This window comes from Streptomyces filamentosus (assembly GCF_014654895.1).
Lineage (GTDB): Bacteria > Actinomycetota > Actinomycetes > Streptomycetales > Streptomycetaceae > Streptomyces > Streptomyces filamentosus.
This window is the reverse complement of record NZ_BNBE01000002.1, coordinates 854,410-909,252: the sequence shown is the minus strand read 5'-3', so window position 1 is coordinate 909,252 and position 54,843 is coordinate 854,410. Positions and strand designations below refer to the sequence as shown.

Sequence of the window (54,843 nt, the reverse complement as noted above, 5' to 3'; positions counted from 1 at the left end):
CGGGTGCGGCGCTGGATCGACAAGGGGGAGACCCCGCGCGATCCCGTCCCCCGGGTGCTGGCCGCCCTGTTCACCGAGCGACTCGGTCGTGTCGTGACCATCGAGGACCTCGGGTTCGTACGACGCGGGCGTGCCGGAACGCGGCAGGCCGTCAGGAACAGCGACGAGAACCCTGACGGAATGCCCTGGTCCCCCGATCGTACGGCTGCGGTCCTCACCGAATTCACGGGAATGGACCTCATGCTCAACCGACGCGGCCTGATGGGCGCGGGCATCGCGCTCACCGCCGGCTCCACACTCAACAGCTCCCTGAACGACTGGCTCCGCACCGAGCCCTCCCGCCCCGCCGCGGCCCCCCGCGCCGCCGATCCGTACCAGGTGGACCCCGCGGGGTACGACCGCTACGAGGCGGCGCCGATCGGCTCCGAGGAGATCGAGGCGCTGGAACAGTCGGTGAAGATCTTCCGCGCCTGGGACGCCTCCCGGGGCGGCGGCCTCCAGCGCAAGGCCGTGGTCGGCCAGCTCAACGAGGTCGGCGGGATGCTGGCCTACCGCCACGCCGACCACATCCAGCGCCGGCTGTGGGACGTCGCCGCCAACCTCGCGGTCCTGGCGGGCTGGATGTCCCACGACGTCGGCCTGGAGCCCACCGCCCAGCGGTACTTCCTCATCGCCGCCCACGCGGCCCGCGAGAGCGGGGACCGCCCCCGGGCCGGCGAGGCGCTCTCCCGCGCCGCCCGCCAGATGGTGCACCTGGGCCGTCCCGACGAGGCCCTCGACCTGATGAAGCTGGCCACGTCCGGCGCGGGCGAGCGGCTGCTGCCGCGCACCCGTGCCATGTTCCACACCATCGAGGCGTGGGCGCAGGCGTCGATGGGCCGCGGCCAGGCGATGCGCCGCACCCTGGGCGAGGCCGAGGACCTCTTCGTCTCCGACCGGAACGAGGAGACGCCGAGCTGGATGCAGAGCTTCGACGAGGCCGACATGCACGGCATGCAGGCCCTCGCCTACCGGACCCTCGCCGACCACGACCCGGCGGCGGCGGTCACCGCCCAGCACCACGCCAAGCGCGCCCTGGACCTGCGCAGCGAGGGGCACAACCGCTCGAAGCTCTTCGACCACATCTCGATGGCCTCGGCCTGCTTCATCGCCGACGACCCCGAGCAGGCCGACCGCTACGCCCGGCTCGCCCTCATCGCCATGGGCGAGACCTCCTCGCACCGCACCTGGCACCGGCTGCGCGAGATGTACCGGCTCACCGGCCAGTACGCGGGCCACTCGAAGATCGAGGAGCTGCGGGCCGAGCTGGAGGTCGAGCTGCCGAGGTCGCCGGAGGACGTGCGGACGGGGCGGGCCTGAGCCCGGACCCGCCCCGGAGAAGCGGTACGCGTGCAGAGGCCGGCGGACGTACCGGAACGGGCTCCCGCCCGCCCTCCATGCGCCTGTTCCCGCGCGCCTTCGGGGGTCAGGAACCGACGCGGACGACCATCAGGCAGGCGTCGTCCTCCCGGGCCTCCTCGCCGAACTCCTCCAGGACCGACCGCAGGCACTCCTGCGCGTCCCGCGCCTCCGTCAGCCGGGGGGCGAGCGCCAGCAGCCGCGCGGTGCCGGTCTCGTCGTCGAGGACGTCCGTGCCGCGGGTCAGGCCGTCGGTGTGGAGGAGGAGCACGTCGCCGGGGCGGAGCGGGGTGCTCGTCTCCTCGTACGCGACCCCTTCCGTCGCGCCGAGGAGCACGCCGTCCGGGCGGCGCAGGGGGCGTCCCGTCCCGCCGCGGAACAGCAGCGGGGCGGGGTGGCCGGCCTGCGCCCAGGTGAGGGTCTGGGCCACCGGGTCGTACCGGCAGCACATCGCGCTGCCCAGGACGGGCTGGCCGGAGCTCTCCAGGAGCTGGTTGAGGTGGCCCATCAGGGCGCCGGGACGGATCCCGGCCACGGCCATGCCGCGCAGCGCGCCGAGCAGCATCGCCATGGAGGAGGTGGCGGCCACGCCGTGGCCGGTCAGGTCGCCGACGGTCAGCAGGGCGTCGCCCGAGGGCAGCGCCAGCGCGTCGTACCAGTCGCCGCCGATGAGGCCGGTGGAGGCGGCGGGGAAGTAGTGCCCGGCGACGTCGAGCGGCGCGGGGCCGCCGTGGGCGAAGCGGAGCGAGCCGCGCCACGGCGGCAGGACGGCTTCCTGGAGCTCGACGGCGACCCGGCGCTCGGTGCGCTCGATCTGCCGGGTCCGCTCCAGGCTGTCGCGGCTCTCGCGGACGGCCCGCTCGCTGCGCCGCAGCTCGCTGACGTCCCGTAAGACGGCCCACATGGAGGCGGTGCAGCCGTCGGCGTCGAGGACCGGCTCGCCGGTCATGTGCACGGTGCGGACCCGGGCGTCGGAGCGGACGATCCGGAACTCGCCGTCGATCGGCTTCCCGTCGATCAGGCAGTCCGTCACCATCGACTGGAGCAGCGGCTGGTCCTCGGCGAAGACCATCGTCGGCATCTCGTCGAGCGACATGGGGCCCTGTTCGCGCGTGCGTCCGAAGATCTGGAACAGCTCCTCGGACCAGCTCACCTCGTCGGTCAGGAGGTTCCACTCGGCGCTGCCGACGCGGGTGAGGAGCGAGCCGGTCCGGGGCGGGGTCTCGCCGTAGGCGGCGCCGGCGTCGCTGGTGAACGCCCCGTCGAAGAGGGGGGTCTCCTCCCCGGGCGGCAGGTCCTGCGGGGCGGGCGCGGCCGGGGCGCCGTCCCGGAGCTGGCCGAATTGCGCCCTGAGCTCGTCGAGTTGATGCATCGCCAGGTCGCACAGCGCGCGCTGCCAGCGCAGCCGGGGGTCGTCGTCGTGGGCGGCGGTGTCCCGGCGGACGGCGTCGACCTCACCGCGCAGGCGGCTCGTCTGCGAGATCAGCGCGTCCACCGCACCCGGCTCCGGGGGCTGGGCGGGGCGGTCCGCGAACAGAGGGGACGGCATGTCGTACTCCGATACAGGCGCGGCGCGGCCCAGGTGGAAAAGGGGCCTGGGTACGACTGTGGCACAGGGTCCCGGGACCCGTAAGGGATTTGGCAACACTCGATCCGGTGGTGCTTCTGGCATATGTCAAAGGCCCGGCCGTTATCGGCCACGACACAACGGGTTACGGTGCAGCTGTGGTGAGCGACGAGGCGAACGGTACGACCGGCACGGCGGGTACGGGCACGGGCGAGGCGGCGGCGACGGCCCCGGGCCCCGCGGGGACGGCGGTGCTGCTCGCGGCGGCGCCCGCGGGACGGGGCAGGGCGATGGACGCGGCCTCGGTGCTGCCCGTCCTCGCGGCGGTGCCGCCCGGCGTCCTCACCGGCACGGCGACCGCGACGCTCGTCGAACTCGCCGACCCCGTCGACCCGCAGACCGTCCTCACCCGGCTCCGCGCCGCCGCGCAGAGCCCCGGCCCGCTGGTGCTCTGCCTCGTGGGCCAGCTCCACCTGGACCGCCGCCAGCGGCTGCCGCACCTCGCGCTGGCCCGCAGCACCTCGGCGGCCCTCCGGTACACCGCCCTCCCCTGGCACTGGCTGGCCCAGGCGGTGGCGCACCGGCCGTCCGGCGCGACCACGATCGTCGCCGACCTCGTCGCGGACGCGGAGACCTGGACCCGGCTCGGCGCGGACCCCGGCCTCCTGGCCCCGGGCCCCCTTCCCGCGCTCTACGCCCGCGTCGGCCCGCCCCCGCGCCGGGGCGAGCGGGCCGCCCCCGACTACCTCCGCGCCTGGGCGGACCAGTGGCGGGCCGGCGCCCGCCTCCCCTTCCCCGCCCTCCACGCCGAGGCCGCCGCCCGTACGCAGCCCTCCCGGGCGCTGTTCCTCGCGCCGGGGGAGCGGGAGCCGGCCGGGCGCGCGGCGCCGGTGCCGGGGACCTCGGCGGTGGCGGTGGCTCCGCCGGTACCGGCTCCGCCGCCGCCGCCGATGCCGATGCCGGTGCCGGTGGCGGCGCCCGCGGCGGCCCCGGTGCCGCCGCCGCGTCCGTCCGGGGTCCCGCCCCTGCCGACGGGGTTCCCGGCGGCGCCCGCGCCCGCCGAGGACGAACTCGCCCCCGGCACCATGAAGTTGACTCCGCCGAAGACGCCCGGGACGCCGAAGGCGTCGAAGGCGGCCGTGGCGGAGGGGAGGGCCGGGGAGGGCGCCGCTCCCGGCGCTGCCACGCCGATACCCGCTGCCGCGCCGGAGGCGTCCGCCGCGCCGGCCGCGCACGATCCGCATCCGGCGATCCTGGCGGCGGCGACGGCGGGACGGCACGCCGAGGCGGCGGAGATGGCGGCCGCGTGGGAGCGGGACGCGCTGCGGCGGTTCGGGCCGAGGTCGCAGGAGGCGGTGCACTGGATGGAGGTCCGGGCGGATCTCGCCCGGCTCGCGGGGGAGCCCGCCCGCAGCTGCGAACTGTGGCTCGCGGTCGCCGAGGCGCGGCTCGGGCTGCGCCAGCGGCCGGACGACCGGGACGTCGAGGGGGCGGTGGACCGGGCGCACCACCAGTGGGAGCAGATCGACGACCCGGCCCGGGCCCGCTCCCTCGGCCCCGCCCTGGTGGCCCTCCGCCGCCGCGTCCCCGGCCGCCGCCCGGGCGCCCTGGAGGCGCTGCGCCGCAGGATGCACGCCCGCTGACCCGTACGCGGCCGCCCGGCCCCGCGCCCGTATCCGATATCCGCACCCGTATCCCTGAGGAAGGTCCCCGTGACGTCTCTGGCCCGTGCCCAGCGGTCGCTCGCCGACCCGTCCGTGCGCCATCCGCTCTGGCCGCCGCTCACGGCCGGGTGCCCGGTGACGTCCACCGGCGAGGTCGCGTACCCGCTGGAGGTGGACTACGACTACGACGCGGTCCCGGCGGACCTCTTCGCCCGGCCGGCCGCGCACGGTCTGGAGCGGTGGGCGCCGCTGCTGCCGCCGCTGGCCGCGCCGGGACTCGGGGAGGGGAACACGCCGCTGGTCGCGCTGGCGGACGGGGTGTGGGTGAAGGACGAGTCCCGCAATCCGACGTGGAGCCACAAGGACCGGCTGAACCGGGTGGCCGTGAGCGCGGCCGTGGCCTCGGGCGCGCGGGGGATCGTCGTCTCCTCGTCGGGGAACCACGGCGCCGCGGCCGCCGCGTACGCGGCGCGGGCGGGCCTGCCGTGCGTCGTCTTCACCTCGCCGCAGGCGCCGCCCGCCGTCGCCTCCCACCTGCGGGCGTACGGGGCGACCGTGCTGGCCGTCCCGTACGCGTCCGTGCGGCCCCTGATGCGGCGGATCGTCGGGGAGCTCGGCTACCAGTCGGTCAGCAGCGTGACGGACTCCGCGCACACCGGGCACCCCTTCGGCCCCGAGGGCTACAAGACGATCGCCTACGAGATCGCCCTCGCGCTCGGCCGGGCGCCCGCCGCCGTCCATGTACCGGTCGGCTACGGGGAGTTGCTCTTCGGCGTGGCCAAGGGCTTCCAGGAGCTGGCGCGGCTGGGCGTGACCTCCGCCGTGCCCCGGATGTACGGCGTCGAGCCGGCCGCCGCCGGGGCGCTGACCGAGGCGCTGCGGACCGGCCGCCCGGCCGCCCGGGTGCCGGTGGGGCCGACCGCCGCGTACGCGATCGACTGCGAGGTGAACAGCTACCGGGGGGTGCTGGCCGTCCGGGCGACCGGCGGCGCGGCCCGTACCGTGACGGAGGATCAGTTTGCCTCGGCCCGCGAGGAGTTGGCGCGGCAGGGGATCTGGTGCGAGGTGTCGTCCGCCGCCGGTCTCGCCGGGCTGCGCGCGCACGGCCCCGATCCGGCGGGGGAGGACGGCCCCGTGGTCTGCGTGGTCACCTCCAGCGGGTACAAGGACGTAGCCACCGGGCGGGACCCGGTCGTCGCGGCGGACGCCGACCGGGAGACGGTCCGGGCCCTGCTGGAGCGGTGAGGCCGGGCCCTTCCCTCCCGGCGGTCAGTGGTCGCGGTGGTACCCGGCCACCGCGCCGAAGGCCGCCTTGGGGTCCCACGGCAGGCCGGGGCGGTGGGCGCCCTCCCGGTCCTCGTACACCTTGACCACGCCGTAGCTCGCCAGGTCCAGGTCCTCGCGGGGGTCGCCGCCGGGGCGGTGGACGTGGTCGTGGAGGGCGAAGGTGAAGACGAAGGTCGTGTCGACGCCCGCCGCGTCGAAGGCGGCGAGCAGCTCGCGCAGGTACGCGGCCTGGCCCTCCTCGTCGCGCTCGTACGCGCCCGTCAGCCGGACGGGGCCGGTCTCGTCGTACTCGACCACCTCGAGGCCGAGCGCGCCGCGGTCGCCCGCGCCCCGGTAGCAGGCCGCGCCGAACTCGGTGACCGCCACCGGCTTGTCCTGGGCGGCGACCATGGCCCGCACCCCCTCGGCGAAGCCGTCCGCGGTCGCCGCCGAGCGGTAGACGTCGACGGAGACCAGGTCGAAGGGGGTCCAGTCGACGGCTTCGAGGGGCACGGAGGCGTAGGTGACCGGGCCGCCGAAGCGGGCCCGGACGACCGCCGCCGCCTCGGCGAGGAAGGCGTTCACCCGGGCCCGGACCCTGCCGAGCGCGGCCCGGAGCTCGTCCGGGCGGCCGAGCAGCGCCACCCGCTCGCCGGTGTCGGCACCGGGCAGGAAACCCGGGTTCATCAGGCTGAGTTCGGCGCCGGCGACGAACACCACCCGCGCGCCGCCCCGGCGCAGCCGCTCCGCCCGCTCCGCGCAGTCGGCGAAGAGCGCGAGCATGTCCGCCTCGCTCCGTTCGAGCGGGTACGGCGAGAACCAGACCTCCAGGCCGAGGTCGGCCGCGTGCTCGGCGGCCCGTTCGATCCGGTCCGGGTCGCCGCCCATCACCCGTACCGCCGTGCAGTGCAGTTCGTCGCGGATCACCTCCAGGTCCGCGCGGACGGCCGCCGGGTCGAACTCCCGGCGGGAGTTCCGCCCGTGCCGGACGAAGCCCGTGTCGTAGCTGATGCCCTTGGCGCGCATGACCGCTCCCGCTCTCGAATTTAAGGTACGTGACGTACCCTAATTGGAGTGCGGCCGGGTGGGCAAGGAGGATGGGAGGGTACGGCTGGTACCGGGAGCGGACGGGAAGGGGCGGGCATGGTGCGGGAGGCGGCACCGGGGGAGCGGCGGACGGACCCCGGGCGGACCCGGCGGCGCGGCGCCGCGCTGGAGGAGGCGATCCTCGAAGCGGCCGCCCGGGAACTCACCGAGTCCGGCTTCGCCGGCATGACCATGGACAAGGTCGCGGCCCGCGCCGGCACCAACAAGAACACCCTCTACCGCCGCTGGCCGAACCGGCTGGCCCTCGGCACCGCCGCGTACAAGCGGCTCGCGACCACCGCGCCCGTCCCGGACACCGGCACGCTCCGCGGCGACGTCCTGGAGCTCCTGCGCCAGGCCAACCGCCACTGGAGCTCCCCGCTCGGCGCCGTCCTGCGCGAACTGCTCGCCGCCGCGGGCGGCGCGACCGAATTCCTCTCCGGTCTCCAGGACCGGTCCGGCGAGGCCGCCGCCGCCCCCTGGCTCACCGTCCTCGGCCGGGCGGTGGCGCGCGGCGAGGCCTCGCCCGAGGCGCTGCACCCCCGCGTCGCGACCGTCGCCGTCGCCCTGCTGCGGGGCGAGTTCGTCGTCCAGGGCGTGCCGAACGTTCCCGACGCCGTCCTCGTCGAGATCACCGACGAGGTCTACCTCCCGCTCGTCCGGGGCCGCGGCACCGCCCCGCGCGGGGCGGACGCGTGACCGCCGCCCTGCGCACCGGGCGGCTGCTGCTGCGGCCCGTCCGCAGCGCCGACCTGCCCGCCGTGACCCGGCTCTGGACCGACCCGGAGGTGCGGCGCCACCTCGGCGGCCCGGTCATCGACTCCGTCGTCCGGATCCGGCAGCGGCGGATCGTCGGGGCGCCCGGCTTCCACGCCGTGGTCCGTGCCGCCGACGGCGTGCTGCTCGGCCTCGTCACCGTCGAGACCGCCGGCCGCGGCGGCGAGACCGAGGTGTCGTACCAGTTCCTCCCCGAGCACTGGGGCAGCGGCTACGCCCGCGAGGCGGTCGCCGCCGCCGTGGCCCGGGCCCTGGAGACCGCCCCGAGCGTCGTCGCCGTCACCCAGGAGGCCAACACCCGCTCCCGCCGCCTCCTGGAGGCGGTCGGCCTCACCCACGCCGACTCCTTCGAGGAGTGGGACGCCCGCCAGGTGCTGTACCGCCGCCGGGCGCCGGGCGCACTCTAGGGGGTCACGAGCCGTCCGCGCGGGCGGCGAGGCGTCCGGCGGTCTTCCTCGGGGCCCGGTCCAGGGCGTGGAACCGGGGGAGGGCGGTCCGCGTGGCCGTCCGGCGTCCCGGTCACCCTGCGGGCGGGACGTGGACGCCCGGTGCCAGGCTCCTGACGACGTCGAACTCGTTGCCCTCGGGGTCGGCCATGACGATCCAGCTGCGGCCGGGGCCCTGGCCGACGTCCACCCGGGTGGCGCCGAGGGCGAGCAGCCTGGCCGCCTCGGTCTCGGTGTCGGTGTCGACGGGGCTGACGTCGAGGTGGAGGCGGTTCTTGGCGGTCTTGCCCTCGGGCACCCGGATGAAGACGAGGGTGGGCGGCATCTGGCCGGCCCTGACGGCCTCCACGGTCGGCTCCCAGGAGGCGATCTCGACCTGGCCCTCGGCGCGGTCGATCACCTCGAAGCCCAGAGCCGCGCACCAGAAGGCCGCGAGGCGTTCCGGGTCGTGGCAGTCGACGACCAACTCGGTGAACCTGCTCGTCATGACGTCTCCAGGGGGTGGTGCGGTTGTGTCGGCCGGGGAGGGGGAGGAGTGAGCGGGAGGGGGTGACGGGGACGGTGGTTACGGCCGGGGCCGCGGGGGCGCCGCCTTCTCCAGGTCGTCGACGCTGCCGGACATGAGGGTCCGCACGTGCTCGGTGATGTGCTCCGCGGGCCAGTCCCACCAGGCGATCGCCAGCAGGCGGGCGATGTCCCCGTCGCTGTGGCGGGTGCGGAGGAGACGGGCCGGGTTGCCGCCGACGACGCCGTAGTCGGGGACGTCCCTGGTGACCACCGCGCCGGTGGCGACGATCGCGCCGTGCCCGATGCGCACGCCGGGCATGACGGTGACGCCGTGGCCGAGCCAGACGTCGTTGCCGACGACGGTGTCCCCGCGTCCGGGCAGGCCGGTGAGCAGGTCGAAGTGGTCGGCCCAGGAGCCGCCCAGGGTGGGGAAGGGGAAGGTCGAGGGGCCGTCCATGCGGTGGTTGGCGCCGTTCATGATGAAGCGGACGCCCGTGCCCAGCGCGCAGAACCTGCCGATGACCAGGCGCTCCGGGCCGTAGTGGTAGAGCACGTTGCGGGTCTCGAACGCGGTCGCGTCGTCCGGGTCGTCGTAGTAGGAGTACTCCCCCACCTCGATCAGCGGGGAGGTGACCAGGGGCTTGAGCTGGACCACCCGCGGCTGGTCCGGCATCGGGTGGAGGACGGTGGGGTCGGCGGGGACGGGCACGGGGGCTCCCTCGGGGCGCGCGGACGGTGGGGACGGGGCGTGCGGGCGTGCGGCGACGGCGGTCGCCGCCCCGGCGTCCCCACGCTTCCCGTGAACGGCACGGCACGGCACGTGCCGTGCCGCTGTCCCGAAGCCTGCCCAGATCGGAGGAGCCTGTCAAGAACGGCACGTGCCGTGCCGTTAGTCTGGGGGCATGACCCCTGTCCGTCGTAGCGGCCCCGATCTCACCGAGGCCATCATGCGCACCACCCTGGAACTCGGGCAGGAGCTCGGCTACGCCAAGCTCAGCATCGAGGCGATCGCCGCCCGGGCCGGCGTCGGCAAGCACACCGTCTACCGCCGGTGGTCCTCCAAGGGCGCCCTGCTGCTCGACTCCCTGCTCTCGCGCGGCGGTTCGGCCCTGGACTACCCCGACACGGGTGACCTCCGCGCCGACCTGCGCCGGCAGATCCAGGAGGCCGTCGGCCTCCTGGCGAAGGGTCCGCTCAGCCCCCTCTTCAAGGCGCTGGTCGGCGAGGCCCAGCACGACCCCGGGATCGCCGCCGCGCTCAACGAACGGTTCATCGCCCCCCAGGCCGCCAAGACCGTCGCCCGCCTGGAGGCGGCGCGCGACCGGGGCCAGCTGGCGCCGGACTTCGACCTGGACCTGGCGATGGCGATCCTCTCCGGACCGCTGTACTTCCGGCTGCTGATCACCCAGGAACCGCTGACCTCCGACTACGTCGACCGCGTCCTCGACGCCCTCTTCGCCGGCATGGGACCGCGGCCGTGAGCGGAGGGCGGACGGCGGCCGCCACCCCGTGAGCGGGCCGCCGCCGACGGCCCCGGGCCGTCCGCGGGCCGCCTTCCGCGCCGCGCGTCAGACCGCGCCGTCCCCGGCCAGCCGGTCCACCGCCCGCTCGATCCGGGCCGCGCGGGTCTTCGCCGTCCGGGCCTGCCACAGGGAGAGGATCACCAGGTAGCGGTCGGTCCTCCCGAGGGCGTCGAAGGCCCGGGCCGCGTCGGGGCGGGCCGCGAGGGCGGCCGCCAGGTCGTCCGGGACCGTCGCGTCCTTCTGGGAGGGGTACGCGGCCTCCCACCGGCCGTCCGCCCGCGCGGCCCGGACCTCCGCGAGGCCCGGCTCGCGCATCCGCCCCTCCGCGAGCAGCTGCTCGACCTGGCGCACGTTGACCTGGGACCACAGGCTGCGCGGCCGGCGCGGGGTGATCTTCTGGAGGTACGAACGCGCGTCGCGGGCCTTGCGCTTGCCGGTGATCCAGCCGTACGCCAGCGTCACGTCGAGGATCTCGCCGGCCGTCGGCGAGGCCGGGCCGCCGTCCTTGCGGCCGAGCAGCAGCCAGATGCCCGGAGTGTCCCCGTGGTGCTCCGCGAGCCAGGACTCCAGCGCGCCGCCGTCCGCGAACGCCAGGACGACGAGCCCCTCGTCCGTACCGACCGTCTCCACCCCGACCGCCCTCCAGCCGTCTTCCCGGTCCCGCTCCGGGCGCGTCCGGGCACACCCGGAGCGGGGCCGGGCGCGTCCGGCCAAGATAGCGGCACCGGCTGGAGAACGGCCGGAGCCCCCGCACCGGGCCGCGCCGGCCCGGACGCGGGGACACCCGTGCCAAGGAGCTGTGAACCCCATGTCCTTCCTGGTGATCGGCGAGTGCGTCGCCGACATCGTCCGCGTCCCCGGCGCCGCCGACGTCGTCCATCCCGGTGGCAGCCCCGCCAACGTCGCCTTCGGCCTCGCCCGGCTCGGCCGGGAGACGACCCTCCTCACCCAGCTCGCCGACGACCCCGCCGGGCGGCTCGTCGCCGGCCACCTCACCGGCGCCGGGGTGCGGCTCGCGCTCGGCGGCGCCCCGGACCGCACCCCGTCGGCCGTCGTCTCCCTCGACGAGCACGGCCGGGCCGCGTACGCCTTCGACATCGCCTGGACCCTGACGGCCGGGGAACCGCCCGCGACCCCGCACCCGGTGCGGCACGTGCACCTCGGCTCGATCGCCGCCGTCACCGCCCCGGGCGCGGCCGCCGTGCTCGCCCTCGCCGAGCGGCTGCGGTCCGCCGCCACCGTCAGCTACGACCCGAACGTGCGGCCCGCGCTGATGGGGGAGCGGGCGGCGGCCGTGGCCAGGGTCGAGCGGTGCGTGGCCCTCGCCGACCTGGTGAAGGCCAGCGACGAGGACCTGGCCTGGCTCCACCCGGGCGAGCCGGCGGAGGCGGTGGCCGCCCGCTGGCTGGACCTCGGCCCGGCCGTCGTCCTCGTCACCCGGGGCGGGGACGGGTCGCTGGCGGTGACCCGGGAGCACACCGTGACGGCCGCCGCGCCGCCCGTGGAGGTCGTCGACACGGTCGGCGCGGGCGACTCCTTCATGTCCGCCGTCCTCGACGCCCTGGCCGGCCGCGACCGGGCCGGGCTCGCCGCGCTCGGCCCGGCCGAACTCGCCGGGCTGCTGGCCGGGGCGGGCGCCGCCGCGGCCGTCACCGTCTCCCGGTCCGGCGCCCGGCCGCCGGACCGGGCGGAGCTGGACGCCGCGCTCTCCTCCGGGTGGGGGGGAGGGAGGGGGAGACGGGGGAGTGAGTGACGGCCGGTGGTCACGTCCGGGCGTGGCTCGTGATGTCCGCCGCGAACCGCTCGACCAGCTCCGGCGTCACCGTCGGCCGGGCCTCGGCGATCGCCGCCAGGTAGTCCGCCGTGCTCGCCCCCGGCGCGGGGTCGTCCGCGCCCCGGCCGCCGGCGGCGAGGAGGTCCCGCTCGAAGGATGCCTGGGCGGCGACCCGGGCCGCGTGCTCGATGTCCGCCGGGGTGAACAGCTCGCTGGCCAGGACCAGTTCGTCGACGTCCACCTCCGGGCGGCCGTCGGTGTAGCGGGACCAGATCGCGGCCCGGGCGGCCTTGTCCGGCGTGCCGATCGGGATCAGGTAGTCGAAGCGGCCCGGCCGGAGGAAGGCCGGGTCGAGGGAGCGGACCGAGTTGGTCGCGCACACCAGCAGCCGCTCGTCGCGCTCCCGGAAGCCCGGGATCAGCTTGAGGAGTTCGTTGGTGACGCCGTGCAGACCGCCGGGGCCCGCGGGTTCGGTGCGCACCGGGGCGATCTCCTCGACCTCGTCGATGAAGACGAGCACCCGGTCCAGCTCCGCGATCCGGGCGAAGGCCGTGCGCAGCGCCGCCGCGAGGTTGCCGCCGTCGGCCAGCCGGGACGGCAGGATCTCGACGAACGGCCAGCCGAGCCGGGAGGCGACCGCCCGCGCGAACGTCGTCTTGCCGGTGCCGGGCGGGCCGAAGAGGCAGATCGCCCGGGGCGGCCGGACGCCGTGCCGGGCGGCCCGCTCCGGCTCGGCGAGCGGCAGCACCACCCGCCGCTCGATGAGGTCCTTCTCCCGCTCCATGCCGGCCACCTTCGCCCAGAGGTCGCCCGGGAGCCCGGCCGCCGAGGTCGTCGAGGAGCCCGGCGGCGGGCCCGTGCAGCGGCTCGGTCTTCTCGAAGTACGCGACCGCGGGCTGCCGGGTGTAGCCGGCGTTCAGCAGTCCCTCGCCGAGGAGCTCCTCCTCCGGCAGGACGTACGCGATCCGCCCCACCCGGGCGGCGACGAGCCGGCGTTCCAGCTCCACCAGGAGCGCGCTGGCCAGGCCCCGGCCGCGCCAGGCGGAGGCGATCGCGATCCGCATCACCCAGGCGCGCTCCCCGGAGACGCAGGCGAGCGCCGCCCCGATGGGGACGCCCTGGTGGACGGCGACGACGGCCGGCTGGCGGGAGGTGAGGGCGCCGATACACTCGGCGAGCGAGAAGACGGACTCCTGGCCGAGCTCGGCCGTGGTGTCGATCAGGTGGACGACGGCGGCGAGATCGTTCTCGCGATAGTCGTGGATGTGCCAGTTCACCGGTGGTACCGCCCCTCGTGCGCATGCCGGCGGGCATGCCTTGTGCGTGCCCTGCGTGCCCTGCGTGCCCTGCGTGCCCTGCGTGCCCTGCGTGCCCTGCGTGCCCAGCGCGGGCTGTTCGGCCCGTGCGGCTCGTGTGGCCGTTGCGGCGAGGCTAGGCGGGAGCGGTGCGGCGGGGCCTGCGCCATCCTGCACAAGGCGGGGCGGCGGAACGCGCCGCTTCGTCACTGGGCGGGGCGGCCCGCACGCGTACGGCGGCGCTCCCGGGGGAGCGCCGCCGCGGGGACGGGGAGCGGGTGCCTCAGGTCCGGCGCTTGCTCATCAGCAGTCCGCCCGCGGTGAGGGCGAACAGGCAGACGCACGCGCCCGCGATGACGTTGTTGAGGATCATTCCGGTGTCGGGGTTCCGCGTGACGACCCAGGGGGCGACGATCGTCCAGGCGCCGAGCAGCAGGACCACGAAGTTGAGGTCCTGGGAGCGCTCGGGGGCCATCGACGTGCACAGGCCGAGGACGGCCAGGGCGATGCCGACGACCAGGTTGGTGATCGCCAGTTCCGGCCGGGCGGCCGCGAAGTGGACGGTGTAGGCGGAGACCGCGATCCAGACGCCGGCGAGGATCACGAGTTCCTCGACGGCCGCCACTCCTCGGGTCTGCATGATCTGCGCGTAGCGTTCGCGCATCTCGGTCGCGTCGGGATGGCCCGAGATGTCACCGTGACGGTGAGAGACGTCGGCCATGTGACTCGCCTCCTTGCTGGCGTGTTGCGTGTCGGACCGCGCTCGCGGCACGAAGCCGCAGTCCCATTGTGCTCTTATATGTTCCTTATGTGAAGCGGGAACGAGAGCGGCCGTCCGGCCCGGCGTACGCTGGGAGAGGACTCGGGGTACCCCGCTCTCACCGCCGGGAGGCGGAGACGATGACCGGCATCGTACGAAGAAGCTTCGACTCAGCGGACGAGACCCGTCCCTTCGCGGACGGCAAGGGCAGGCTCGACCTGCTCAGCACCGACAGGGGCGCCGTCGGGCGCGCCGTGTTCGAACCCGGCTGGAAGTGGTCCGAGCACGTGAAGCCCCTCGCCGGAACGGACAGCTGCCAGGCCGCGCACACGGGGTACGTGGTCAGCGGCCGGATCCACGTCGTCATGGACGACGGCGAGGAGACCGAGTTCGGCGAGGGCGACTTCATGCAGGTCGCCCCCGGGCACGACGCCTGGGTCCTCGGCGACGAGCCCTGCGTGGCCCTCGACTGGGTCGGCTTCGGCGACTACGCCAAGTCCTCCTGAGGGCCGCGCCGCATCTCTCTGCGGGGCTGCGCCGCACCCCTCCTGAGGGCCGCGCCGAGCCTTCCGGGCAACCGCGGCACGTCTCCCGAGGGCTACGCCGAGTCCCGGGCCCACGGCGGCACGGAGCGCGCGACCTGCCCCGGCCGGGCGGCGAGTTCGTCCAGGACCTCGTCCAGCGTGGTCGCCGCCATGATCAGCGACAGGTGCGTGAACGCCTGCGGGAAGTTGCCCAACTGCTCGCCGGTGGGCCCGATCTCCTCCGCGAACAGGCCGACGTGGTTCGCGTACGTGAGCATCTTCTCGAACGCGAACCGCGCCTGCCGCACCCGCCCGGCACGCGCCAGCGCGTCCACGTACAGGAAGGTGCAGAGGCTGAACGTGCCCTCGGCGCCCCGCAGTCCGTCCGGGGCCGCCCCCGGGTCGTAGCGGTGCACCAGGTTGTCCCGGACCAGGCCCCGCTCGATCGCGTCGAGGGTGCTCAGCCAGGCCGGGTCCGTCGGACCCAGCAGCCCGGTCCGGGGGATCAGCAGCAGGGACGCGTCGAGCACGTCCCCGCCGAAGTACTGGGTCAGCGCCCGCCGCCCCCCGTCCCAGCCCCGCCGCATGACCTGCGCGAAGATCTCGTCCCGCGCCGCCCGCCAGGTGTCGAGCGCCGCCGGGCGGCCGAACTCCCCGGCCAGCCGCAGCCCCCGGTCGAAGGCCACCCAGGACATCACCCGGCTGAAGGTGAAGTCCTTCCGCCCGCCGCGCGTCTCCCAGATCCCCTCGTCGGGGGAGTCCCAGGACGCGGCGAGCCAGTCCAGCATCCCGGACACCGCCCGCCACCCCTCGTACGTCGGCTGGCGGTCCCGGCCCCCGCCCTGCGCCAGCGCGTACATCGCCTCGCCGAAGATGTCGAGCTGGAGCTGGTCCGCCGCCGCGTTCCCCACCCGCACCGGCGCCGAACCCCGGTACCCCTCGAACTCCGTCAGCACCTCCTCCGGCAGCCACGGGTCGCCGTCCACCCGGTACATGATCTGCAACGGCCGCCCCCCGCCCCCCGACCGCTCGGTGAGCCGGGCCGTCAGCCAGTCCGTGAACGCCGCCGCCTCCTCCTCGAACCCCAGGTCGAGCAGCGCCCGTACGGCCAGCGACCCGTCCCGCACCCAGGTGTAGCGGTAGTCCCAGTTCCGCTCTCCGCCCACCTGCTCCGGCAGGCCCAGCGTCGGCGCCGCGATCGGCGCCCCCGACGGCAGGTACGTCAGCAGCTTCAGGGTGATCGCCGACCGGTGCACCATGTCGGGCCAGCGCCCCCGGTACCGCGCGGTGCGCACCCACCGCTGCCAGAAGTCCACCGCGTCCCACAGCCGCGCCTCGACCTCCGCCACGTCCGGCAGCGGCGGCGGACCGGCCTCCGGGCCGTCCACGGTGAAGGACGCCCCGGCGACCTCCCCCTCCGACAGCTCCAGCCGCCCCCGCACGTCGTGCGGCCCGTCCCGCTCCAGCGGCACGTTCGACTGGAGGAAGCCCGCCATCGCCGCCGACCGGAAGGCCGCCGTGCGGCCGTCCAGCCGCAGCTCGTGCGGCGTCCGCCCGAAACCGAACCGCGGCCGGCACTCCAGCGTGAAGGCGACCCGGCCTCGGGTGCACCGCATCACCCGCATCAGCGCGTGCCGGTCCGTCGGCCGCCCGGTCCGGTCCGGCGGCATCCAGTCCATCAGCTCCCCCACCCCGTCCGGGGACATGAAGCGGGTGACCAGCATCGCCGTGTCCGGGTAGTAGAGCTGCCTCACCGTCACGTCCGGCCCGTCGACCGAGAGCCGGAAGTAGCCGCCCCGGTCGTGGTCCAGGAGCGCGGAGAAGACGCCCGGGGAGTCGAAGCGGGGCGCCGCGAACCAGTCCACGACCCCCTCGTCCGAGACGAGCGCGGCGGTCTGGAGATCCCCCACCAGGCCGTGTTCGGCGATGAGTGGATAGCGCTTCATCCCCTCACTATCGGGGATCCCGCCCCGGCGCGCCCGCCGCCGGGATGCCGCCCCGGGGCAGGGGGAGGACGATGGGCAGAGTACGGAGCACGGCGGGGAGAAAGGCGCAGGACCGGCTCGGGGACGCGTCTGTCCGGACACGGCGAGGTCATGGAAGCAACGCCCGCGGCCCAGCGGGGCCGCCCCGCGAAGCAGAGCGCGCTGTACCGGCTGGGCCACTGGTGCGCCCGCCACTTCCTCGTCGTCACGGCCCTCTGGCTGGCGGCGCTCGTGGGCCTCCAGATCACCGACCGGGCCGTCGGCGGCCAGTACTCGGACGACTTCACCCTCCCCGACGCCCAGTCCGCCCGCGGACTGGCCGTCCTGGAGGCGCACGACCCGGCGGCCGGCGGCTACGGCGCCCAGATCGTCCTCGACGACCCGGACGGGCCCCTCACCGCACAGGCCACCGCCGTGAACTCGACGGTCGCCGCCCTGGAGAAGCTGCCGGACGTCCTCAGCGCCCAGAACCCGCTCCCCCCGCCCGGCACCACCCCGCCCCCCGCCTCCTCCACCACCCCGAACACGGGCCCGCTCTCCACCGACGGCAGGACCGCCTACATCACGGTCCGCTTCGGCGTGCCCCCGTCGACGCTCGGCAGCGGCTACCTCACCGGCGTCGACAGCGCCGTACAGCCGCTCAGGGACGCCGGGGTGACCGTCGAGTACGGCGGCCCGCTCGGCGAACTCGCCCGGCCCGCCCCCGACGACCGCACCAGCGAGGCGATCGGCTTCGCCGTCGCGATCGTGGTCCTCCTGATCGGCTTCGGCAGCGTCATCGGCGCCGTCATGCCGCTGGTCACCGCCCTCCTCGGCGCCGTCTGCGGCCTCGCCCTCCTCGGCCTGACCGCCGCCGCCTTCACCTTCGGCACGGTCTCCCCGACCCTCGCCACCATGATCGGCATCGGCGTCGGCATCGACTACGCCCTCTTCCTGATCACCCGGCACCGCCAGAACCTCATGGACGGCCACGATCCCGCCGACGCCGCCGGCCGGGCGACCACCACCAGCGGCCGCGCCGTCCTCGTCTCCGGCTGCACCGTCGTCATCGCCCTGTCCGGACTGTGGGTCTCCGGCGTCACCTTCATCGGCAAACTCGGCCTGGCGGCGGCCTTCACCGTCGTCACCGCGGTCGTCGCCGCCCTCACCCTCGTCCCCGCCCTGCTCGGGCTCGTCGGCCGCCGCATCGACCGCTACCACCTCCGCCGACCGGTCGCCGAGACCGGCGCAGAACCCGGCGCCGCCCCCCACGGCGCCTGGCACCGCTACGCCCGGCGCGTCGAGCACCGCCCCTGGTACTTCCTCGCCGGCGGCGTCGTCGCCCTGCTCGTCCTCGCCTTCCCGCTGCTCTTCATCCAGCTCGGCCACATCGGCGACGGCGCCGACCCGAAGTCCTTCACCGACCGCCGGGCCTACGACCTGATCTCCACCGCCTTCGGCCCCGGCGCCAACGGCCCGCTGACCCTGGTCGTCGACCAGTCCGCCGTGCCCTCCGCCGACCGGGCCGCGCTCGCCACCAGCCTCCAGAAGGCGCTCACGGGCGTGCCCGACGCCGCCTCGATCACCCCGCTGAAGACCACCCCCGACGGCGAGGTCCTCCTCGGCACCGCCTACTCGGTGGCCTCCCCGCAGGACGAGCGGACCACCGAACTCACCAACCGCCTCGTCGACGACGTCCTGCCCGGCGCCGTCGCCGGCACCGAAGCGCGGACCTACGTCACCGGCACCACCGCCGCCCAGGTCGACTTCCTCGACATCGTCTCCAGCCGGCTGCCGCTGATCATCGCCGTCGTCGTCGCCCTCGCCTTCCTGGTCGTCCTGACCGTCTTCCGGGGCCTCCTCGTCGCCGTCAAGGCCGCCGTCCTCAACGTGCTCTCCATCGCCGCCTCCTACGGCGTCGTCGTCGCCGTCTTCCAGTGGGGGTGGGGCGGGCCCGCGCTCGGCGTCTCCGGCAAGGTGCCCATCGAGAGCTACGTGCCGATGATGATGTTCGCGATCGTCTTCGGCCTCAGCATGGACTACGAGATCTTCCTGCTCTCCCGGGTCCGGGAGGCGTGGCTGCGGACCGGCGATCCCGAGGCGAGCGTCGCCCACGCCCTGGAGATCACCGCCCGGGTGATCACCTGCGCCGCCCTCATCATGGTGAGCGTCTTCGCCGCCTTCGTCGTCTCCGACAACATCGTGGTGAAGATGCTCGGCCTCGGCCTGGCCGCCAGCGTCCTCATCGACGCGACCGTCGTCCGCCTGCTGCTGGTGCCCGCCGTGATGACCCTGCTCGGCCGGCACGCCTGGTGGACCCCGCGGTGGCTCGACCGGATCCTGCCCCACCTGGACACCGAGGGCGAGGAGGCCGTCCGGCGCGACGAGGCCGCCGCGGCGCCCCGCTGAGGGCCGGACGCGGGGGAGGGGCATCATGACGGGCATGACCGAGAACGACCCGGCCGAGCCCGGCAACCCCTCGCAGCACCCCGACGTCACCGAGGCCATCGTCCGCGAACGGCGCCTCCACGACCCCGCCGTCCGCCTCTCCGCCCCGCTCGCCGAAGCCCTCTTCGACCCCGAGTTCGTCGAGATCGGCGCCTCCGGGCGGCGCTGGACGCACGCGGCGATGCTCGCCGCCCTGCCCACCCTCCACACGGACGACCAGGCCGGCTCCACCCCCATCACCGCCGACCGCTTCGAGGGCACCGTCCTCGCCCCCGGCATCGTCCACCTCACCTACGAGACCCGCATCGAGGGCCGCCACGCCCGCCGCTCGTCGATCTGGCGCCGCGACGCCACCGGCGAACTCCGGCTCTACTACCACCAGGGCACCCCGGTGCCGGACGGGACCGCTCACACGTAGGCGTCCGTCACGCAGTCCGCCGCGCAGCCGTGGTGGTGGAAGCGGCGGCGCAGCGCCGCCGCCGCGTGCGACCGCTCGACGTGCTCGTGCCCGTACCGCTCCCGCACCAGCCGCTCCACGTCCGCGACGGTCACGATCGCCGGCTCGCCCTCCCCGGCGGCGCGCCGGGCGGCGCCGATCGCCAGGTCGGCGGCGCGCGACAGGTCCCGCACATAGGCCCGGTGAGCCATCGTCAGGGCGCGGCGCCGGGAGTACGGCCGCACGGCCCGGCCCTTCCACACCGTTCCGGCCACGATCAGCGCGAGGCCCGGTCCGATCAGGAGCACCCCGCCCGCGATCTCCTTGGCGGTCCACTGCACCGGCCGTCGCCTCCCCCCGTGTCGGCCGTCGATTCTACGGCCGACACGGGGCCCGCCGCCGCGCGGTCACTGCTGCACGAGGTCGCCGTGCCGGTGGACCACCCGCCAGGCGCCGTCCTCGCGCCGGTACGCCTGGGTGGCCCGCAGGGTGTAGACGCGCCGCTCGCCGTCCACCGCCGCCGCGATGTGCTCGAAGGCCGCGGTGTAGGCGGCGTCGCCCACGACGTCGCAGCTCAGCACCTCGATGCGGTAGTCGGTGCAGTCGGAGAAGCGCCCGGCGAGCGCCGTGAACAGCGTGTCCACGTCCGCCTGTCCGACGCCGTTGTACCAGGCCCCGAGCAAGCTCACCGGCTCGCGGCGCGACCAGAGCGCCCGGCGCGGCGCCGGGTCCCCGTCGTGCAGCGCCCGTTCGGCGGCCTGGAGCTCGGTCCCGACCCACCTCAGGAAGTCGTCCCGGTCGGTCATGCCTTCATGATGCCCACGCCGCCCTGCGCCCCGCACCCGCTGGCGCCGGTTCCCGGCCCGCCGCTCAGAGACGGGGTACGGAGGCGGGGTCGGCCAGCACCGTCTGGCGGGCCAGGGCCACCGCGCCCGCCAGGGAGGCGTCGGCGCCGAGCACCCCGGGCAGCGGGGACGGCACGGGGGCCGCGCCCGCGCCCAGCGCCCGGCGGCCCGCGAGCCGGGACTCCAGGCCGCGCTCCAGCCAGGGGTGCCACTCGGCGAGGTAGCCGCCCAGCACCACGTCGTCCACGTCGAGGAGGCTCGTCACGGCGAGGACCGCCGCGCCCAGCACCTCTCCGGCGGCGTCCAGGGCCGCGAGGGCGCGCGGCTCCCCGGCGCGCAGCGCCCGCCCGAGCGCGGCGACCGCGGCCTCGGTGCCCTCCGCGGCGCGGGTCCCGGCGAGCCCGGCCGCGTCGGTCAGGGCCTCGGGGCCCAGGTAGAGGGCGAGGCAGCCGCGCGCCCCGCAGGCGCAGGGCGGCCCGTCGAGGGCGACCGGCATGTGGCCGGGCTCGCCCGCGACGCCGTGGCCGCCGGCCCGGATCCGGCCGTCCACCACGAGCCCGCCGCCCACGCCGGTGTCGGCCTTGAGGTACGCGACGGAGCCCGGCGCGCCGCCGCCGCGCCGCACGGTCAGCTCGCGGTACTCGGCGAGCGCGGCGAGGTTGGCGTCGTTGGCGAGGACCACGGGGCCGGCGGTCCCCCCGAGCCGTTCCCGCAGGAGGGCGGCGAGGTCCACGGGCCCCGGCCAGCCGAAGTCGGTGGAGAAGACCAGGCCGTCGGCGGTGACGGGGCCGGGCACGGCGAGGAAGGTCCCGGCGAGGTGGACCCCGGGCCGGGCGGCCCGGGCGGCGGCCGCGGTCCGGCGGACGGCGTCCGCGAGGGCGTCCGCGAGCGCCCCGGGGTCGCCGTCGGGGGTGGCGTGGGGCAGATCGGCGCGGTGGTCCGGCCGTCCGGCGAGGTCGGCGGCGGTCAGGTGGAGCCGCTCCCGGGTGACCCGCCCCGCGACGGCCGCGACCCGGCCGGGCACGGTCTCCAGGCGCTGCCGGGGCCGCCCGCGCCCGCCGCCGGGGGCGGACCCGGCCTCGCGGACGAGGCCCCGGCCGACGAGGTCGGCGGCGAGCGCGGTGAGGGAGCCGTGGGCGAGCCCGGTCGCGGCGGCGGTCTCGCCGCGCGAGGAGGGGCCGTGGTCGGCGAGGTGCCGCAGCACGCGGGAGAGGTTGTGCCGCCGCACGTCGGCGGGGGACTCGGGGGGCTCGGGGGCGGGGCGCACCCCTGGATTCTGCCCGAATCCCGCGGGGGAGGGCGGCCGGTCCGGCGGCGGACGCGGGGCGGGGCGGAGCGCCCGGGACCCCCCTGTGATGACTCGTGTCAGTGACGCGTGTCACCTTTTTTATTTCAGCCCTTGACGTAAATGGGGGAGGGCCCCGACGCTGGCCCTGTCACCCGCCCGCCCCGCGCGGCGACCCGCCCGCACGGCGGCACGCCCGCGCCGCGCGTACGGCCCGCGCGCCGTGCTCGCACCCCGCCGCCGTGCCTCACGCCGGGCCCGCACTCCGCCGCCGTGCCCGCCCCGCCGTACCGCACCCGCCCCAGGAGCCGCCCGATGACCTCCACCGGCCCCCTCGCCGACACCACCCGAGGCCCCGTCCGCGGTGAGCGCCGCGCCGACGGCACGTACCGCTTCCTCGGCATCCCCTACGCGCAGCCGCCCGTGGGGGAGCTGCGCTTCGCCGCCCCCGTGCCGCCCGAGCCGTGGACCGAGCCGCTGGACGCCACCGCCTACGGCCCGACCGCCCAGCGCCGCCCCTTCGCCGACGTGACCACCATCCCCGAGCCCACGATCCCGGGCGCGGGCACCCTCAACCTCAACGTCTTCACCCCCGACACCGCCCCCGCCGAGGGCCTCCCCGTCCTCGTCTGGATCCACGGCGGCGGCTACGTCGCCGGCTCCGCCGCCAGCCCCTGGTACGACGGCGCCGCCTTCAACCGCGACGGCGTCGTCCTCGTCTCCCTCGGCTACCGCCTCGGCATCGAGGGCTTCCTGCACCTGGAGGACGCCCCCGACAACCGTGGCGTCCGCGACTGGATCGCCGCCCTGGAATGGGTCCGCGACAACATCGCCTCCTTCGGCGGCGACCCCGCCAAGGTGACGATCGCCGGGCAGTCCGCCGGCGGCGGCGCCGTCCTCACCCTGCTCTCCGTCCCCTCGGCCCGCGGCCTCTTCCGCGGCGCGCTCGCCGTCTCCGGCGCCCTGCTCCGCCCCGACGGCCCACGGGCCGCCCGCGCCGCCGCCCGCCTGTTCACCGCCCGCACCGGGCTGCCCGCCACCGCCGAGGCCCTGCGCGACCTGGCCGACGACGAGATCCTCGCCCTCCAGGACCGGATCGCCGAGGACGGCCCCGACCGCGAGGGGCTGCCCCCGATGCTGGCCCTCGCCCCCTTCGCGGACGGCGAGCTCGTCCCCGTGCCACCCGCCGAGGCCCTCACCGCCGGCGACGCGGGCGCCGACGTCCCGCTCCTGCTCGGCTTCACCGCCGACGAGTTCTCGATGATCCCCGCACCGGACGGGGTGCCGCTCCCGGTCCTCCTCGGCGCCCTCGGCCTCGCCCCGGACCGCGCGGACGCGTTCGCCGCCGCCTACGCCGACGTGCCCGGCCACACCCTCTTCGGCCAGGCGATGACCGACGTCGTCTTCCGCGCCCCGAACCTCGCCGTCGCCGACGCCCGCGCGGCCCGCGAACGCCCCACCTGGCTCTACGAGTTCGCCTGGCGACCGCCCGTCGGCGGGCTCGCCACGCACTGCCTGGACCTGCCCTTCGCCTTCGACCGCCTGGACGCCGAGGGCGTCCCCGAGGCCGTGGGACCCACCCCGCCGCAGGCCCTCGCCGACGCCGTGCACCGCGCCTGGGTCGCCTTCGTCACGGACCAGGACCCGGGCGCCGACTGGCCCCGCTACACCCCGGCCGGGCGCGCCACGAAGGTCTGGGACGCCGTGCCGCGCGTCGCACACGACCCGCACGCCCACGTCCGCGACCTCTGGTCGGACTGATCCGGACTCCGCCGGGCCGGCACGGGGGACCGGCCCGGCGGACGCTCAGCCCTCGAAGCCGACCGTGCCGTCCGGCAGGACCGCCTCGACCCGCGCCCCGTGCTCGACGGTGCGGCTCACCGTGCAGAACTTCTCGTGGGTGAGCCGCACTCCGCGCGCGAACACCTCCGCCGCCTTCGGGTTGCTGTCGGGCAGGTCGAACTCGTAGCTGACCCGGATCCGGCCGATCCGTCCGTCGTCCTCGGGGCCCGCCACCGACTCGACCACGATCCGCAGGTCCTCGTGGTCCACCGCCCGCGCGGTCCGGTCGATCACCAGCCCGCCGCAGCCGCCCATCGCGGCCAGCAGCAGCTCCACCGGCGTGAACGACGGCTGGGCGCCGTCGTCGTCGGCGGCGGCCATCAGGACCTCCGCCCCCCGTTCGTTGCGGGCGGTCCACCGCCGGTATCCGGTGCGGACGGTCTCGACGCGGTAGTCGGCCATGGCAGGGTGCTCCTCGGGCTGGTCTCGGACGTGTGCCCCCGCAACGCTACGGCGCCCGGCGGCCCCGGCCCGGCAAGCACGTGCTTGAATGCCGCCCATGGAGACCGTGGAGCCGGTGGAGACGCACGGGGAGAACCCCGTCCGCATGTGGATCCTGCCCTTCCCGCCGGTCGAACCGGACTCCGAAGGAGCGGTCCTCGCCGTCGACCACCTCTCGGCCGATCCGGACAAGCGCATGGTCGGCGTCCTGCTGGGCAGGGGACACGAAGCGGGCGGGGAAGGGGTCTTCCTCCTCCTCCCCACCGACCTGACGGCCCGCTACCGGCGCACCGGGGACCGGCTGTCCGTCACCCTCCTCGCCCCCCGCTCCGTCGTCGCCGCCGACCTGGCCGGCCGGACCGACGGCCTGCGCGACCACCTCGACGCCCTCCCGGCCGACGCCCTCGACCCCGACCGCGTCGCCCTCCTCCACCGCGAGGCCGTCACCGGCTTCGTCCCCGCCACCTCGCCCGGCGGTGACGAGCGGCAGCCGGTCCTCCTGGTCGACCACGCCGGCGGCACCCCCGGTCCCGGCGACCTGACCGCCCTCTTCGAGGCGGGCGGGGCGAGCGTCGCGGTCGTCGCCGCGGAGTTCCCGGACGACGGCGTCCCCGGCTGAGTACCCCGTCCCCGGGGCGTGAGTACGCCGGCGGATCCGCCGGACGCCCGGCGCGGCTGGAATGGACCCATGAGCCTTCGCACCCCGCGCCGCCCCCGCCGCCTCCGCCGCGCCTCGGCCACCGGCACCGCCCTCGTGGCGGCGCTCGGCCCGGTCGTCGTCGGCGCGCTGATCGCCCGCTCGGTCGGCGGCGACCCGATGGTCTCGGTCAACGCCCTCATCGCGGGCGGCGGCCAGCGCGCCCGGCTCTCCCGCGACCAGCTGCGCTCCTGCCGGAGCCGCCTGACCGGCCGCCGGACCAGGACCACCCGCCGCGCCTCGGCCACCCCCCGGACCCGGACCGCCCGCCGGATCCTGGGCGTCCGCCGGACCCGGACCGCCCGCCGGACGCCGACCGTGCGCGGCCCGGGGACCGTGGACGGCTTGCGGACCGTGCGCGGCCTGCGGGCCGGGACCCGGTACGGGAACGGGGCCTCCGGAGCGGCTCCCGGGACCCCCGGCGCCCCGGCGAGCCCCGGCGCCACCGGCGCGGGGTCCCCCGGACGACGGACGTTCCGCCCCGGCCGCGCCCGGCGATGACCGCTGCCCCGCCCTCGGAGCCGTACCCCTCCCCTCACCACCCCGTGCGGCGTCGGTCGTGCCGGGCGCCCCCGCCACCTCCCCCTCCCCGCCATGGGTCGAAAACCGGCAGACCTGACCGAAACCGCCTCTGACCAGCGTGGTTCCCGTCCCCTTTCCTCGCCGAAGTGGCTTCGGGGCGCTCGGGGATGCGCGATGATCACCTCCGCACCCGAGAAGGACCGGGCCCCCGGGGCCGGTACGGCAGCGTCGAAAGGCACCCCCACATGGCCAGGCGGCATCCCGCGCAGGACGACGAACAGAGCCCTCCGCCCGCCGGGGCGTCCGGCATCGGCCGCCGCCGCTTCCTGGGCTACGTCCTGGCCGCGCCCACCCTCACCGTCGCCGCCCAGACCGGCGTCGAGGCCCTCGCGCCCGCCACGGCCGAGGCCGTCGTCCCCTCGCTGCCGGGACCGGCCGAACTCCTCGACCTCAACGACCTGCTGACCACGGCCGCCCTCCCGACCAGCGGCCTCATCACCATCCGCCTCGACCCCGACGGCACCGCCCACTTCGCGCTGCCGCGCGCCGAGGTCGGGCAGGGCGTCACCACCTCCTCGGCCATGCTCATCGCGGAGGAGCTGGACCTGCCGCTGGAGAAGGTGCGGGTCACCCTCGCCGACGCCCGACCCGAACTGCTCTTCAACCAGCTCACCGGCGGCTCCAACACCACCGTCTCCACCTACACCCCGATCCGGGTCGCCGCCGCCGTCGCCCGCGGCCGGCTGCTGCACGCCGCCTCCCTCGTCCTCGGGGAGGCCGTCTCCACCCTCACCACCAAGGCAGGCGCGGTCCTCTCCCCGGCCGGCGCGGTCCTCGGCTACGGCGAACTCGCCGCCCGCGCCGCCGCCGTGGCCGACACCGCCGTCGCGGTCGTCCTCAAGGACCGCGGGGAGTTCCGCGTCATCGGCACCCCCCGCGGCCGCCTCGACGCGCTCGACGCCGTCACTGGCCGCAAGAAGTTCGCCATGGACCTCCAGGTCGACGGCGCCCTGCCGACCATGGTGTGCCGGCCGCCCACCATCAACGGCACCGTCCGCTCCGTCGCCAACCAGGCCGCCGTCCGGGCCATGCCGGGCGTCACGGACGTCGTCACCGTCTCCACCGGCGTCGCCGTCCGCGCCCGCACCTTCGGCCAGTGCGTGGACGCGGTCCGCGCCCTCGTCGTCGACTGGGCACCCGGCACCGCCGAGGGCGCCACCGACGCCACCGTCCTCGCCGAGCTGCGCCGGGCCGAACTCCCGCTCGTCGTCCCGCCGCTGCCGCTGCTCACCAAGGCCGTCGACGCCCGCTTCACCTTCCACTTCGCCAGCAACGCGGCCCTGGAGACCAACTGCGCCATCGCGGACGTCCGCCCGGACTCCGCCGAGATCTGGGGCTCGCTGAAGGCCCCGATCGTGGCGCAGGAGCAGATCGCGCTCCGGCTCGGCCTGCCGGTATCCGCGGTGAAGGTGCACGTCACCGAGGGCGGCGGCTCCTTCGGCCGCAAGCTCTTCCACGACGCCGCCCACGAGGCCGCCGAGATCTCGCACAGGCTCGGCAAGCCGGTGAAGCTGATGTGGCACCGCACCGACGACTTCCGGCAGGGCCGTACGCACCCCATGTCGACCTCGCGGGTCCGCGCCACCTACGCGCTCGGCGAGGTCCTCACGTACGAGCAGCGGCACACCTCGGTCGCCACCGACTTCGGCCACGGCATCGGCGAGGTCCTGACGGCGGAGGCGGCCCGGCTGCCGGTCGCGGACCTCACCTTCTCCGAGACGATGTTCCAGCTCACCCAGATCAGCCCCTACCACCTCGGCGTCACCACCCAGCTCCTCGCCGAGACCGACAAGGGCTACAACACGGGCTCGATGCGGAACATCTACTCGCCCGATGTGCGCACCGCCCAGGAACTCGTCCTCGACGAGCTGGCCCGGCAGCTGGGGGAGGACGCCCACGCGCTGCGCCGCCGCCTGACGAAGGAGCCGCGGGCCCGCGCCGTCCTCGACAAGGTCGCCGAACTCGGCCGGTGGGGCAGGCCGATGGCCCCCGGCACCGCGCAGGGCATCGCCCTGCACCCCGAGTACCACTCGTACGTGGCGGTGCTCGCCGAGATCGACTGCCGGCCCGCCACCACGGGCCGCACGGTCCCGAACGCGTACACCGGCCCCCGGGTCACCAAGGTGGTCTGCGCCGTCGACGTCGGCGTCGCCGTCAACCCGAAGGGGCTGGAGGCGCAGATGATGGGCGGGATCTCCGACGGCATCGCCCTCGCCCTCACCTCCGGACTGCACCTGAAGGACGGCGCCTTCCTGGAGAGCAGCTGGGACAACTACTTCTACACCCGGCAGTGGAACACCCCGCCGGAGCTGGAGATCGTCGTCATGCCGTCGAACGGCGACGAGCCGGGCGGGGCCGGCGAGCTGGCCGTCGCGGCGGCCATGGCCGCCGTCGCCTGCGCCTACGGCCGGGCGACCGGCACCATGCCGACCGTCTTCCCGGTCAACCACGGCGCGCCGCTGCCCTTCACCCCCGCCCCGGCCGTCCCGCCGATCCCCGCCTCCCCGACCGACGGCCGCGACCGCGTCCTCTGAACCTCCGGAGCCTCTCCGTGCCCCAGCACACCTTCATCCTCAACGGCAAGGCCGTCACCGCCGAGGTCGAGTCCGACGTGCGGCTCCTGTGGGTCCTCAGGGACGTCCTCGGCGTCACCGGACCCAAGTACGGCTGCGGGGTCGGCGTCTGCCGGGCCTGCACGAGCCACCTCAACGGCAGGGCGTTCACGCCCTGCGCCGTGCCCGTCGGCGAGCTCGCGGCCGACGACGAGGTCACCACCATCGAGGGCCTGCCCGACACGGTCGGCGCCGAGCTGCACCCCATGCAGGAGGCGTGGCTCGACCTCGACGTCGCCCAGTGCGGCTACTGCCAGCCCGGACAGATCATGGCGGCCGTGGACGCGGTCCGCCGGGCCCGCGAGGCGGGCCGCGAGGTCACCGAGGCCGACCTCGACGAGCTGCGCAACATCTGCCGCTGCGGCACCTACCACCGCATCCGGCAGGCGGTCGTGGAAGGGGCCCGGCGCATGCCGTGACGCGAACCACGTCGTCCTTTGCGGGACCCGGACGTCCGAAGGCCCCCGTCGCGAGCGCGGCGGGGGCCTTCGGCGGGAGCGGTCAGACGGCGGGCGGCACCCGCGACGGGCGGCCGGATCCCCTGGTGAGGGCGTATCCGCCGATGCCCGCGAGCGCGGCGAGGACACCGCCGGCCGCGGTCCAGATCCAGCGGTCGGACCACCAGCCGGAGGACCAGCCGTCCTCCGGCGCGGCGGCCTCCACCGCGGTGCGGCGCCCGGCCTCCTCGTCGGCCTGCGCCAGTTCGGCGGTGGTCGCGCCCGGCACCAGCGGCACGGCGAGCGCCCCGTCGGTGGCGTACGCGCCGCCCTCGTCAAAGACGCCGACGCCGACGCGGGCCGAGAAGGGCTGCCCCAGGTCCTCCTCGGGCAGCCCGGTGACGGTCAGCCGGACGTAGTAGCTGCCCGGCAGCGGCTCGTTCGACCAGGCGTCGGCGGAGGACCGCACCGGCCGCAGCACACAGGCCAGTTCCAGTGAGCCGGTGTCCTTCGCCGCGGTCCGGGACTGGGCGCCGTACATGCACGGCTGGCGGCGCCGCAGCCCGTCGTACACGTCGACCCGCCAGGTGGCCGCGCCGTGCCGCCGGGCGCTCTCCGGCAGCGTCACCGTGGCCTTCACGGTGGGCCGCTCACCGGTGTCGGCGGGGAACACCCAGTACAGGTAGTCGCCCGTCGACGCCTGCGCGGTGGCCTCCTGGCCGGGCCGGAAGGCGGCGGCGGTGCGGAAGGAGGTGCCGGCCTCCGTGGGGCCCGCGCTCGGGTTGGCGGACGGGGTGGGCGTGTCGGCGAGGGCGCCGGACGCGGCCGGGCCGAGCAGGGCCGCGCCGGCCAGCGCGGCCGCCGCGAGCATCCGTACGGTACGCATCAGTGGGTCCTCCAGACGGCGAAGCGCCAGCGGGACAGCCAGCCCCAGATCAGACCGGCCAGGAAGCCGGCGAGCACCAGCGCGCCGAGCAGCCACCAGCCGCGGCCGAGCCCGAAGGAGGCCACGTCCGAGGCGCTCGCCGGGCCGTCGACGACGTCCACGGTCAGCTCGACCGGCATGCCGGGCGTGGTCTTCACCGACGGGGGCGCGGAGAAGGAGTTGCTGACCTGGAGGCAGACGGTCTCGGCGGCCGGCTTGCCGTCGCCGTCCTCGTCCGCGTCGTCGGTCTCGGCCTTCGGGTAGCGCAGTCCGGTCGAGATGACGTCGGTGCGGCCGTCGCCGGCCTCCGAGCCGCGCGTGATCTCCCGGCCGTGCTGGGTCACGGCCCGCAGCAGCACGCCGTAGTCGTCGTTCACGGCCCGGTCGGAGGAGATGCTGACGGAGGCGCGCAGCTCCTGGCCGGGCAGCAGGTCGACCTTGTACCAGCGGTGCTCGCCGAAGGTCTCGCGGTCGGTGTAGAGGCCGGGCTTGAGCTGCGGGGCGTCGGCGCACTGCCGGGTGCCCTCGGTGGCGACCGGGGTCACCACCGGGTCGGCCGCGCGGTCCACCAACTGGCGGACCCTGCGGGAGAGGTCCTCGGTGCGGTGCACGGAGGTGTACGTGCCGCCGGTGGCCTCGGCGATGCAGGTGAGCTGCTGCCGGGTCTTGGCGTTCGGCACCAGGCCCAGGGTGTCGATCACGAGGTGGATGCCCTTGGCGGCGATCTCGCGGGCTATCTGGCACGGGTCGACGCCGCAGGTGTCCTCGCCGTCGGTGATGAGGACGATCCGCTTGGTCGCGCCGTCCTCGCCGAGGTCCTTGGCGGCCTCGGTCAGCGCCGGGCCGATCGGGGTCCACCCGGTGGGGGCGAGGGTGGCGACGGCGGTCTTGGCCTCGGTGCGGTCGAGCGGCCCGACCGGGTACAGCTGCCGGGTGTCCTTGCAGCCGCGCTTGCGGTCGTTGCCGGGGTAGTCGGCGCCGAGGGTGCGGATGCCGAGCCGGACCTCCTCCGGCACCGCGTCCAGGACTTCGTTGAACGCCTGCTTGGCGGCGCTCATCCGGGACTTGCCGTCGATGTCCTCGGCCCGCATGGAGCCGCTGACGTCGAGGACCAGCTCGACCTTGGGGGATTCCTGCGCCGGCGGCGCGTCGGCGGACGCACTCGCCGGCAGCAGTGCGGCGGTCAGGGCGACGAGCAGCGCACAGGCCCCGGTCGCCAGCCGTTTTCTCGTGATCATCGGCGGATCGTATTGAGGATCGTCCGACAAACCAAAACCGGGGCCGGTTTCCCGCCGGAGGGGGAGCCCGGCCCCGGGAGGTGACGGACTACCAGATCGCCTCGACCCACTCCGGGTGGTCGATGAACGGGTTCCGGTTGCCCTGGTAGGTCGAGAAGACGATGTCGTTGCGGCGCTCCTCGAAGGCGCTCGGCGGATCCTGCTCGTTCCACTGCTTCAGGACCGAGAGCCGGCCGTGGTACGGCACGCTGCCGTTGCTGGTCGATTCGTTGGGCTCCAGGTTCGGCCAGCCGTCGCCGCCCTCGTACCGCACGGCCATGTAGAGGATCATGCGGGCCACGTCGCCCTTGTCGGCGTCGCGCGGCTCGAAGGAGTCGGAGTCGGTGTAGCTGCCGGGGGCGCCGCTCACCGCGCTGCCGCCGTTGTCGAAGTCCTTGTTGCCGCGGGTGCTGTTGACCTGGACGTCGCAGGCGCGCAGGTGGTGCAGGTCGGTGCCGGGGCCGGCCGAGGTGCCGAAGTTCCCGTGCGACTGGGCCCAGGTGTGCTCGCGGTTCCAGTTGCCGACCGAGCCGCCGTTGAGGCTCTTGCTGCGCGAGGCGCCGCTGTAGAGGAGCAGGACGTTGGCGGTGTTGTTCGGGTCCTGGTCGAGGGTCTTGAGGGCGTTCCAGACCGCGTCGTACGAGATCTTGCTCTGGCTGCTGATGATGGTGTGCAGCGAGGACTTGAGGCTCGTGCCCGTCTTGCCGATCGCGTTCTTGTAGTACGTGGCGTCGTACGCGGTCGTGGTGGCGGCGGCGGGCGTCGCGGTGACCGCGGGGAGGGTGAGTCCGGCGAGGGCGGCGGGCAGCACCGCCCAGACCTTCCAACTGCGTATCCGTGCAACCGACATGGGGGGCCCTTTCCCGGGGACGGGCACGCGGGCGAACGCCGCGCCGGGGGTGGGGGCACGGCGTTCTACGCGTGTTGACTTCGTGTCATCCGGGAGAGTGGCACGCGCGACGGGGTTGTCGTGTTACGGACAAGAAGCCATTCGGTGACGTTCTCGCATACGGCGCGACCACGTGCGGGCGCTCCGCGTCGCTTCCGCCTCAGGCGCCCCTGACGTCCACCGGCATCCCCTTCGGCTCCTTGATCCGCTTCATGATGATCTGCGAGTTCACCTCGGTCACCCCGGCCAGCGCCGTCAGCTGCTCGATCCACAGCCGCTCGTACGCCGAGAGGTCCGCCACCGCGATCCGCAGCAGACAGCCCGGACTGCCGAAGAGCCGGTACGCCTCGATCACGTCCGGGATCGACTGGAGCGCCTCCTCGAACGCCTCCACCGTCTCCCGGTCCCGCTTCACCTCGACCGAGACCAGCACCTCGAAGCCCCGTCCGACCGCCTCCGGGTCGATGACCGCCCGGTACCCCCGGATCACCCCGTCCTGCTCCAGCTGGCGCACCCGGCGCAGACAGGGGGAGGGGCTCAGGCCGACCCGCTGGGCCAGCTCCTGGTTGCTCAGCCGGCCGTCCTGCTGGAGCTCGCGCAAGATGTGGAGATCGATTCGGTCCATGACGCGATTATCTGCCACGATGAAACATTTCTGCGGCCATATTGGCAATCGACTGCTCCCTCTTCTGGCCTACCGTTGCCAGGGGGAGTGCGTCATCGGGGCGGCACCCCGGACCGGCACACGGAGAGGCGGCGGACATGCAGCGGAAGAACGACGGAACCCCCCGCCGGATCGTCGTCGTCAGCACCGGCGGCACCATCGCCAGCCGCTGGCAGGGCACCGGCTACGTCGCGGACGCCTCCGGCGACGCCGTCCTCGCCACCGCCCCGCTCCCCGAGGGCGTGAGCGTCGAGGTCGTCGACCTCTTCAACGTCAACAGCTCGCGCCTCACCGCGGCCCACCAGCTCGCGCTGCTCCGCACGGTCCACGAGGTCCTCGCGGACCCCGGCGTCGACGGGATCGTCGTCACCCACGGCACCGACACCCTGGAGGAGACCGCCTTCCTCCTGGACCTCCACCACGAGGATCCCCGCCCGGTCGTCCTCACCGGCGCCCAGCGCCCCTTCGGCACCGGCGACGGTGACGGCCCCGGCAACCTGTACGACGCGCTCCAGGTCGCCGCCACCGTCCGCGAACTCGGCGTCCTCGTCGTCTTCGACGGCCGCGTCCACGCCGCCCGCGGCACGGTCAAGGTCCGCACCCTGGCCGCCGACGCCTTCGCCGACCCCTCGGCCGAGCGCCTGGGGAAGGTCGGCTTCTCCCGCGTGGACATCGAGCGCCTCCCCGAGCGGCCGGCCGTCCTCCCGCTGCCGTCCGCCGCCCGCACCGCCGACCCGGACGCCGCCGGCGGCCCCGCGCTGCCCCGCGTGGACGTCGTCTTCCACCACACCGACGGCGACCGCCTGCACTTCGACGCGGCCCTCGCCGCCGGGGCCCGGGGCATCGTCCTCGTCGCCACCGGCGCGGGCAACGCCACCCCGGAGATCGCCGAGGCCGTCGCCGAGGCCACCGCCCGGGGCGTCCTCGTCGCCGTCACCACCCGCGTCCCCTCCGGGCCGCTCGCCGAGATCTACGCCGGCGGCGGCGCCGTCGACCTGGTGGCGGCCGGCGCCCTGCTCACCGGCACCCTCCGGGCCGGCCAGGCCCGCATCGCCGTCCTGGCCGCGCTGCTCGCCGAGACCCACGGCGACGACCCGGCCCGCCGCACCGCCCTCCTCCGCCGTCTCCTCGAAGGTCCGGTCCGCGCCGCGCCCGCCCTCGCCACCGGCGCCTCCCGCGAGGCCGCGCCGGTCCCGGCCCGCGCCTGACGGCCCCGGCGGGCCCCACCGCCCGCCCCCCCGACACCGGCTCGCGGGCGTCGACGCCCCCTCCTCCGCCCGCGAGCCGGAAACGACCCGCCGCGGCCCGGCCGCTCCCGGTACGGTGACGGACCCCGCGTCCGCCCGCCCACCCCGGAGCCCCCGTGTCCCCAGCCGCCGACGTCACCGAACAGGCCCACCGCGTCGTCCGGATCGTCCGCGAGGTCCTCGGCGGCCCGGCCGTGCGCGCCGCCTGCGTCCACGGCTCCGCCGTCCTCGGCGGGCCGCGCCCCACCAGCGACGTCGAGGTCCTGGCCGTCCTGGACCGCCGCACCACCACCGCCGAGCGCCGGGCGCTCACCGACGCCCTCCTCGCCGTCTCCGGCGCGCGGGCGCACGGGGGCCCCGCCCGGCCCGTGGAGCTGAGCCTGGTCGTCCACGCCGACGTCCGCCCCTGGCGGTACCCGCCGGTCTGCGAGTACCTCTACGGCGAGTGGCTGCGCGACGACTTCGAGGCCGGACTCACCCCCGACCCCGCCCCCTGCCCCGACCTGGCCCCGCTGATCACGATGGCCCGCGCGGGAGACGTGTCCCTCCTCGGCCCGCGGCCGTCCGAGCTCTTCGACCCGGTCCCCGAGGCCGACCTGCGGGCCGCGATCGTCGCGGGCGTACCCGGACTCCTCGCCGACCTCGACGGCGACACCCGCAACGTCCTGCTGACCCTGGCCCGGATCCTCACCACCCTGCGCACCGGCCGGATCCGGTCGAAGGACGGGGCCGCGGCGGCGCTGCTGCCGGAGCTGCCGGAGGAGCACCGGCCGGTGCTCGCCGCCGCCCGGGCCCAGTACCTGGCGGGGGAGCACGGCGACTGGACGGACGCGCTGCCCGCCGCCCGGGCCCACGCGGCACACGTCGCCGGGGCGATCAAGAGGGCGTATCAGGACTGAAGTTACCCGTCGGTTTCTCGTGACTTCCACGGCGCCCGGTCGTAGAACGTGTTCCCATTCGCTTCCGAGTGAGGAAGATCACATGAGTGAACACTCCCCGTCCTCCCAGGGAATTCCCGGAACCAGCCGCCGCCGCTTCCTGACCGGAACGGGTTCCCTCCTCGGCGGCGCGGCCCTCGCCGGCGCCTTCGCCGCCCCCGCCCGCGCCGAGGTCCCCGGCCTGGACGTCCGTCCCATCCCCGACGGCTCCCAGGTCCGCGCCCTCGTCGTCGGCACCGGCTACGGCGGCTCCGTCGCCGCCCTCCGGCTCGCCCGCGCCGGCGTCGACGTCCACATGATCGAGATGGGCACGGCGTGGGACACCGCCGGTCCCGACGGCAAGATCTTCGCCAACACCACCACGCCCGACTACCGCTCCTTCTGGCTGCGCACCCGCACCAAGCAGCCGCTGAGCCAGTTCCTCGGCTTCCCCCTCGACAAGGACGTGCCCCGGTACACCGGCATCCTCGATGCCGAGGACTTCGCCGGCATCACCGTCTACCAGGGCCGCGGCATCGGCGGCGGCTCCCTAGTCAACGGCGGCATGGCCGTCACCCCGCTCCGCGAGCGCTTCCCCGAGATCCTCCCCACCGTCGACCCGGCCGAGATGTACGCCACGTACTACCCGCGCGCCAACGCGGGCCTGGGCGTCACCTCCGTGGACACCGCCTGGTGGGAGAGCACCGATGCCTACCAGTACGCCCGCGTCGGCCGCAAGCACGCCCAGCGCTCCGGCTTCCCCTTCGTCTTCGTCCCGAACGTCTACGACTGGGACTACATGAAGCAGGAGGCCGCCGGGGCCGTGCCGAAGTCCGCCCTGGCGGGCGAGGTCATCTACGGCAACAACCACGGCAAGAAGAGCCTCCAGAAGACCTACCTCGCCCAGGCCGCCGCCACCGGCCGGGTCACCGTCTCCGCCCTCCACCGGGTCACCTCGGTCACCCCGGCCGCCGCCGGCGGCTACACGGTCGCCATCGACCAGATCGACACCACCGGCGCCGTCCTCGCCTCCAAGACCGTCCGCGCCGACCGGGTGTTCTTCGCCGCCGGCAGCGTCGGCACCAGCAAGCTCCTCACCCGCCTGAAGGCCACCGGCGCGCTGCCCGCCCTCAACGAGCACATCGGCAAGGGCTGGGGCGACAACGGCAACGTCATGTGCGGCCGGGCGAACCACATGTGGGACCCCACCGGCAAGCTCCAGTCGGCCATGCCCACCGCCGGCATCGACAACTGGGACGCGGGCGGCGCCTTCGCCGAGGTCGCCCCGCTGCCCACCGGCATCGAGACCTACGCCTCCTTCTACCTCTCCATCACCCGCACCCCGCGCCGTGCCGAGTTCACCTGGAACCCGGCCACCGGCCGGGTCGACCTCAGCTGGGACCGGGCCTGGAAGCAGACCTCCGTCGACATGGCGAAGTCCATCTTCGACAAGATCAACGCCAAGGAGGGGACGGTCTACCGCAGCGACCTCTTCGGCGCCTACAAGATCTGGGGCGACCACCTCACCTACCACCCGCTCGGCGGCGCCGTCCTCGACCGGGCCACCGACAACCACGGCCGCCTCCACGGCTACCGGGGCCTCTACGTCATCGACGGCTCCCTCGTCCCCGGCAACACCAGCGTCAACCCCTTCGTCACCATCACCGCCCTCGCCGAGCGCAACATCGAGCGCATCGTCGCCGAGGACTTCTGAGCGCGACCGGGAGCGTGCGAAGGGGCCGGCCGGTTCGCGAACCGGCCGGCCCCTCCGCACGCTCCCGGAGTTCACCCCGTCGGCAGCACGCACACCTCGTCGAGCCCCAGCACCCGGTTCAGCCGCCCGAAGGCCAGCCACGACCCCAGGCTCATCGTCAGCTCCACGATCTCCGCCTGGCTGTAGTGCGCGGTCATCCGCGTCCAGAACTCCTCGTCCAGGCCGTGGTGGTCGAGCGCGTACCGCTCCGCGTACTCCGCCGCCAGCCGCGTCCGCGCGTCGAAGGAGTCCGACACCTCCGTGGTCCGCCAGGCCGCGACCACCTCGTCGAAGCCCTCCTCGACCTTCACCCCGTCCCGGTCCGTGCGCCAGTCCAGACAGAAGCCGCAGCCGTTGATCTGCGCGATCCGCAGCCGCGCCGCCTCGAACTCGCGCAGCCCCAGGGTCGTGTGGGCGTACACCGACAGCGAGAAGTTCGCCGCCGCCGTCCCGATCTCCGGGACCATGTCGCCCCACACGTACCCGATCGGCTCCTGCCCCTCGGGAATGTCGATGATCACCCCGTGCTCCTTCCCAGCTTCCCCACCGCCGGCCGTATCGGCACGTCCAGCGCGTCGTAGAGCCCCGGCTCCGCCGCGACCAGCCAGTCGATCGCCCCGACCAGCCGCCCGACCGCCGTCGCGTTCCCGCCGGCCGCCCGGTTCTCGTCCTCGTCGGTGGCCGCCACCGTCACCTCGATGCGCGGCCGGCCCTCGACGATCACCCGGTGCGCCCCGGCGCCGTCCGGCGGCACCGGCCAGTCCGGCGCGCAGGACGGATGGATCCGGGTCACGTGCTCGATCACGATCCGCGGCTCGCCGCCGACGATCCCCTGCACCTCGAAGCGGACCGCGCCCTGCGTGCCCGCCTCGAAGACGCCCATGGTCCGCGTCTTCACGGTCGACGCGAGGGTCAGCCGCTCCACCGTCTCGCGGATCTCCTCCACCTCGGCGCCGAGCGCCCGCGCCATCAGCCGGATCTGCCCGCCCCACACCATCGTCGGGACGGAGGGGAAGAGCATCGGCGGCTCGTAGGAGAGCGGCTTGCCCATCCCGATCAGCTCGCGCACGGAGAACTCCTGCTCGTACGTCGAGTAGTCGAAGATCTCCTGGCAGCGGATCGCGTCCACGGTCGTGCCCAGGCCGCTGACCAGCAGCGGCAGCACGTCGTTGCCCCAGCCCGGGTCCACCCCGGACGCGAAGAGCGACCCGCCGCCCCCGGCCACCGCCGCGAGCACCGGATCGCGGAACTCCGGCGGAGCGTTCCGCGGGTCGTACAGCGGGTACAGCGACGGCGTCACCACCACCGCCCCCGCCGCGACCGCCCGCACCACGTCCTCCAGGGCCCCGTCGGGCCGCACGTCCCCGGAGGCCGCGTACACCACGGCCCGCGGCCGCGCCCCGAGGACCGCCCCGACGTCGTCGGTCGCGGTCACGCCCAGGTCGTGCCCGAGCCCCGCGAGCGCTCCCGCGTCCCGGCCCACCTTCGCCGGGTCGGAGACGAGGACCGCCGCCAGTTCGAGCCCGGGGTGGGCGGCCACGGCCCGGATGGCCGCCCGCCCGACATTTCCGGTTCCCCACACCACCGTCCGTATCATGCGCGGAGGGTAGCGCCGGGGACCGGAGGTTCCCAGACCCGCGACGAAACGATCTGACGTAGCGTCAGATAGGCCGTGCGGTACGGGATATCAGCCCAGCCTCAGGGTCACGAAGGGGATCGTGTCGCCCGGCAGCACGTACCGCTCCACCTCCGTGAAGCCCCGTGCCCGCGCGAACCGCAGCCCCTCCTCGTTCGAGGCGAGGACCACCGTCTCCACCCCGGCGCCGCCCAGCGTCCGCGCGTGCGCGAGCCCCCGCTCGTACAGCACCGTCCCGAACCCCCGCCGCCGGTGCCCCGGCAGGATCCGCGCGATCACCGTCGCCGCCGGCGTCTCCCCGTCCGGCGGCCGCACCGTCGAACAGCCCACCGCCACCCCGTCCAGGTACGCCACCTCCAGCCGGTTGCGCCCGGCCCGCTCCCGCACCTCGTCCTCCGACAGCACCGCCGTCGGGACGATCGCGTTGTGCACCGCCCGCCAGTCGGCCCGCTCCCGCGCACCCGCCGCCGGCACCACCCGCAGCTCCCCGGCACCCCCGGGACCGCTCGTCCCGACACCCTCGAGACCGCTCATCCGGCCACCCCATCCCACCCCCCGTCCGCCGGTCAAGCGCTTTCCCGCCCCGTCCGCTCCCCCGTACGGGTGGGCCGCCGCCGTTCCCCGGGCCACCGCCCGCCCAGCGGGTACGGATCGCTCCACTGCCCCCGGCCAGGAGGATGCCTTCCCATGCCCGCCTTCGTCCGCAAGGGCGCCCCCGCGCTCCTCGGCGCCGGCACCCTGTGCGCGGCCCTGCTGCTCACCGGCTGCGCCCGCCCCGACCCCGCCGCCCCGCCGGCCCCGACCCCGCCCGCGAGGAGCGCGGCGCCCGCCCCCACCGACGCCCGCCCCGCCGCCCCCGTCCGCGTCCCCGGCCTCGGCCCCCGCACCCAGGCCCGCGTCCCCGACGGCACCACCCAGGTCCTCGTCGTCTCCGGCGCCACCGCCGACAGCAACACCGCCACCGCCGTCCTCCACCAGCGCGCCCCCGGCGGCCGCTGGTACGAGGCCGGCGGCCCCTGGCCCGCCCACAACGCCCTGCGGGGCTGGACCGACGACCACCGGGCCGGCGACCTCCGCAGCCCCACCGGCGTCTACCGCATCGGTGACGCGGGCGGCCGGCTCCCGGACCCCGGCGCCCGCGTCCCCTACGACGAGGACCCCGAGTTCGCCATCAGCGGCACCGGCTTCCTCGGCGAACCCCTCGAAGGCTCCTTCGACCACGTCATCGCCATCGACTACAACCGCGTCCCCGGCCGCACCCCGCTCGACAAGGAGCGCCCGCTCGGCCAGGAGCGCGGCGGCGGCGTCTGGATCCACGTCGACCACGGCGGCCCCACCCAGGCGTGCGTCTCCCTCGGCCGCGACGACCTGCGCTCCCTGCTCCTCGCCCTCGACCCGGCCGCCGAACCCGTGATCGTCATGGGACCGGCCCCCGGACTCGCCCGCTGAGCGGGGGGAGTCCGGGGGCCGGCCGCCGGCGCGGGGGAGCGGCTCAGCCGACCGCTCCCCGGAACGCCCCGGTGTGCAGCCGGGTCTGCTCCGGCGTCAGATAGGCGTCCGTGTACTCGAAGTCCCGCAGCGTCCCCGCCTTCGAGGCGAGGAACCCGGTCCGCACGTAGTCGTCCCCGGCCACCGCGTTCAGCAGCCAGTTCGTCATCACCCGGGTCTTCGCCACGTTGGTCCGCAGCGCCGCCCAGTGGTAGCCCCGGGCCACCGCCTGCGCCGCGGGCCCGTGCAGCTCCACGCCCAGCGGCTTCGACACCCCGTCCATGCCGCCGAGGTCCACCACGAGCCCCAGGTCCTTGTGCCGGTAAGGGTGCGTGGGCTCCCCGCGCAGCGTCGCCACCAGGTTGTCGGCGAGCGCCTTGCCCTGCCGCATCGCGTGCTGGGCCGTCGGCGGGCAGATCGAGCCCGCCTCGTCCTTGGCGAGGTCCGGCACCGCCGCCGCGTCGCCCAGCGCCCACACCCCATCCGACCCGGGCACGGCCATCTCCGGCGTCACCACCAGCCGGCCGCGCAGGGTCTCCGTGCCGACCGTCCCGACCAGCGGGCTCGCCGCCACGCCGGCCGTCCAGATCAGCGTGCGGCAGGGCAGCACCCGGCCGTCCGTCAGGGTGACCGTCTCGTCGTCCACCGAGGCCACCGACACCCCCAGCGAGACCTGGATGCCCCGCCGGGTGAGGACGTCCATCGCCGCCTTGCCCAGCTTGTCGCCCAGCTCCGGCATGAGCTTCGGCGCGATGTCCACCAGGTGCCACTTGATCAGGGCCGGGTCCAGGCGCGGATAGCGCTTGACCGCGTTGTGGGTGAGCAGCTGGAGGCAGGCCGCCGTCTCGGTGCCCGCGTAGCCGCCGCCGACCACCACGAACTGGAGCCGCGCCGCCCGTTCGGCGTCGTCGTCGCTCGCGTCCGCCAGGTCCAGCTGGGCGATCACGTGGTCCCGGACGTAGACGGCCTCCGCCAGGGTCTTCATGCCCCGCGCGTGGTCGGCGAGCCCCGGGATGTCGAAGGTCCGGGTCACGCTGCCGGGAGCCAGGACCAGATGGTCGTACGGCTCCACGTCGTACTCCCCGGAGATCGTCCGGACCACCACGGCCTTCGCCGCCGTGTCCACGCCCACCGCGCCGCCCGGCACGATCCGCGTCCGGTGCTTCTGGCTGCGCCGCAGCGACAGCGCCACCGACTGCGGGGTCAGGACGCCCGCCGCCACCTGGGGCAGCAGCGGCAGGTAGAGCTGGTACGAGAAGGGGGAGAGCAGCGTGATCTGCGCCTCCCGCTCCGTGAGCCGCCGTTCGAGCCGCTTCACACAGCCCACTCCGGCGAACCCGGCGCCCACCACGAGGATCCTCGGTCGCGTCACGCTTGCCGCCTTCCGTATGAGCGTGCAAAGTGCGGTCTTCTATGACTGCATATGCACATGTGGCAATTTTTCGCTGACTATCCGTGGTTTACCCTTTTTATCGTCATTGCATCAGGATCGCTCTTCGGCATGGTCCGCTTCGGGCCCGTGAAGCTCGGCGCGGCCGGCGTGCTCTTCGTCGGACTCCTGGTCGGGGCCCTGGACCCGGACGTCGGCAAGGCCGTCCCCGCCGGACTCTCCGTCCTCGGCCTGGCCCTGTACGTGTACACGGTGGGCCTGGAGGCCGGACCGGCCTTCTTCCGCGAGCTGCGGCCCCAGCTCGCCGTGATGGTCGGCGCGGTCGTCGCGCTGGTCCTCACCGCGCTCGCCGTGGGCCTGATCGGCAGCGGGGTCTTCGGCATCGACGGTCCCTTCCTCGCGGGTGGCTACGCGGGCATCGGCACCACCACCCCCGGTCTCGCCGCCGCCCAGGCCGCCTCCGACGACCCCACCCAGGCCGCCACCGGCTACGCGATCGGCTACCCCCTCGCCGTCGTCCTCACCATCCTCTTCGTCGCCGGCATCGCGGCCGTGCGGAACTGGCCCGGCCGCCGCGACCCCGGCACCGGCCTCCCCGACCGGCTCGTCAGCCTGACCGTCGACGTCACCCGCCCCGCGCGCTGGGCCGACGTCCCCGGCGTCGCCTCCGGCGAACTCCTCGCCAGCGCCCACCGCCCGGCGGGCGGGACGATCCACATCGTCGTCGACGGCGACCCCGGCCCGCTCGCCCCCGGCGACGCGCTCGTCCTCGTCGGCGGCCCCGAGGCGGTCGCCGCCGGCGTCGCCGCCCTCGGCACCGAGGCCCCCGAACACCTCCTCGACCACCGGGACGTCGTCGACTACCGCCGCATCCTCCTCACCAACCCCGACCTCGCCGCCCGAACGGTCGCCGAACTCGGCCTCGGCGAACGCTTCGGCGCCCGCGCCACCCGGGTCCGCCGCGGCGACCAGGACCTCCTCGCCCACGACGACCTGCTGCTCCAGCTCGACGACCGGGTCCGCGTCGCCATGCCCCGCGAGCGCACCGCCGAGGTCACCGCCCACCTCGGCGACACCGAGGCCAAGGTCAGCGAGGTCAGCGCCGTCAGCATGGGCCTCGGCCTCGCCGCGGGCTTCCTCATCGGCATCCCCAAGCTGACGATCGGCTCCACGGTCCTCTCCCTCGGCACCGCCGCCGGACCCCTCGTCATGGCGATGGTCCTCGGCCGGCTCCGCCGCACCGGCCCCCTCGTCTGGGTCCTGCCCACCCGCGCCAACCTGACCCTGCGCCAGATCGGCCTGCTGGTCTTCCTCGCCTGCGTCGGCCTCACCTCCGGCTACGCCTTCCGCCGCGACGCCTTCTCCCTCTTCGGCCTGAAACTGCTCCTGGTCCTGCTCCTCGGCGCGGTCCTCAGCTACGCCCTGATGGTCCTGGTCTGCCGCCTCCTCGGCCAGAGCCGCCCCCGCACCATGGGCCTGCTCGCCGGGTACGTCGGGAACCCGGCCATCACCGCGTACGCCAACAGCCGGGTCTCCGACAGCCGGGTGAACACCGGCTACGCCACCCTCTTCGCCCTCGCGATCCTGGTGAAGATCGTCTGCATCCAGCTGATCGTCGGTCTGTGAGGCGGCCGTCGGCCTGTCGGCCTGTCGCCGGTCCCGAGTCGCCCGTCGGTCTCCGGCGGGCGGCCCCGCCGCGTGCGGGTTACGGTGCCCGAGGACCCCGCACGGAAGGCGGAACGGCACCATGAGCACGTACCAGGTCGGCTACTTCGTCGGCAGCCTGTCGACGAAGTCCATCAACCGGATCCTCTCCCAGGCCCTGATCCGGGTCGCCCCGCCGGGGCTGGAGTTCCGGGAGATCCCCATCAAGGACCTCCCGCTGTACAACCACGACTTCGACGCCGACTACCCGCCGGAGGGCAGGGCCCTCAAGGAGGCCATCGCCTCGGTGGACGCCGTCCTCTTCGTGACCCCGGAGTACAACCGGTCCATCCCCGGCGGCCTCAAGAACGCCATCGACTGGGCCAGCCGTCCGTGGGGCACCAACTCCTTCACCCACAAGCCGTCCGCGGTCATCGGAGCCTCCCCGGGCAAGATCGGCACCGCCGTCGCCCAGCAGAGCCTCCGTTCGGTGCTCAGCTTCTGCAACTCGCCGCAGATGAACGCCCCGGAGGCGTACATCCAGTTCACCCCGGGCCTCTTCTCCGACGACGGGGAGGTCACCGACCCGACCACCCAGCAGTTCCTGTCGGACTTCATGGAGGACTTCAAGACCTTCATCGAGCGGGTCCTGACGGTCCTGCCCCGGAGCTAGGGCGCCTCCGCCCCGACCAGCGCGGTCACCAGGCGGCGTACCGCCGGGCGCGGGTCGGGGGAGCCCGGCCAGGAGGTCATCAGCAGGTGGTGGCTCGCCCCGACGAGGGCGAGGGCCGCGGCGGCCGGGTCCAGGCCGGCGGGCACCCGGCCCAGGTCCCGCTCGGCCGCCAGATAGCCGGCGACGGCCTCCTCGATCGCCGCGAACCCCGGCGCGCCGCCCTCCAGGGCCTCGCGGACCCGGAGCGCGGCGGGGGGCCGGGCCATGACGAGGCCGGAGACCGCGGGGCCGCCGGAGTCGAAGAGGGCCGAGACGACCGCGTCGAGGTTCCCGGCGACCGTCCCCCGCCCGGCGAGCCCCGCGAGCGCCCGCGCCTTCCCGGCGGTCCGGGCGAAGCGGTCGAGGCACAGCTCGGCCACGAACTCGTCGAAGCCGGCGAAGTGCGCGTGCAGCAGCCCCTTGGCGCAGCCCGCCTCGGTGGTCACGGCCCGGCTGGTGAGCGCCCCCGGCCCGTCCCTCTCCACGACCCGCTCGGCCGCCGCGAACAGCCGCTCGCGCACGTCCGGCGTCGCCACTCCGCGCGGTGACATGGGCCCGCCGTCCTCTCCTGGTCCTCCGCCGGGGTCCGACCACCGGCCACTGCCGGCCGCCGACCATCGGGCGCCGGCCGATGACTCCCGACTGCCTGGATGGTAGACGGCATTGCCGAAATGGGCACACGCCCATACTCTGGGCCGCGCAAGAATGGGCAGCTGCCCATTCCCTTCGCCGCCCCGGGAGGCAACCATGGCGTCCGCCGTCGACCCCGCACAGGACCAGGCGTGGAACGGCCCCGAGGGCGTCCACTGGGCCCGCACGCAGGACCGCTGGAACGCCGTCAACGACGGCTTCAACGCACCCCTGCTCGACGCCGTCGGCATCGCCCCGGACCACCGCGTCCTCGACGTCGGCTGCGGCGCCGGGCGGACCACCCGCCTCGCCGCCCTCCGCGCCCCGCACGGCCACGCCCTCGGCGTCGACCTCTCCGCCCCGATGCTCGCCGAGGCCCGCGCCCTGGCCGCCCGCGACGGCGTCGGCAACATCTCCTTCGTCCGCGGCGACGCCCAGACCCACCCCTTCGACCCGGGCGCCCACGACGCCGCGATCAGCCGCTACGGCGCCATGTTCTTCGCCGACCCCGTGGCGGCCTTCGGCAACATCGGCCGCGCCCTGCGCCCCGGCGGCCGCCTCGCCCTCGTCTGCCCGTCCGACCCGGCGCTCAACGACTGGGTGACCGCCATGACCTCGCTGCGCGGCATCCTCCCGGTCGGCGACTTCGGACTCCCCGACCGTCCCGGCATGTTCTCCCTCTCCGACCCCGGCCGCGTCCGCGCGGTCCTCACCGCCGCCGGCTTCACCGCCGTGTCCGTCGAGGAGACCCGCGCGTACGGCACCTGGGGCCGAGGCGCCGCCGACGCCGCGGACTTCCTCCTGGCCACCGGCCCCGGCCGCCACCTCATGGACCGCTCCGACGCCCCCACCCGCACCCGCGCCCGCACCGCCCTCACCGACCGCCTCCGCCCCCACGAGACCCCCGGCGGCGCGGTCCGCCTCCTCAGCACGGCCTGGCTGGTGACGGCGGCCCGGCCCTGAGGACCGCGGCCGCGCGTCGTGGACCCCGGAACTAGAGGACGACCACGCCGAGCGGTCGCGAGCCCGCCGGGAGGCGCTTCACCCCGCCCGAGGCGAGGTCGACGACGCTGATGCCGTCCCAGTACCCGTCCCGGGTGAAGCCGCCGGTCACGTACGCGGTGCGGCCGTCCTCGGACACGGCGACGTCCTCGTGGGGGCCGTCGAGCGGATAGACCCGCTCGACGCCCTCGGGGGAGCGGACGGTCAGCGAGGGGCCCCGGTCCGCGCTCGGGTCGATGGGGCCGGTGCCGACGGCGAACAGCGTGCCGTCGGCCGTCACGGCCGCCCCGTGCTGGTGGGTGTTCGCGGTCATCTCCTCGATCTCGACCCGGCCGGTGGCCGGGTCGACGACCGCGAGCCGCTCGCCCTCGAAGGGCATCAGGAGCCTGCCGTCGGAGGGGCGCACGGCGGTGTAGTGCGGCTTCAGCCAGGAGCCGAGGCCGCCCTCGGTGCCGTACGGGGCGACCTCGACGCGCCGGGCGGCCAGCGAGTCCGCGTCGACGACGGTCACGTCGAAGGAGTCGTGGTTCGTGGCGTACACGGCGGAACCGTCCCGGCTGACGTCCACGTCGAACGGCCGGCGGCCCACGTCCACCACGTCCACGACCTTCGCGGAGGCGGTGTCGACCACCTCCAGGGTGCCGTTCCCGCCGGGCACGTTCACCCCCACGTAGACCCGCTTCCCGTCCGGGGAGAGCGCGATGCCCATCCCGCCGCCCCGGTACTCGCCGGTGGTCACCGGGCCGGTGTCGGTCCGGTACGGGACCAGGGCCAGGCGCTGCCGGGCGGCGGTGTCGACGACGGCGACGCCCTCGGCGGTCGCGACCCAGGCCCGGCCGTCCTTCCCGAGGGCGAGGCCGTACGGCGCGGTCCCCACCTCCACCGAGCCGGTGGCCCCGCGCGCGGGGTCGACGAAGGTCACGGTGTCCGACCCGAAGTCGCTGACGAGCAGCGTCCCGGCCTTCGGTGCCGCGGCCGGTCCGGTGGAGGGCGGCGGGGTCACGGTGACGGTGGGGGCCGAGGGCGACGGCGCCCCGGTGGTGGCGGTGGCGGTGCCCGCCGGCGCGGCGGCGGGAGCCGGATCCGCCTGGGCGCATCCCGAGAGCAGGACCCCGGCGACCGCCGCGGGCAGCAGGACGCGAGCGGTACGGGACGGGCGGCGGATCTTCGTCATCTCGGGCTCCTCGGTGCGGGACAGGAGGAGGACGCCGCGCGGACCCGGCCCCTCCCGTGTCCCGATCCTCCGCCCGCCGGGCGCCCGGACCCGTCGCCCGCCCGTCCACGGCCCCCGGCCCCTCCGGTGGACCCGGGGGTCGGCCGATCGGATGACCCCGGGTACGTCAGCGGGCGGTCGGGGAGGGGTACCGGGCGGAGCCGCCGTTCTCGGGCAGCTCGTCCTCGAAGTCGCACGCGGCGAGGGCCTTGAAGCCGATGTCCCACGGGGTTCGCAGCAGTCCGGCCACCGCCCCGGTCACCTCGGCGGGCGCGGCACCGGGGACGGCTTCGCACTCCAGGACGGTCGGCCACTGGAGGAAGTCATGGGGATGGGCCCGTTCGCCGGTCACGCAGTCGTCGTACGAGGCGTCCACCAGGAGCGGCCCGAGGCGCAGCTCGTGCGGCTCCCCGGCGACGGCTTCGACGCCCGGGACCCACCGGAGCCGGTCGGCGGCGGTCTCCGGGGCGGCGACGTCGACGTACACCGGGCGGTACGCGTACCCGTCGTCCACGAGGAGAGGGCTCCTGCTCCTCCTCCTCCCGGTACGGGCCCGTGCGGCGGGACCTGGGTCAGCCGCCCTGCGGGAGCGAGCGCATCGCGACGATGCCGGCGTGGCCGGACGGGCCGCCCTGGCCGGGGACCGGGCCGGGGAGCTGCATGCCCGCGGGGCCCGGCAGCCCCGCGGGGCCCGCCATCCCGGGCTGGCCCGGCGCCGGCTGGCCGGGAACGGCCGGCAGGCCCTGCGGCGGCATCCCCGGGCGGCCCATCGGCGGCTGGCCCTGGCCCTGACCGGGCATCCCCGGCTGGCCCTGCATCCCCGGCTGACCCTGCATCCCCGGCTGACCCTGCATCCCGGGCTGACCGGGCATCCCCGGCTGTCCCATCGGCTGCTGTCCCATGGGCGGCTGTCCCGGCATCCCCTGCATCGCCTGCATGCCCATCGGCTGCTGCGGCGCGGGCGCGGGAAGCTTGATGTACCGGCTCAGGTCCCGCAGCACTTCCTCCGCCGCCTGCCGCACGTCACCGGGCACGTCCCCCCGCTCTCGTATGAGCTGGGCGTAGATCGGTGCGGTGCCGTCCGCGTGGTTCATGGAGTCCGTCGCTTCCTGTCAGCTGGGTCGGTGCCGCCACCGGCGGGCAGACGGCGAGTCTACGGGGAAGCACCGACACCCCGTGGCGCGGGGAGCCCGCCCCCACCCGGCCGGGGGACCCCCGAAGCGCCCCCGCGACGGCCCGGAGCACACCCCCGTCCGTGTCAGGATCGAAGGATGCTGGAGAAGATCATCGCGGCGTGCGACGGCGCGTCCAAGGGAAATCCCGGCCCCGCCGCCTGGGCGTGGGTCATCGGCCGGGCGGACGGCACGGTCGAGCGCTGGGAGGCCGGCCCGCTCGGCCGCGCGACCAACAACGTGGCCGAACTCACTGCCCTCGAACGGCTCCTGGAGACACTGGATCCCGCCGCGCCCGCGGAGATCCGGATGGACTCGCAGTACGCCATGAAGGCCGTCACGACCTGGCTCCCCGGCTGGCGCCGCAAGGGCTGGAAGACCGCCGCCGGGACCCCGGTCGCCAACAAGGACCTGGTGGTGCGGATCGACGCCCTGCTCACCGGGCGGGACGTCGACTTCGTCTACACCCCCGCCCACCGCGCGGACGGCGACCCCCTCAACGACGCCGCCGACCGGGCCGCCAGCCACAGCGCCCGCACCCAGGAGCCGCTGGGCTCGGACGCCGGTTCCGCCCTGCCCGATCCCGAGCCCGCAGCCGCCCGCGCCTCCGCCCCCCGCGCGCCCCGGGCGCGCTCCTCCGCGCCGGGCGGATCCGCCTCCTCCGGGGCCCGCCGGAGTCGCCCGTCCGGCGGCACGCTGAAGGCCAAGTTTCCGGGCCGCTGCCGGTGTGGGCGTGCCTATGACAAGGGGGAGACCATCGCGAAGAACCCGGAGGGCTGGGGGCACCCCACCTGCGTCTGAGTCCTGAGGCCGTCCGAGGGGCGGGCGCGCCTGTCCGCCCCCTGAGACCGCCGTACGGGCCCCTCCGGCAGGCTTCACCCGCCCGTGGATCCGGGTTCTCCCAGGGTTCTGTTCTCAGAGCTGATGTGGCTGCATACTGTTCCTCCTCGCACCTGGTGGCGAACCGTTTTGCCTGCTCATCGGACGTCTTTCGACGTGACATCGGCACCCGGCGAGATTCCCCCTTCACTTCCGGCGCACAGCGTCGTGGCGGAAGTGACCCCTGCCCGTGAAAGACCCGAGGTTCCGTGCCAGTACCTGTTCTCCTGACCGGGCGTTCCGTGCGCCTGGAGCCGCTGGCGATGCGGCACGCCGAAGCCCTTGCGCGGGCCGGCGAGGCGGACCGATCGGCCTATGCCTTCACTCCCGTGCCGAACGGCCTGGAATCCGCGCTCGACTACATCGCCCGCGCCCTGGCCGATCAGGCCGCCGGGCGCTGCCTGCCCTTCGCCCTGGTCAGTACCGCCGACGACCGGGTGATCGGCTCCACCCGCTTCCTCGAACTCGACTATTGGCGGGGGCCGCTCGTCTGGCCCCCGGCCCCCGGCCGCCCCCACGGGGATCCGCTCACCGCGGTCCCCGACGCCGCCGAGATCGGCAACACCTGGATCTCCGGCGACGCCCGGGGCACCGGCATCAACACCGAGGCGAAGCTGCTCATGCTCCGCCACGCCTTCGACACCTGGGGCGTCCGCCGGATCACCCTCCGTGCAGACGCCCGCAACACCCGCTCCCGCGTCGCCATCGAACGCCTCGGCGCCACCTGCGAGGGCATCCGCAGGGCGCACTCGCGCGGCCTCGACGGCGCCGTCCGGGACACGGCCTTCTACTCGATCCTCGACGAGGAATGGCCCACCGTCCGGGACATCATCGAGCTGCGGCTGAGCACCCCCCGCCGGGCCCGGGTCCTCCAGGACCTCCTCCCGGCCTGAACCGCCCCGCGCCGCCCGCACTGCGGGCGGCGCGACGGGGTGGTTCCATGGAAGCGACGGGAAGGACTCCACGTGAGGACACGGAGTAGCGGTCCGCGAGGCCCGCGCACCGTGCAATCAGGATCCGCGAGAAGCGGGTGAGTCCTTCCCGCCCCCTTTTCCCCTGAACCCGGCCCCGGCCCTCCCTGGATCCGGGCCACGGCTCTCCCCCGGATCCGGCCTCGGCCGGCCCCGCCCGCGACGGGCACCGGAACGGGGGCGGGCGAGGGAGGCGGTCCCATGAGCGGCGGCGCGTGGACGGTCCTGGCCGTGGCGGGCGTGACGGCGGCCTACGCCCTCGGCTCGCGACGGCTGTCGACGACCCCCGTCTCCTCCGCGCTCGTCTTCACGGGCTGCGGCGTCCTCCTCGGCCCCGCCGTCCTCGGCGTCGTCGACGCCCACGACGCCGGACCCGTCACCGCCCTCCTGGAAGCGGCCCTGACGCTGGTGCTGTTCACCGACGCCATGACCGTCCGCCGGCGCGACCTGACCGTCGGCGGCTTCCTGCCCCGCCGTCTGCTCGGGATCGGCCTCCTGCTCAGCATCGCCGTCGGCTGGCTGCTGGCCTGGCCCCTGCTCCCCGGCCTCACCGTCTGGGAACTCGCGCTGGTCGGCGTGATCCTGGCACCCACCGACGCCGCGCTCGGCAAGACCGCGATCTCCGACCGCCGCGTCCCGCCCCTGGTCCGGCAGGGCCTGAACGTGGAGAGCGGACTCAACGACGGCATGGTCCTGCCGTTCTTCCTCGTCTTCCTCGCCGCCGTCCCCGGCACCTCGTACGCCACCGAGGGCGTGGCCGGCACCTTCTGGCGCTCCCTGCTGCTCAGCACCGTCCTGGGCCTGCTCGCCGGCGGCGCCTGCGGCCGGCTCCTCCAGGCGGCCCGTGCCCGCGGCTGGATCACCCGCGAATGGCGCCACGTCTACGTCCTCGCCGTCGCCGCCGGCTCCTACGAACTCGCCGTGGTCACCGACGGCAGCGGCTTCATCGCCGCCTGGGTCGCCGGCTTCGCCTTCGGACACGCCCTGCGCAACGTCCCCGGGGCCGCGCCCGGAACCGCCGCACCGGACGGCCCCGGGGAGCGGGACACCACCCCCGACCTCGCCGAAGACCTCGGCGGCCTCCTCGCCTCGATCGGACTGCTGCTCTTCGGCGCCCTCCTCCTCGGCCCCGCCCTCCAGCACCTGAGCTGGCGGATCGTCCTCTACGCCCTGCTCAGCCTGACCGTCGTCCGGCTCGTCCCCGTCGCCCTCTCCCTCCTCGGCAGCGGCCTGCGCGCCCCCACCGCCCTGTACGTCGGCTGGTTCGGGCCCCGCGGCCTCGCCTCGGTCGTCCTGGGCCTCCTGGTGGCCGAGGAGCACGTCGCCGGAACCGAACTGCTGGGCCGCGTCGTGGCCGTCACGGTGGCCCTCAGCGTCCTCCTCCACGGCGCCACCGCCCCGGCGCTCGCGGGGGCGTACGGCGCCTGGTACCGCCGTGCCGCCGCGGCCTCCCGCGGCACCCTCAAGGAGGCCGCTGAGGTCCCCGCGGGCGGGGAGCGCCGCCGCCTCGGGCATCCCGGCGGCCCCGCCGCCTGAAGGCCGGGGAGTCCTGCCGGTGCGCCGGTCACCGTCCGGGACGACCATGGAAGGGAGCTCGGGTGCCGGGCACCGGCCCGTACCCGCGGAACGAGAGCGAGGACCACGATGGCCGCCACGCACACCTCACACCGGACGGGCAGCTCACAGCAGATGTGGGCCGGGGGACTCACCGTCTTCGCCGCCGTCATGCTGGGGATCACCGGAGTCGTCGGGATCTTCCGGGGGATCATGGCGATCGCCGAGGACGACGTCTTCCTCACGACGCCCAACTACGTCTTCCAGTTCGACCTCACCGGATGGGGATGGATCCACCTGGTCCTCGGGGCCGTCGCCGTCCTCGTCAGCTTCGGCCTCTACCGGACGTCGATGTGGGCCCGCGTGGCCGGAGTGGCCATCGCCGCCCTCGTCATCGTCGCCAACTTCCTGTCCCTGCCGTACTACCCGGCCTGGTCGATCCTGATGATCGCCATGTCCGGCTTCGTCATCTGGGCCCTCTGCGTCGTCAAGCCCGACGACACCGCGGCGCTCTAGAACCTGCCCGAGGAGCCGGGGGAGCCCGTCACGGCGCGAGCTGGTAGAGGCTGCGGCTGATCAGCCACAGTCCCAGCAGCACGCAGAGGCCGAAGATCGCGGGCTCCTTGTGGCGGGTGAGCCAGCCCCGCAGCCCCGCCAGGGTGCGGTGGGCCCGCTCGGGGGAGAACACCACCGACAGCTCCATCGCCAGCAGCGACGAGGTGGCCAGGAGGCAGAAGACCACCAGCGCCACCACGTTCCCGGCGTCCGAGAGGTCCGCCTGGACCACCGTGGCCGCCGCGGCGCCCACCATCCCCCAGGGCTGGAGGAGCACCGGGAGCGCCGCGGCGGACCGGACGGAGACCCCGTCCGGCGAGGCCGCCTTCCGCGGGACCCGCTCGGCCGCCGGCTCCGCCGCCGCGCCGCGCCGGACGCGCCGCCGGCGGTACCACGCGTACCCGACCAGACCGATCCCGAGGACCAGCGTGACCACCTGGGCCGCCGTCGACGGCGGCGAGCGGGGCGCGGGCGGCTTCCCGCCGGTGAGGAGGACGACGGCCCCGATCACCGCCACCAGGCACGCCAGCCAGGCCGCGATGAACACCAGCCCCTTCCGCACGCCCCGGGGCGAGGCCACCACCAGCACGAACGCCATGACCGGCAAGGGGAACAGCGTCACCGCGAGGCCGATCAGCACCAGGTCGAGCACCATCACGCCACCCCCGGTCCGGGTCCGCCGCGCCGGCCGTCCCACCGGGCCCCGCCGGGCCCCGGGGACGGCCGCGCGGGCCGGCCGGTCAGGAGCGGCCCTTCCTCAGCGAGTCCCCGACGCCCCGGGCCCGTTCCCTGACGGACCGCCAGGACCTGCGCAGCTCGGCCCTGGCGCGGTCCGTGCGGCCCTCGGCCTCCCTGCGCTCGTCCCCGGTGAGGCGCCCGGCGAGCTCTTTGGCCCTGCCCCGGGCCCGGTCGACCTCGTGCCGGGCCCTGTCCTTCGCCCTGTCGATGGTGCCGCTCATGCCCGCGATCCCTCCTCGCCCCCCTGAGGACGGTCCCCGTCCTCCACGCTAGGCCGGTGCCGCCGCCCCCGCCCGTCGGCCCGGGACCCGGCGGGTAGCGTGGGCGGCGACACCGTGCCGTGCCCCGGGAAGGACCGAGTGACCGCCATGCCCGCCGACGCCCCCGCCGCCCCCGCCGACCGGGACCCGCACGTCCTGCGCCGCACCGAGGGCCGGGCCGGGCTCCTCACCCTCGACCGGCCCCGGGCCATCAACGCCCTCACCCACCCCATGGTCCGCGCCCTCGACGCGGCCCTCGCCGACTGGGCGGACGACCCGGCGGTCGCCGCCGTCGTCCTGCGCGGCGCGGGGGAGCGGGGCCTGTGCGCCGGCGGCGACATCCGCGCCATCCACGACGACGCCCGCGCCGGCGGCACCGCCACCGCCGCCTTCTGGCGCGACGAGTACCGTCTCAACGCCCGCATCGCCCGCTACCCCAAGCCGTACGTCGCCCTCATGGACGGCATCGTCATGGGCGGCGGCGTCGGCGTCTCCGCCCACGGCTCCGTCCGCGTCGTCACCGAACGCTCCCGGATCGCCATGCCCGAGACCGGCATCGGCTTCGTCCCCGACGTCGGCGGCACCTGGCTCCTCGGCCGCGCCCCCGGCGAACTCGGCACCCACCTCGCCCTCACCGGCGGACAGATCGGCGCCGCCGACGCCCTCCTCACCGGCCTCGCCGACCACCACGTCCCCGCCGCCGCGCTCGACGCCCTCACCGCCGACCTCACCCGCCTCCCCGTCGAGGAGGCCCTGGCCCGGCACACCACCGCCCCCGCCCCCGGCGTCCTCGCCGAACGGCGCGCGTGGATCGACGCCTGCTACGCCGCCCCCACCGTCGAGGAGATCGTCGACCGGCTCCTCGACTCCGGCGTCCCCGCCGCCAAGGAGACCGCCGACACCCTCCTCACCCGGTCCCCGACCGCCCTCAAGGCGACCCTCGCCGTGCTGCGCGCCGTCCGCGCCGTCGACAGCCTCGAAGCCGCCCTGGACCTGGAGTACCGCGCCTCCTGCGCCGCCCTGACCGGCCACGACCTCGTCGAGGGCATCCGCGCCCAGGTCGTCGACAAGGACCGGAACCCGCGCTGGAGCCCGGCGACCCTCGCCGAGGTCACCGACGCCGACGTGGCCCGCCACCTCGCCCCCGCACCCGGCGGCGACCTCGGCCTAGCGGGAGCCTGACGCGGCCCCGGCGGCCGGCTCGCCCAGCGCCCGCGCCGCCGTCCGCCACGCCTCCGTCACGGCCCCGTGCGCCAGCGCCGTCGCCGCCGGGACGTCCGCCGGCAGCCGCAGCGGCGCCCCGATGTGCACGTGCAGGCACGGGCGCCGCACCGGGGCCGTCAGCACCCCCGCGATCTGCTTCACCACGCCGCCCGAGGTGATCCGGCGCGCCCCGGCCTGTCCGACCGGCACCACCGGCGCCCCGGTGGCCCCGGCGAGCCGCGCCAGACCGGTGCGGAACTCCTCCGGCGGCGCCTCCGACGCCTCCCGGCGCGGCGGGATCCGCCCCTCCGCGTAGAGCATCACCGGGCGCCCCGAGGCGAGCGCCACCGCCGCCCGGTCCAGCGCCGCCGAGGCGTGCGCCGTGCCCCGGTGCACCGGCACGTACCCGTCCCGCGACAGCGCCCGCCCGAGCCCCGGCACCCGCCACAGCCCCGCCGCCGCGAGCAGCACCGGCTCTGCGCCGAGCCGCCGCCGCAGCGCGGCCAGCACCAGCGCCGGGTCGGCGAGCGAGGTGTGGTTGACGACGACGATGGTGCCCGGCTCGATCCGGGCGCCGGGGTCCGCGGTCACGGTCAGCCGCCCGAAGAACGGGACGAGGTGTGCGGCGAGACGACTGAGCACGGGCGGATCCTCCACCTTTCACGGACGGTCACGGACCCGCCCATCGTCGGCCGGAGCCCCCGCCTCCGGCATGGGCGCCCGTACTCACCCGGTACTCATCCCGCCCGCACCGCCCGGAAGACATGGCCTAGGCTGATCCGACGGGTGGTCACGGCGGAGGACGGGGGTGGGCGGTGCGCGTCACCGAGCGGGTCCCGGTCCGCCTCCTCGCCCGTCTCCTCCCGGCGCTGCTCTGCGCGCTCTGCGCGTTCCTCGCCGCGCCCGCCGACCCCGGCACCGGCCCCCGCACGCCGGTGGCCGCCGCCGAGGCCCCCGCCGCGCCCGACCCCCACGTGTCGTCCGCCGAGACCGCCGAACCGCCCGCCGTCGTCGAGCAGTCCGTGCGCTTCCCGGCGCCGCCCGCCGCGCCCCCGGCCGTACGGGGCGCGGACGGCCCGCCCGCCCCCGGGCGCTTCGCCGGGGACCCGCGCCGGGAGCGCGCGCCCCCCGGCGTCCCGTACGACCCCCGGGCCCCCCGCGGCCCGCCCTCCACCCGGCACAGCTGACGCCGTTCCACCGCGCCGCCGTCCGGGCCCCCGGCATGCCCACGGCCCGGCCACGCGCGCGTACCCCCAGCTCGCCCGTACGGACCGCCGCCCCGGCGCGCGGCCGTGCACCGCCCGTGGAGACCCCATGCCCTCGTCCGCCGTGCTCCGGCGCGCGCTCCTCGCGCTCGCCGTCGTCGCGCTCGCCCTCTGGACCGCCCTGACCACCCCGCCCCGCCTCGGCCTCGACCTCCGGGGCGGCACCCGCATCGTCCTGGAGACCCGGGACACCCCCGAGGTCCGCGCCGACGCGGCGGCCACCGACCGCGCCCTCGAAGTGCTCCGCAAGCGGGTCGACGGCCTCGGCGTCGCCGAACCCTCCCTCGCCCGCTCCGGCGAGAACCGGATCGTCGTCGAACTCCCCGGCCTGCGCGACCCGCGCGAGGCCGCCGAGGTCATCGGCCGCACCGCCCAGCTCACCGTCCACGCCGTCACCGGCACCGCCGCCGCCCCCGCCGAGCACCCCGCCGCCGACGGCACCCGCACCCTCCCCGACCCCGACGGCGGCGGCCTCCTCGTCCTCGCCCCGCCCGCCCTCACCGGCGACGGCGTGAAGAGCGCCGACGCCGTCCTCGACACCACCACCGCCCGCGGCTGGACCGTCGACCTCGCCTTCCGCGACGGCGCCGCCGCCGACTGGGCCCGCCTCACCGGCGCCGCCGCCTGCGCCCCGGCCGGCGACCCCGCCCGCCGGGTCGCGATCGTCCTCGACGACCGGATCG

At 75.4% G+C, this 54,843-nt stretch carries 55 protein-coding genes and 1 pseudogene (2 of these 56 cut by a window edge); 29 read left to right on the top strand and 27 right to left on the bottom strand.

The window, feature by feature from the left end:
• On the top strand, positions 1-1,359 hold the 3' portion of the coding sequence (locus tag IE326_RS23030; protein WP_190042851.1) for a DNA-binding protein NsdB. 132 nt of this gene lie to the left of the window's left edge; only the last 1,359 of its 1,491 coding nucleotides appear in the window; the start codon falls outside the window, past its left edge; it ends in the stop codon at positions 1,357-1,359.
• Positions 1,360-1,465: 106 nt separating this feature from the next.
• Here IE326_RS23030 and IE326_RS23025 read toward each other — a convergent pair whose 3' ends face one another.
• Complete coding sequence (locus IE326_RS23025; protein ID WP_190042850.1) at positions 1,466-2,947, bottom strand: PP2C family protein-serine/threonine phosphatase; 1,482 nt, start codon at positions 2,945-2,947, stop codon at positions 1,466-1,468.
• A 176-nt stretch (positions 2,948-3,123) separates the two neighbouring features.
• On the opposite strand from IE326_RS23025, the gene IE326_RS23020 reads away from it, so the two are divergent.
• The gene (locus tag IE326_RS23020; protein ID WP_373310250.1) at positions 3,124-4,608 is read left to right on the top strand and encodes a hypothetical protein; all 1,485 of its coding nucleotides are present in this window, start codon (positions 3,124-3,126) and stop codon (positions 4,606-4,608) included.
• Between the two features lie 54 nt (positions 4,609-4,662).
• Positions 4,663-5,874, top strand: a complete 1,212-nt coding sequence (locus IE326_RS23015; RefSeq protein WP_190043475.1) for a threonine synthase — start codon at positions 4,663-4,665, stop codon at positions 5,872-5,874.
• A gap of 24 nt (positions 5,875-5,898) precedes the next feature.
• On the opposite strand, the gene IE326_RS23010 is transcribed toward IE326_RS23015, so the two are convergent.
• Positions 5,899-6,921, bottom strand: coding sequence for a glycoside hydrolase family 113 protein (locus IE326_RS23010; protein ID WP_190042849.1), 1,023 nt, complete (start codon positions 6,919-6,921; stop codon positions 5,899-5,901).
• 117 nt (positions 6,922-7,038) lie between these two features.
• On the opposite strand from IE326_RS23010, the gene IE326_RS23005 reads away from it, so the two are divergent.
• Positions 7,039-7,680 carry a TetR/AcrR family transcriptional regulator gene (locus IE326_RS23005; RefSeq protein WP_190042848.1) on the top strand — a complete coding sequence of 214 codons (642 nt, stop codon included), beginning with the start codon at positions 7,039-7,041 and terminating at the stop codon, positions 7,678-7,680.
• Positions 7,677-8,165 carry a GNAT family N-acetyltransferase gene (locus IE326_RS23000; RefSeq protein WP_190042847.1) on the top strand — a complete coding sequence of 163 codons (489 nt, stop codon included), beginning with the start codon at positions 7,677-7,679 and terminating at the stop codon, positions 8,163-8,165. Before IE326_RS23005 ends, IE326_RS23000 begins: the two co-directional genes overlap by 4 nt.
• A 112-nt stretch (positions 8,166-8,277) precedes the next feature.
• On the opposite strand, the gene IE326_RS22995 is transcribed toward IE326_RS23000, so the two are convergent.
• Positions 8,278-8,691, bottom strand: coding sequence for a VOC family protein (locus IE326_RS22995; protein WP_190042846.1), 414 nt, complete (start codon positions 8,689-8,691; stop codon positions 8,278-8,280).
• Between the two features lie 78 nt (positions 8,692-8,769).
• Positions 8,770-9,384 (bottom strand): CatB-related O-acetyltransferase, encoded by a 615-nt coding sequence (locus tag IE326_RS22990; RefSeq protein ID WP_373310283.1) that lies wholly within the window; start codon positions 9,382-9,384, stop codon positions 8,770-8,772.
• A gap of 229 nt (positions 9,385-9,613) precedes the next feature.
• On the opposite strand from IE326_RS22990, the gene IE326_RS22985 reads away from it, so the two are divergent.
• Positions 9,614-10,192, top strand: coding sequence for a TetR/AcrR family transcriptional regulator (locus tag IE326_RS22985; protein WP_190042844.1), 579 nt, complete (start codon positions 9,614-9,616; stop codon positions 10,190-10,192).
• Positions 10,193-10,279: 87 nt separating this feature from the next.
• Here IE326_RS22985 and IE326_RS22980 read toward each other — a convergent pair whose 3' ends face one another.
• On the bottom strand, positions 10,280-10,864 hold the full coding sequence (locus IE326_RS22980; protein ID WP_229915577.1) for a YdeI/OmpD-associated family protein: 585 nt from the start codon (positions 10,862-10,864) through the stop codon (positions 10,280-10,282).
• 178 nt (positions 10,865-11,042) lie between these two features.
• On the opposite strand from IE326_RS22980, the gene IE326_RS22975 reads away from it, so the two are divergent.
• A complete protein-coding gene (locus IE326_RS22975; RefSeq protein WP_190042842.1) occupies positions 11,043-11,987 on the top strand; it encodes a carbohydrate kinase family protein in 945 nt (314 codons plus the stop codon).
• Positions 11,988-11,997: 10 nt separating this feature from the next.
• On the opposite strand, the pseudogene IE326_RS22970 reads toward IE326_RS22975, so the two are convergent.
• Together IE326_RS22970 and IE326_RS22965 are read right to left on the bottom strand one after the other, a co-directional pair.
• A pseudogene (locus IE326_RS22970) lies at positions 11,998-13,285 on the bottom strand (ATP-binding protein).
• 301 nt (positions 13,286-13,586) lie between these two features.
• Positions 13,587-14,024, bottom strand: a complete 438-nt coding sequence (locus IE326_RS22965) for an SPW repeat protein (protein WP_150226624.1) — start codon at positions 14,022-14,024, stop codon at positions 13,587-13,589.
• Between the two features lie 179 nt (positions 14,025-14,203).
• Between IE326_RS22965 and IE326_RS22960 the strand changes: the two genes are divergently transcribed.
• The gene (locus IE326_RS22960) at positions 14,204-14,569 is read left to right on the top strand and encodes a cupin domain-containing protein (protein ID WP_190042841.1); all 366 of its coding nucleotides are present in this window, start codon (positions 14,204-14,206) and stop codon (positions 14,567-14,569) included.
• 92 nt (positions 14,570-14,661) lie between these two features.
• On the opposite strand, the gene IE326_RS22955 is transcribed toward IE326_RS22960, so the two are convergent.
• Positions 14,662-16,533, bottom strand: coding sequence for a glycoside hydrolase family 15 protein (locus IE326_RS22955; protein WP_190042840.1), 1,872 nt, complete (start codon positions 16,531-16,533; stop codon positions 14,662-14,664).
• A 150-nt stretch (positions 16,534-16,683) separates the two neighbouring features.
• On the opposite strand from IE326_RS22955, the gene IE326_RS22950 reads away from it, so the two are divergent.
• Positions 16,684-18,960 carry an MMPL family transporter gene (locus IE326_RS22950; protein ID WP_190042839.1) on the top strand — a complete coding sequence of 759 codons (2,277 nt, stop codon included), beginning with the start codon at positions 16,684-16,686 and terminating at the stop codon, positions 18,958-18,960.
• A 34-nt stretch (positions 18,961-18,994) separates the two neighbouring features.
• Positions 18,995-19,417, top strand: coding sequence for a nuclear transport factor 2 family protein (locus IE326_RS22945; protein WP_150226621.1), 423 nt, complete (start codon positions 18,995-18,997; stop codon positions 19,415-19,417).
• On the opposite strand, the gene IE326_RS22940 is transcribed toward IE326_RS22945, so the two are convergent.
• From IE326_RS22940 to IE326_RS22930, 3 genes are all read right to left on the bottom strand, one after another.
• A complete protein-coding gene (locus IE326_RS22940) occupies positions 19,408-19,776 on the bottom strand; it encodes a hypothetical protein (RefSeq protein WP_229915576.1) in 369 nt (122 codons plus the stop codon). The genes IE326_RS22945 and IE326_RS22940 overlap by 10 nt on opposite strands.
• A gap of 66 nt (positions 19,777-19,842) precedes the next feature.
• Positions 19,843-20,241 (bottom strand): nuclear transport factor 2 family protein, encoded by a 399-nt coding sequence (locus IE326_RS22935; protein ID WP_150226620.1) that lies wholly within the window; start codon positions 20,239-20,241, stop codon positions 19,843-19,845.
• A gap of 64 nt (positions 20,242-20,305) precedes the next feature.
• On the bottom strand, positions 20,306-21,547 hold the full coding sequence (locus IE326_RS22930; RefSeq protein WP_190042838.1) for an ROK family transcriptional regulator: 1,242 nt from the start codon (positions 21,545-21,547) through the stop codon (positions 20,306-20,308).
• 333 nt (positions 21,548-21,880) lie between these two features.
• Between IE326_RS22930 and IE326_RS22925 the strand changes: the two genes are divergently transcribed.
• Entirely contained in the window at positions 21,881-23,326 is a 1,446-nt protein-coding gene (locus tag IE326_RS22925) for a carboxylesterase/lipase family protein (protein WP_190042837.1), read from the top strand.
• 45 nt (positions 23,327-23,371) lie between these two features.
• Here the strand turns inward: IE326_RS22925 and IE326_RS22920 are convergent, their stop codons facing one another.
• The gene (locus IE326_RS22920) at positions 23,372-23,809 is read right to left on the bottom strand and encodes an OsmC family protein (RefSeq protein ID WP_190042836.1); all 438 of its coding nucleotides are present in this window, start codon (positions 23,807-23,809) and stop codon (positions 23,372-23,374) included.
• A gap of 97 nt (positions 23,810-23,906) precedes the next feature.
• Here IE326_RS22920 and IE326_RS22915 point away from each other — a divergent pair, with 97 nt between their 5' ends.
• The 4 genes from IE326_RS22915 (at position 23,907) to IE326_RS22900 (ending at position 28,158) form a co-directional block, all read left to right on the top strand.
• Positions 23,907-24,467 carry a hypothetical protein gene (locus IE326_RS22915; protein WP_190042835.1) on the top strand — a complete coding sequence of 187 codons (561 nt, stop codon included), beginning with the start codon at positions 23,907-23,909 and terminating at the stop codon, positions 24,465-24,467.
• A gap of 69 nt (positions 24,468-24,536) precedes the next feature.
• The gene (locus tag IE326_RS22910) at positions 24,537-25,046 is read left to right on the top strand and encodes a hypothetical protein (protein WP_190042834.1); all 510 of its coding nucleotides are present in this window, start codon (positions 24,537-24,539) and stop codon (positions 25,044-25,046) included.
• A gap of 266 nt (positions 25,047-25,312) precedes the next feature.
• Positions 25,313-27,661, top strand: coding sequence for a molybdopterin cofactor-binding domain-containing protein (locus IE326_RS22905; protein ID WP_190042833.1), 2,349 nt, complete (start codon positions 25,313-25,315; stop codon positions 27,659-27,661).
• 17 nt (positions 27,662-27,678) lie between these two features.
• Positions 27,679-28,158 (top strand): (2Fe-2S)-binding protein, encoded by a 480-nt coding sequence (locus IE326_RS22900; RefSeq protein WP_150226615.1) that lies wholly within the window; start codon positions 27,679-27,681, stop codon positions 28,156-28,158.
• Between the two features lie 82 nt (positions 28,159-28,240).
• On the opposite strand, the gene IE326_RS22895 is transcribed toward IE326_RS22900, so the two are convergent.
• The 4 genes from IE326_RS22895 to IE326_RS22880 all read right to left on the bottom strand — a co-directional run bounded on the left by IE326_RS22895 (position 28,241) and on the right by IE326_RS22880 (position 31,892).
• Entirely contained in the window at positions 28,241-29,062 is an 822-nt protein-coding gene (locus tag IE326_RS22895; RefSeq protein ID WP_190042832.1) for a hypothetical protein, read from the bottom strand.
• Positions 29,062-30,339 (bottom strand): VWA domain-containing protein, encoded by a 1,278-nt coding sequence (locus IE326_RS22890; RefSeq protein ID WP_150226614.1) that lies wholly within the window; start codon positions 30,337-30,339, stop codon positions 29,062-29,064. Before IE326_RS22890 ends, IE326_RS22895 begins: the two co-directional genes overlap by 1 nt.
• 88 nt (positions 30,340-30,427) lie before the next feature.
• Positions 30,428-31,228 carry an endonuclease I family protein gene (locus IE326_RS22885; protein WP_190042831.1) on the bottom strand — a complete coding sequence of 267 codons (801 nt, stop codon included), beginning with the start codon at positions 31,226-31,228 and terminating at the stop codon, positions 30,428-30,430.
• A 199-nt stretch (positions 31,229-31,427) separates the two neighbouring features.
• Entirely contained in the window at positions 31,428-31,892 is a 465-nt protein-coding gene (locus IE326_RS22880; protein WP_030755541.1) for an Lrp/AsnC family transcriptional regulator, read from the bottom strand.
• A 137-nt stretch (positions 31,893-32,029) separates the two neighbouring features.
• Here IE326_RS22880 and IE326_RS22875 point away from each other — a divergent pair, with 137 nt between their 5' ends.
• The 3 genes from IE326_RS22875 to IE326_RS22865 all read left to right on the top strand — a co-directional run bounded on the left by IE326_RS22875 (position 32,030) and on the right by IE326_RS22865 (position 35,809).
• Positions 32,030-33,139: an asparaginase gene (locus IE326_RS22875; protein ID WP_150226612.1), complete on the top strand. Its 1,110-nt coding sequence runs from the start codon at positions 32,030-32,032 to the stop codon at positions 33,137-33,139.
• A gap of 155 nt (positions 33,140-33,294) precedes the next feature.
• Positions 33,295-34,077 carry an aminoglycoside adenylyltransferase family protein gene (locus IE326_RS22870; RefSeq protein ID WP_190042830.1) on the top strand — a complete coding sequence of 261 codons (783 nt, stop codon included), beginning with the start codon at positions 33,295-33,297 and terminating at the stop codon, positions 34,075-34,077.
• A gap of 82 nt (positions 34,078-34,159) precedes the next feature.
• Complete coding sequence (locus tag IE326_RS22865) at positions 34,160-35,809, top strand: GMC oxidoreductase (protein WP_190042829.1); 1,650 nt, start codon at positions 34,160-34,162, stop codon at positions 35,807-35,809.
• A gap of 71 nt (positions 35,810-35,880) precedes the next feature.
• On the opposite strand, the gene IE326_RS22860 is transcribed toward IE326_RS22865, so the two are convergent.
• The 3 genes from IE326_RS22860 to IE326_RS22850 form a co-directional block, all read right to left on the bottom strand.
• Positions 35,881-36,369, bottom strand: a complete 489-nt coding sequence (locus IE326_RS22860; RefSeq protein WP_150226609.1) for a carboxymuconolactone decarboxylase family protein — start codon at positions 36,367-36,369, stop codon at positions 35,881-35,883.
• Positions 36,366-37,445 carry an NAD(P)H-dependent amine dehydrogenase family protein gene (locus tag IE326_RS22855; RefSeq protein WP_190042828.1) on the bottom strand — a complete coding sequence of 360 codons (1,080 nt, stop codon included), beginning with the start codon at positions 37,443-37,445 and terminating at the stop codon, positions 36,366-36,368. Before IE326_RS22855 ends, IE326_RS22860 begins: the two co-directional genes overlap by 4 nt.
• Positions 37,446-37,535: 90 nt before the next feature.
• Positions 37,536-38,018 (bottom strand): GNAT family N-acetyltransferase, encoded by a 483-nt coding sequence (locus IE326_RS22850; protein ID WP_190042827.1) that lies wholly within the window; start codon positions 38,016-38,018, stop codon positions 37,536-37,538.
• Positions 38,019-38,171: 153 nt separating this feature from the next.
• Between IE326_RS22850 and IE326_RS22845 the strand changes: the two genes are divergently transcribed.
• Entirely contained in the window at positions 38,172-38,933 is a 762-nt protein-coding gene (locus IE326_RS22845) for a hypothetical protein (protein WP_190042826.1), read from the top strand.
• A 43-nt stretch (positions 38,934-38,976) separates the two neighbouring features.
• Here the strand turns inward: IE326_RS22845 and IE326_RS22840 are convergent, their stop codons facing one another.
• Positions 38,977-40,344 (bottom strand): NAD(P)/FAD-dependent oxidoreductase, encoded by a 1,368-nt coding sequence (locus tag IE326_RS22840; protein ID WP_190042825.1) that lies wholly within the window; start codon positions 40,342-40,344, stop codon positions 38,977-38,979.
• 51 nt (positions 40,345-40,395) lie between these two features.
• Between IE326_RS22840 and IE326_RS22835 the strand changes: the two genes are divergently transcribed.
• Positions 40,396-41,988: an aspartate-alanine antiporter-like transporter gene (locus IE326_RS22835; RefSeq protein WP_308440335.1), complete on the top strand. Its 1,593-nt coding sequence runs from the start codon at positions 40,396-40,398 to the stop codon at positions 41,986-41,988.
• A 121-nt stretch (positions 41,989-42,109) separates the two neighbouring features.
• Positions 42,110-42,679: an NADPH-dependent FMN reductase gene (locus tag IE326_RS22830; protein ID WP_150226604.1), complete on the top strand. Its 570-nt coding sequence runs from the start codon at positions 42,110-42,112 to the stop codon at positions 42,677-42,679.
• On the opposite strand, the gene IE326_RS22825 is transcribed toward IE326_RS22830, so the two are convergent.
• A complete protein-coding gene (locus IE326_RS22825; protein WP_190042823.1) occupies positions 42,676-43,269 on the bottom strand; it encodes a TetR/AcrR family transcriptional regulator in 594 nt (197 codons plus the stop codon). The genes IE326_RS22830 and IE326_RS22825 overlap by 4 nt on opposite strands.
• A gap of 196 nt (positions 43,270-43,465) precedes the next feature.
• On the opposite strand from IE326_RS22825, the gene IE326_RS22820 reads away from it, so the two are divergent.
• Entirely contained in the window at positions 43,466-44,311 is an 846-nt protein-coding gene (locus IE326_RS22820; protein ID WP_190042822.1) for a class I SAM-dependent methyltransferase, read from the top strand.
• 31 nt (positions 44,312-44,342) lie between these two features.
• On the opposite strand, the gene IE326_RS22815 is transcribed toward IE326_RS22820, so the two are convergent.
• The 3 genes from IE326_RS22815 to IE326_RS22805 all read right to left on the bottom strand — a co-directional run bounded on the left by IE326_RS22815 (position 44,343) and on the right by IE326_RS22805 (position 46,657).
• Positions 44,343-45,515, bottom strand: coding sequence for a YncE family protein (locus IE326_RS22815; protein WP_373310282.1), 1,173 nt, complete (start codon positions 45,513-45,515; stop codon positions 44,343-44,345).
• A gap of 175 nt (positions 45,516-45,690) precedes the next feature.
• Entirely contained in the window at positions 45,691-46,077 is a 387-nt protein-coding gene (locus tag IE326_RS22810) for a hypothetical protein (protein WP_190042820.1), read from the bottom strand.
• A gap of 58 nt (positions 46,078-46,135) precedes the next feature.
• Entirely contained in the window at positions 46,136-46,657 is a 522-nt protein-coding gene (locus IE326_RS22805; protein ID WP_190042819.1) for a polyadenylate binding domain-containing protein, read from the bottom strand.
• A gap of 177 nt (positions 46,658-46,834) precedes the next feature.
• On the opposite strand from IE326_RS22805, the gene IE326_RS22800 reads away from it, so the two are divergent.
• From IE326_RS22800 to IE326_RS22785, 4 genes are all read left to right on the top strand, one after another.
• A complete protein-coding gene (locus IE326_RS22800; protein WP_190042818.1) occupies positions 46,835-47,536 on the top strand; it encodes a ribonuclease H family protein in 702 nt (233 codons plus the stop codon).
• A 287-nt stretch (positions 47,537-47,823) separates the two neighbouring features.
• Complete coding sequence (locus tag IE326_RS22795) at positions 47,824-48,507, top strand: GNAT family N-acetyltransferase (RefSeq protein ID WP_150226599.1); 684 nt, start codon at positions 47,824-47,826, stop codon at positions 48,505-48,507.
• 279 nt (positions 48,508-48,786) lie between these two features.
• Positions 48,787-50,121: a cation:proton antiporter domain-containing protein gene (locus IE326_RS22790; protein ID WP_150226598.1), complete on the top strand. Its 1,335-nt coding sequence runs from the start codon at positions 48,787-48,789 to the stop codon at positions 50,119-50,121.
• A gap of 108 nt (positions 50,122-50,229) precedes the next feature.
• Positions 50,230-50,655, top strand: a complete 426-nt coding sequence (locus IE326_RS22785; RefSeq protein WP_150226597.1) for a DUF7144 family membrane protein — start codon at positions 50,230-50,232, stop codon at positions 50,653-50,655.
• A gap of 28 nt (positions 50,656-50,683) precedes the next feature.
• On the opposite strand, the gene IE326_RS22780 is transcribed toward IE326_RS22785, so the two are convergent.
• On the bottom strand, positions 50,684-51,349 hold the full coding sequence (locus IE326_RS22780; protein ID WP_150226596.1) for a GAP family protein: 666 nt from the start codon (positions 51,347-51,349) through the stop codon (positions 50,684-50,686).
• Between the two features lie 85 nt (positions 51,350-51,434).
• Positions 51,435-51,653, bottom strand: coding sequence for a CsbD family protein (locus tag IE326_RS22775; protein WP_150226595.1), 219 nt, complete (start codon positions 51,651-51,653; stop codon positions 51,435-51,437).
• Between the two features lie 147 nt (positions 51,654-51,800).
• On the opposite strand from IE326_RS22775, the gene IE326_RS22770 reads away from it, so the two are divergent.
• Positions 51,801-52,874 (top strand): enoyl-CoA hydratase/isomerase family protein, encoded by a 1,074-nt coding sequence (locus IE326_RS22770; RefSeq protein ID WP_150232387.1) that lies wholly within the window; start codon positions 51,801-51,803, stop codon positions 52,872-52,874.
• On the opposite strand, the gene IE326_RS22765 is transcribed toward IE326_RS22770, so the two are convergent.
• Entirely contained in the window at positions 52,860-53,537 is a 678-nt protein-coding gene (locus tag IE326_RS22765) for a lysophospholipid acyltransferase family protein (protein ID WP_150226594.1), read from the bottom strand. The genes IE326_RS22770 and IE326_RS22765 overlap by 15 nt on opposite strands.
• Positions 53,538-53,710: 173 nt before the next feature.
• Here IE326_RS22765 and IE326_RS22760 point away from each other — a divergent pair, with 173 nt between their 5' ends.
• Together IE326_RS22760 and secD are read left to right on the top strand one after the other, a co-directional pair.
• Positions 53,711-54,082 carry a hypothetical protein gene (locus tag IE326_RS22760; RefSeq protein WP_150226593.1) on the top strand — a complete coding sequence of 124 codons (372 nt, stop codon included), beginning with the start codon at positions 53,711-53,713 and terminating at the stop codon, positions 54,080-54,082.
• A gap of 127 nt (positions 54,083-54,209) precedes the next feature.
• A protein-coding gene (gene secD / locus IE326_RS22755) for a protein translocase subunit SecD (protein WP_190042817.1) crosses the window boundary here: on the top strand, positions 54,210-54,843 show its 5' portion. 1,664 nt of this gene lie beyond the right edge of the window; the window shows 634 of its 2,298 coding nt (coding positions 1-634); its start codon is at positions 54,210-54,212; the stop codon falls past the right edge of the window.

What these genes read in the sequence shown, in the direction of transcription:
- IE326_RS23025 (WP_190042850.1), bottom strand. Translation starts at nt 2,947, where the DNA reads ATGCCGTCCCCTCTGTTCGCGGACCGCCCCGCCCAGCCCCCGGAGCCG.
- IE326_RS23010 (WP_190042849.1), bottom strand. Translation starts at nt 6,921, where the DNA reads ATGCGCGCCAAGGGCATCAGCTACGACACGGGCTTCGTCCGGCACGGG.
- IE326_RS23005 (WP_190042848.1), top strand. Translation starts at nt 7,039, where the DNA reads ATGGTGCGGGAGGCGGCACCGGGGGAGCGGCGGACGGACCCCGGGCGG.
- IE326_RS22995 (WP_190042846.1), bottom strand. Translation starts at nt 8,691, where the DNA reads ATGACGAGCAGGTTCACCGAGTTGGTCGTCGACTGCCACGACCCGGAA.
- IE326_RS22990 (WP_373310283.1), bottom strand. Translation starts at nt 9,384, where the DNA reads ATGCCGGACCAGCCGCGGGTGGTCCAGCTCAAGCCCCTGGTCACCTCC.
- IE326_RS22985 (WP_190042844.1), top strand. Translation starts at nt 9,614, where the DNA reads ATGACCCCTGTCCGTCGTAGCGGCCCCGATCTCACCGAGGCCATCATG.
- IE326_RS22975 (WP_190042842.1), top strand. Translation starts at nt 11,043, where the DNA reads ATGTCCTTCCTGGTGATCGGCGAGTGCGTCGCCGACATCGTCCGCGTC.
- IE326_RS22965 (WP_150226624.1), bottom strand. Translation starts at nt 14,024, where the DNA reads ATGGCCGACGTCTCTCACCGTCACGGTGACATCTCGGGCCATCCCGAC.
- IE326_RS22960 (WP_190042841.1), top strand. Translation starts at nt 14,204, where the DNA reads ATGACCGGCATCGTACGAAGAAGCTTCGACTCAGCGGACGAGACCCGT.
- IE326_RS22955 (WP_190042840.1), bottom strand. Translation starts at nt 16,533, where the DNA reads ATGAAGCGCTATCCACTCATCGCCGAACACGGCCTGGTGGGGGATCTC.
- IE326_RS22950 (WP_190042839.1), top strand. Translation starts at nt 16,684, where the DNA reads ATGGAAGCAACGCCCGCGGCCCAGCGGGGCCGCCCCGCGAAGCAGAGC.
- IE326_RS22945 (WP_150226621.1), top strand. Translation starts at nt 18,995, where the DNA reads ATGACCGAGAACGACCCGGCCGAGCCCGGCAACCCCTCGCAGCACCCC.
- IE326_RS22935 (WP_150226620.1), bottom strand. Translation starts at nt 20,241, where the DNA reads ATGACCGACCGGGACGACTTCCTGAGGTGGGTCGGGACCGAGCTCCAG.
- IE326_RS22925 (WP_190042837.1), top strand. Translation starts at nt 21,881, where the DNA reads ATGACCTCCACCGGCCCCCTCGCCGACACCACCCGAGGCCCCGTCCGC.
- IE326_RS22920 (WP_190042836.1), bottom strand. Translation starts at nt 23,809, where the DNA reads ATGGCCGACTACCGCGTCGAGACCGTCCGCACCGGATACCGGCGGTGG.
- IE326_RS22915 (WP_190042835.1), top strand. Translation starts at nt 23,907, where the DNA reads ATGGAGACCGTGGAGCCGGTGGAGACGCACGGGGAGAACCCCGTCCGC.
- IE326_RS22910 (WP_190042834.1), top strand. Translation starts at nt 24,537, where the DNA reads ATGAGCCTTCGCACCCCGCGCCGCCCCCGCCGCCTCCGCCGCGCCTCG.
- IE326_RS22905 (WP_190042833.1), top strand. Translation starts at nt 25,313, where the DNA reads ATGGCCAGGCGGCATCCCGCGCAGGACGACGAACAGAGCCCTCCGCCC.
- IE326_RS22895 (WP_190042832.1), bottom strand. Translation starts at nt 29,062, where the DNA reads ATGCGTACCGTACGGATGCTCGCGGCGGCCGCGCTGGCCGGCGCGGCC.
- IE326_RS22890 (WP_150226614.1), bottom strand. Translation starts at nt 30,339, where the DNA reads ATGATCACGAGAAAACGGCTGGCGACCGGGGCCTGTGCGCTGCTCGTC.
- IE326_RS22885 (WP_190042831.1), bottom strand. Translation starts at nt 31,228, where the DNA reads ATGTCGGTTGCACGGATACGCAGTTGGAAGGTCTGGGCGGTGCTGCCC.
- IE326_RS22880 (WP_030755541.1), bottom strand. Translation starts at nt 31,892, where the DNA reads ATGGACCGAATCGATCTCCACATCTTGCGCGAGCTCCAGCAGGACGGC.
- IE326_RS22875 (WP_150226612.1), top strand. Translation starts at nt 32,030, where the DNA reads ATGCAGCGGAAGAACGACGGAACCCCCCGCCGGATCGTCGTCGTCAGC.
- IE326_RS22865 (WP_190042829.1), top strand. Translation starts at nt 34,160, where the DNA reads ATGAGTGAACACTCCCCGTCCTCCCAGGGAATTCCCGGAACCAGCCGC.
- IE326_RS22855 (WP_190042828.1), bottom strand. Translation starts at nt 37,445, where the DNA reads ATGATACGGACGGTGGTGTGGGGAACCGGAAATGTCGGGCGGGCGGCC.
- IE326_RS22850 (WP_190042827.1), bottom strand. Translation starts at nt 38,018, where the DNA reads ATGAGCGGTCTCGAGGGTGTCGGGACGAGCGGTCCCGGGGGTGCCGGG.
- IE326_RS22845 (WP_190042826.1), top strand. Translation starts at nt 38,172, where the DNA reads ATGCCCGCCTTCGTCCGCAAGGGCGCCCCCGCGCTCCTCGGCGCCGGC.
- IE326_RS22835 (WP_308440335.1), top strand. Translation starts at nt 40,396, where the DNA reads ATGCACATGTGGCAATTTTTCGCTGACTATCCGTGGTTTACCCTTTTT.
- IE326_RS22830 (WP_150226604.1), top strand. Translation starts at nt 42,110, where the DNA reads ATGAGCACGTACCAGGTCGGCTACTTCGTCGGCAGCCTGTCGACGAAG.
- IE326_RS22825 (WP_190042823.1), bottom strand. Translation starts at nt 43,269, where the DNA reads ATGTCACCGCGCGGAGTGGCGACGCCGGACGTGCGCGAGCGGCTGTTC.
- IE326_RS22820 (WP_190042822.1), top strand. Translation starts at nt 43,466, where the DNA reads ATGGCGTCCGCCGTCGACCCCGCACAGGACCAGGCGTGGAACGGCCCC.
- IE326_RS22805 (WP_190042819.1), bottom strand. Translation starts at nt 46,657, where the DNA reads ATGAACCACGCGGACGGCACCGCACCGATCTACGCCCAGCTCATACGA.
- IE326_RS22800 (WP_190042818.1), top strand. Translation starts at nt 46,835, where the DNA reads ATGCTGGAGAAGATCATCGCGGCGTGCGACGGCGCGTCCAAGGGAAAT.
- IE326_RS22790 (WP_150226598.1), top strand. Translation starts at nt 48,787, where the DNA reads ATGAGCGGCGGCGCGTGGACGGTCCTGGCCGTGGCGGGCGTGACGGCG.
- IE326_RS22785 (WP_150226597.1), top strand. Translation starts at nt 50,230, where the DNA reads ATGGCCGCCACGCACACCTCACACCGGACGGGCAGCTCACAGCAGATG.
- IE326_RS22780 (WP_150226596.1), bottom strand. Translation starts at nt 51,349, where the DNA reads ATGGTGCTCGACCTGGTGCTGATCGGCCTCGCGGTGACGCTGTTCCCC.
- IE326_RS22775 (WP_150226595.1), bottom strand. Translation starts at nt 51,653, where the DNA reads ATGAGCGGCACCATCGACAGGGCGAAGGACAGGGCCCGGCACGAGGTC.
- IE326_RS22770 (WP_150232387.1), top strand. Translation starts at nt 51,801, where the DNA reads ATGCCCGCCGACGCCCCCGCCGCCCCCGCCGACCGGGACCCGCACGTC.